This window comes from Amycolatopsis sp. NPDC045836, from assembly GCF_056431745.1.
This window is the reverse complement of the sequence record NZ_JBWKKF010000019.1, coordinates 54921-110174: the sequence shown is the minus strand read 5'-3', so window position 1 is coordinate 110174 and position 55254 is coordinate 54921. Positions and strand designations below refer to the sequence as shown.

Annotated in this window: 55 protein-coding genes and 4 tRNA genes (1 of these 59 cut by a window edge); 33 read left to right on the top strand and 26 right to left on the bottom strand. The window is 70.8% G+C overall.

Annotation, left to right across the window (positions count from 1 at the left end; translation table 11 throughout):
• From AC07EG_RS31230 to AC07EG_RS31200, 7 genes are all read left to right on the top strand, one after another.
• Window positions 1-598 carry the 3' portion of a WXG100 family type VII secretion target gene (locus tag AC07EG_RS31230; RefSeq protein ID WP_478256813.1) on the top strand. 461 nt of this gene lie to the left of the window's left edge, so 598 of the gene's 1059 nt are visible here — the last part of the coding sequence; its start codon lies off the left edge, out of view; the stop codon is at window positions 596-598.
• Window positions 570-1367, top strand: coding sequence for an ESX secretion-associated protein EspG (locus AC07EG_RS31225; protein ID WP_478256812.1), 798 nt, complete (start codon window positions 570-572; stop codon window positions 1365-1367). Before AC07EG_RS31230 ends, AC07EG_RS31225 begins: the two co-directional genes overlap by 29 nt.
• 10 nt (window positions 1368-1377) lie before the next feature.
• Window positions 1378-3339, top strand: coding sequence for an acetoacetate--CoA ligase (locus tag AC07EG_RS31220; protein ID WP_478256811.1), 1962 nt, complete (start codon window positions 1378-1380; stop codon window positions 3337-3339).
• Window positions 3340-3424: 85 nt separating this feature from the next.
• A tRNA-Ser gene (locus tag AC07EG_RS31215) sits at window positions 3425-3514 on the top strand.
• A gap of 59 nt (window positions 3515-3573) precedes the next feature.
• Window positions 3574-3646, top strand: a tRNA-Arg gene (locus AC07EG_RS31210).
• Window positions 3647-3791: 145 nt separating this feature from the next.
• The gene (locus AC07EG_RS31205) at window positions 3792-5072 is read left to right on the top strand and encodes a restriction endonuclease (protein ID WP_478256810.1); all 1281 of its coding nucleotides are present in this window, start codon (window positions 3792-3794) and stop codon (window positions 5070-5072) included.
• A 48-nt stretch (window positions 5073-5120) separates the two neighbouring features.
• Window positions 5121-6635 carry an SWIM zinc finger family protein gene (locus AC07EG_RS31200; protein ID WP_478256809.1) on the top strand — a complete coding sequence of 505 codons (1515 nt, stop codon included), beginning with the start codon at window positions 5121-5123 and terminating at the stop codon, window positions 6633-6635.
• On the opposite strand, the gene AC07EG_RS31195 is transcribed toward AC07EG_RS31200, so the two are convergent.
• The 6 genes from AC07EG_RS31195 to AC07EG_RS31170 form a co-directional block, all read right to left on the bottom strand.
• The gene (locus tag AC07EG_RS31195; RefSeq protein ID WP_478256808.1) at window positions 6630-7703 is read right to left on the bottom strand and encodes an aminotransferase class I/II-fold pyridoxal phosphate-dependent enzyme; all 1074 of its coding nucleotides are present in this window, start codon (window positions 7701-7703) and stop codon (window positions 6630-6632) included. The two genes, AC07EG_RS31200 and AC07EG_RS31195, sit on opposite strands and share 6 nt — an antisense overlap.
• Before the next feature lie 28 nt (window positions 7704-7731).
• Window positions 7732-8574 carry a hypothetical protein gene (locus AC07EG_RS31190; RefSeq protein WP_478256807.1) on the bottom strand — a complete coding sequence of 281 codons (843 nt, stop codon included), beginning with the start codon at window positions 8572-8574 and terminating at the stop codon, window positions 7732-7734.
• 88 nt (window positions 8575-8662) lie between these two features.
• Window positions 8663-9637: a M14 family zinc carboxypeptidase gene (locus AC07EG_RS31185; RefSeq protein ID WP_478256806.1), complete on the bottom strand. Its 975-nt coding sequence runs from the start codon at window positions 9635-9637 to the stop codon at window positions 8663-8665.
• Between the two features lie 118 nt (window positions 9638-9755).
• The gene (locus AC07EG_RS31180) at window positions 9756-10487 is read right to left on the bottom strand and encodes a GntR family transcriptional regulator (RefSeq protein WP_478256805.1); all 732 of its coding nucleotides are present in this window, start codon (window positions 10485-10487) and stop codon (window positions 9756-9758) included.
• A 249-nt stretch (window positions 10488-10736) separates the two neighbouring features.
• Window positions 10737-11447 carry a 2OG-Fe dioxygenase family protein gene (locus AC07EG_RS31175; RefSeq protein WP_478256804.1) on the bottom strand — a complete coding sequence of 237 codons (711 nt, stop codon included), beginning with the start codon at window positions 11445-11447 and terminating at the stop codon, window positions 10737-10739.
• Window positions 11448-11477: 30 nt separating this feature from the next.
• Complete coding sequence (locus AC07EG_RS31170) at window positions 11478-12350, bottom strand: helix-turn-helix domain-containing protein (protein ID WP_478256803.1); 873 nt, start codon at window positions 12348-12350, stop codon at window positions 11478-11480.
• Window positions 12351-12667: 317 nt separating this feature from the next.
• Between AC07EG_RS31170 and AC07EG_RS31165 the strand changes: the two genes are divergently transcribed.
• Window positions 12668-13132, top strand: coding sequence for a hypothetical protein (locus AC07EG_RS31165; RefSeq protein WP_478256802.1), 465 nt, complete (start codon window positions 12668-12670; stop codon window positions 13130-13132).
• 246 nt (window positions 13133-13378) lie between these two features.
• Entirely contained in the window at window positions 13379-13861 is a 483-nt protein-coding gene (locus tag AC07EG_RS31160; RefSeq protein WP_478256801.1) for a hypothetical protein, read from the top strand.
• A 9-nt stretch (window positions 13862-13870) separates the two neighbouring features.
• Here AC07EG_RS31160 and AC07EG_RS31155 read toward each other — a convergent pair whose 3' ends face one another.
• Window positions 13871-14302, bottom strand: coding sequence for a type II toxin-antitoxin system Rv0910 family toxin (locus tag AC07EG_RS31155; protein ID WP_478256800.1), 432 nt, complete (start codon window positions 14300-14302; stop codon window positions 13871-13873).
• A gap of 65 nt (window positions 14303-14367) precedes the next feature.
• Between AC07EG_RS31155 and AC07EG_RS31150 the strand changes: the two genes are divergently transcribed.
• Window positions 14368-15360, top strand: coding sequence for an aldo/keto reductase (locus AC07EG_RS31150; RefSeq protein WP_478256799.1), 993 nt, complete (start codon window positions 14368-14370; stop codon window positions 15358-15360).
• On the opposite strand, the gene AC07EG_RS31145 is transcribed toward AC07EG_RS31150, so the two are convergent.
• From AC07EG_RS31145 to AC07EG_RS31135, 3 genes are read right to left on the bottom strand one after another with little or no spacing between them, the layout of a single operon-like run.
• A complete protein-coding gene (locus AC07EG_RS31145; protein ID WP_478256798.1) occupies window positions 15332-15952 on the bottom strand; it encodes a DUF2238 domain-containing protein in 621 nt (206 codons plus the stop codon). The two genes, AC07EG_RS31150 and AC07EG_RS31145, sit on opposite strands and share 29 nt — an antisense overlap.
• The gene (locus AC07EG_RS31140) at window positions 15949-16248 is read right to left on the bottom strand and encodes a type II toxin-antitoxin system PemK/MazF family toxin (RefSeq protein WP_478256797.1); all 300 of its coding nucleotides are present in this window, start codon (window positions 16246-16248) and stop codon (window positions 15949-15951) included. The genes AC07EG_RS31145 and AC07EG_RS31140 overlap by 4 nt, the downstream gene beginning before the upstream one ends.
• Window positions 16229-16474, bottom strand: coding sequence for a ribbon-helix-helix protein, CopG family (locus tag AC07EG_RS31135; protein WP_478256796.1), 246 nt, complete (start codon window positions 16472-16474; stop codon window positions 16229-16231). The genes AC07EG_RS31140 and AC07EG_RS31135 overlap by 20 nt, the downstream gene beginning before the upstream one ends.
• Window positions 16475-16563: 89 nt before the next feature.
• Between AC07EG_RS31135 and AC07EG_RS31130 the strand changes: the two genes are divergently transcribed.
• The 12 genes from AC07EG_RS31130 (at window position 16564) to AC07EG_RS31075 (ending at window position 30198) form a co-directional block, all read left to right on the top strand.
• Window positions 16564-17049, top strand: a complete 486-nt coding sequence (locus AC07EG_RS31130) for a GNAT family N-acetyltransferase (protein WP_478256857.1) — start codon at window positions 16564-16566, stop codon at window positions 17047-17049.
• A gap of 66 nt (window positions 17050-17115) precedes the next feature.
• On the top strand, window positions 17116-17901 hold the full coding sequence (locus AC07EG_RS31125) for a metal-dependent hydrolase (protein ID WP_478256795.1): 786 nt from the start codon (window positions 17116-17118) through the stop codon (window positions 17899-17901).
• Window positions 17902-18200: 299 nt separating this feature from the next.
• Entirely contained in the window at window positions 18201-18968 is a 768-nt protein-coding gene (locus AC07EG_RS31120) for a hypothetical protein (RefSeq protein WP_478256794.1), read from the top strand.
• Window positions 18965-20101 carry a sensor histidine kinase gene (locus AC07EG_RS31115; protein ID WP_478256793.1) on the top strand — a complete coding sequence of 379 codons (1137 nt, stop codon included), beginning with the start codon at window positions 18965-18967 and terminating at the stop codon, window positions 20099-20101. The genes AC07EG_RS31120 and AC07EG_RS31115 overlap by 4 nt, the downstream gene beginning before the upstream one ends.
• Complete coding sequence (locus AC07EG_RS31110) at window positions 20098-20703, top strand: response regulator transcription factor (protein ID WP_478256792.1); 606 nt, start codon at window positions 20098-20100, stop codon at window positions 20701-20703. The genes AC07EG_RS31115 and AC07EG_RS31110 overlap by 4 nt, the downstream gene beginning before the upstream one ends.
• 171 nt (window positions 20704-20874) lie before the next feature.
• Window positions 20875-21297, top strand: a complete 423-nt coding sequence (locus AC07EG_RS31105) for a very short patch repair endonuclease (RefSeq protein WP_478256791.1) — start codon at window positions 20875-20877, stop codon at window positions 21295-21297.
• A gap of 152 nt (window positions 21298-21449) precedes the next feature.
• A complete protein-coding gene (locus AC07EG_RS31100; RefSeq protein WP_478256790.1) occupies window positions 21450-23546 on the top strand; it encodes a helix-turn-helix domain-containing protein in 2097 nt (698 codons plus the stop codon).
• Window positions 23543-24523 carry a hypothetical protein gene (locus AC07EG_RS31095; protein ID WP_478256789.1) on the top strand — a complete coding sequence of 327 codons (981 nt, stop codon included), beginning with the start codon at window positions 23543-23545 and terminating at the stop codon, window positions 24521-24523. Before AC07EG_RS31100 ends, AC07EG_RS31095 begins: the two co-directional genes overlap by 4 nt.
• A complete protein-coding gene (locus tag AC07EG_RS31090; RefSeq protein ID WP_478256788.1) occupies window positions 24520-25419 on the top strand; it encodes a DUF6339 family protein in 900 nt (299 codons plus the stop codon). The genes AC07EG_RS31095 and AC07EG_RS31090 overlap by 4 nt, the downstream gene beginning before the upstream one ends.
• Window positions 25420-25506: 87 nt before the next feature.
• Window positions 25507-26481 (top strand): DNA cytosine methyltransferase, encoded by a 975-nt coding sequence (locus AC07EG_RS31085; RefSeq protein ID WP_478256787.1) that lies wholly within the window; start codon window positions 25507-25509, stop codon window positions 26479-26481.
• 48 nt (window positions 26482-26529) lie between these two features.
• Complete coding sequence (locus tag AC07EG_RS31080; RefSeq protein ID WP_478256786.1) at window positions 26530-27636, top strand: DNA cytosine methyltransferase; 1107 nt, start codon at window positions 26530-26532, stop codon at window positions 27634-27636.
• Between the two features lie 183 nt (window positions 27637-27819).
• Window positions 27820-30198 carry a Tex family protein gene (locus tag AC07EG_RS31075; RefSeq protein WP_478256785.1) on the top strand — a complete coding sequence of 793 codons (2379 nt, stop codon included), beginning with the start codon at window positions 27820-27822 and terminating at the stop codon, window positions 30196-30198.
• Between the two features lie 42 nt (window positions 30199-30240).
• Here the strand turns inward: AC07EG_RS31075 and AC07EG_RS31070 are convergent, their stop codons facing one another.
• The 6 genes from AC07EG_RS31070 to AC07EG_RS31045 form a co-directional block, all read right to left on the bottom strand.
• Complete coding sequence (locus AC07EG_RS31070) at window positions 30241-30735, bottom strand: GreA/GreB family elongation factor (RefSeq protein ID WP_478256784.1); 495 nt, start codon at window positions 30733-30735, stop codon at window positions 30241-30243.
• A 78-nt stretch (window positions 30736-30813) separates the two neighbouring features.
• Window positions 30814-31476, bottom strand: coding sequence for a TetR/AcrR family transcriptional regulator (locus AC07EG_RS31065; protein ID WP_478256783.1), 663 nt, complete (start codon window positions 31474-31476; stop codon window positions 30814-30816).
• Between the two features lie 13 nt (window positions 31477-31489).
• The gene (locus AC07EG_RS31060; RefSeq protein WP_478256782.1) at window positions 31490-31942 is read right to left on the bottom strand and encodes a (2Fe-2S)-binding protein; all 453 of its coding nucleotides are present in this window, start codon (window positions 31940-31942) and stop codon (window positions 31490-31492) included.
• Window positions 31943-31953: 11 nt separating this feature from the next.
• Window positions 31954-34164 (bottom strand): xanthine dehydrogenase family protein molybdopterin-binding subunit, encoded by a 2211-nt coding sequence (locus AC07EG_RS31055; RefSeq protein ID WP_478256781.1) that lies wholly within the window; start codon window positions 34162-34164, stop codon window positions 31954-31956.
• A 49-nt stretch (window positions 34165-34213) separates the two neighbouring features.
• Window positions 34214-34603: a hypothetical protein gene (locus AC07EG_RS31050; protein WP_478256780.1), complete on the bottom strand. Its 390-nt coding sequence runs from the start codon at window positions 34601-34603 to the stop codon at window positions 34214-34216.
• Window positions 34570-35298, bottom strand: coding sequence for a hypothetical protein (locus AC07EG_RS31045; protein WP_478256779.1), 729 nt, complete (start codon window positions 35296-35298; stop codon window positions 34570-34572). Before AC07EG_RS31045 ends, AC07EG_RS31050 begins: the two co-directional genes overlap by 34 nt.
• A gap of 92 nt (window positions 35299-35390) precedes the next feature.
• Here AC07EG_RS31045 and AC07EG_RS31040 point away from each other — a divergent pair, with 92 nt between their 5' ends.
• Window positions 35391-35807, top strand: coding sequence for a hypothetical protein (locus tag AC07EG_RS31040; protein WP_478256778.1), 417 nt, complete (start codon window positions 35391-35393; stop codon window positions 35805-35807).
• A 3-nt stretch (window positions 35808-35810) separates the two neighbouring features.
• Here AC07EG_RS31040 and AC07EG_RS31035 read toward each other — a convergent pair whose 3' ends face one another.
• Both AC07EG_RS31035 and AC07EG_RS31030 read right to left on the bottom strand, forming a co-directional pair.
• Window positions 35811-37409, bottom strand: a complete 1599-nt coding sequence (locus AC07EG_RS31035) for an ABC transporter permease (protein WP_478256777.1) — start codon at window positions 37407-37409, stop codon at window positions 35811-35813.
• Window positions 37406-38302 carry an ABC transporter ATP-binding protein gene (locus tag AC07EG_RS31030; protein ID WP_478256776.1) on the bottom strand — a complete coding sequence of 299 codons (897 nt, stop codon included), beginning with the start codon at window positions 38300-38302 and terminating at the stop codon, window positions 37406-37408. Before AC07EG_RS31030 ends, AC07EG_RS31035 begins: the two co-directional genes overlap by 4 nt.
• A gap of 94 nt (window positions 38303-38396) precedes the next feature.
• Between AC07EG_RS31030 and AC07EG_RS31025 the strand changes: the two genes are divergently transcribed.
• The 4 genes from AC07EG_RS31025 to AC07EG_RS31010 are packed head-to-tail and all read left to right on the top strand — an operon-like array spanning window position 38397 to window position 41823.
• Window positions 38397-38891, top strand: coding sequence for a GbsR/MarR family transcriptional regulator (locus tag AC07EG_RS31025; RefSeq protein WP_478256775.1), 495 nt, complete (start codon window positions 38397-38399; stop codon window positions 38889-38891).
• On the top strand, window positions 38888-39589 hold the full coding sequence (locus AC07EG_RS31020) for an SGNH/GDSL hydrolase family protein (protein ID WP_478256774.1): 702 nt from the start codon (window positions 38888-38890) through the stop codon (window positions 39587-39589). Before AC07EG_RS31025 ends, AC07EG_RS31020 begins: the two co-directional genes overlap by 4 nt.
• 12 nt (window positions 39590-39601) lie before the next feature.
• Window positions 39602-41551, top strand: a complete 1950-nt coding sequence (locus AC07EG_RS31015) for an FUSC family protein (protein WP_478256773.1) — start codon at window positions 39602-39604, stop codon at window positions 41549-41551.
• Between the two features lie 44 nt (window positions 41552-41595).
• Window positions 41596-41823 carry an antitoxin gene (locus AC07EG_RS31010; RefSeq protein WP_478256772.1) on the top strand — a complete coding sequence of 76 codons (228 nt, stop codon included), beginning with the start codon at window positions 41596-41598 and terminating at the stop codon, window positions 41821-41823.
• Window positions 41824-41828: 5 nt separating this feature from the next.
• Here AC07EG_RS31010 and AC07EG_RS31005 read toward each other — a convergent pair whose 3' ends face one another.
• Together AC07EG_RS31005 and AC07EG_RS31000 are read right to left on the bottom strand one after the other, a co-directional pair.
• A complete protein-coding gene (locus AC07EG_RS31005; protein ID WP_478256771.1) occupies window positions 41829-42806 on the bottom strand; it encodes a prephenate dehydrogenase in 978 nt (325 codons plus the stop codon).
• 10 nt (window positions 42807-42816) lie between these two features.
• Window positions 42817-44055 carry a M20 metallopeptidase family protein gene (locus tag AC07EG_RS31000; protein WP_478256770.1) on the bottom strand — a complete coding sequence of 413 codons (1239 nt, stop codon included), beginning with the start codon at window positions 44053-44055 and terminating at the stop codon, window positions 42817-42819.
• A 79-nt stretch (window positions 44056-44134) separates the two neighbouring features.
• On the opposite strand from AC07EG_RS31000, the gene AC07EG_RS30995 reads away from it, so the two are divergent.
• The 4 genes from AC07EG_RS30995 to AC07EG_RS30980 all read left to right on the top strand — a co-directional run bounded on the left by AC07EG_RS30995 (window position 44135) and on the right by AC07EG_RS30980 (window position 45480).
• Window positions 44135-44617, top strand: coding sequence for a tRNA adenosine deaminase-associated protein (locus AC07EG_RS30995; RefSeq protein ID WP_478256769.1), 483 nt, complete (start codon window positions 44135-44137; stop codon window positions 44615-44617).
• Window positions 44617-45078 carry a nucleoside deaminase gene (locus tag AC07EG_RS30990; protein ID WP_478256768.1) on the top strand — a complete coding sequence of 154 codons (462 nt, stop codon included), beginning with the start codon at window positions 44617-44619 and terminating at the stop codon, window positions 45076-45078. Before AC07EG_RS30995 ends, AC07EG_RS30990 begins: the two co-directional genes overlap by 1 nt.
• Before the next feature lie 53 nt (window positions 45079-45131).
• Window positions 45132-45344 carry a CsbD family protein gene (locus AC07EG_RS30985; protein WP_478256767.1) on the top strand — a complete coding sequence of 71 codons (213 nt, stop codon included), beginning with the start codon at window positions 45132-45134 and terminating at the stop codon, window positions 45342-45344.
• Window positions 45345-45389: 45 nt separating this feature from the next.
• Window positions 45390-45480, top strand: a tRNA-Ser gene (locus AC07EG_RS30980).
• A gap of 213 nt (window positions 45481-45693) precedes the next feature.
• Here the strand turns inward: AC07EG_RS30980 and mptB are convergent.
• Window positions 45694-47094: a polyprenol phosphomannose-dependent alpha 1,6 mannosyltransferase MptB gene (gene mptB / locus AC07EG_RS30975; RefSeq protein ID WP_478256766.1), complete on the bottom strand. Its 1401-nt coding sequence runs from the start codon at window positions 47092-47094 to the stop codon at window positions 45694-45696.
• Between the two features lie 275 nt (window positions 47095-47369).
• Between mptB and AC07EG_RS30970 the strand changes: the two genes are divergently transcribed.
• Both AC07EG_RS30970 and AC07EG_RS30965 read left to right on the top strand, forming a co-directional pair.
• Window positions 47370-48458 (top strand): IniB N-terminal domain-containing protein, encoded by a 1089-nt coding sequence (locus AC07EG_RS30970; protein WP_478256765.1) that lies wholly within the window; start codon window positions 47370-47372, stop codon window positions 48456-48458.
• Between the two features lie 151 nt (window positions 48459-48609).
• Window positions 48610-51084 (top strand): endonuclease/exonuclease/phosphatase family protein, encoded by a 2475-nt coding sequence (locus AC07EG_RS30965; RefSeq protein WP_478256764.1) that lies wholly within the window; start codon window positions 48610-48612, stop codon window positions 51082-51084.
• Here AC07EG_RS30965 and AC07EG_RS30960 read toward each other — a convergent pair.
• The 5 genes from AC07EG_RS30960 to AC07EG_RS30940 form a co-directional block, all read right to left on the bottom strand.
• Window positions 51081-51437 carry a hypothetical protein gene (locus AC07EG_RS30960; protein WP_478256763.1) on the bottom strand — a complete coding sequence of 119 codons (357 nt, stop codon included), beginning with the start codon at window positions 51435-51437 and terminating at the stop codon, window positions 51081-51083. The genes AC07EG_RS30965 and AC07EG_RS30960 overlap by 4 nt on opposite strands.
• On the bottom strand, window positions 51434-54187 hold the full coding sequence (locus AC07EG_RS30955; protein WP_478256762.1) for an FtsK/SpoIIIE domain-containing protein: 2754 nt from the start codon (window positions 54185-54187) through the stop codon (window positions 51434-51436). The genes AC07EG_RS30960 and AC07EG_RS30955 overlap by 4 nt, the downstream gene beginning before the upstream one ends.
• Before the next feature lie 24 nt (window positions 54188-54211).
• The gene (locus AC07EG_RS30950) at window positions 54212-54457 is read right to left on the bottom strand and encodes a hypothetical protein (RefSeq protein ID WP_478256761.1); all 246 of its coding nucleotides are present in this window, start codon (window positions 54455-54457) and stop codon (window positions 54212-54214) included.
• Between the two features lie 8 nt (window positions 54458-54465).
• On the bottom strand, window positions 54466-54726 hold the full coding sequence (locus AC07EG_RS30945) for a hypothetical protein (RefSeq protein WP_478256760.1): 261 nt from the start codon (window positions 54724-54726) through the stop codon (window positions 54466-54468).
• Window positions 54727-55125: 399 nt separating this feature from the next.
• Window positions 55126-55215, bottom strand: a tRNA-Ser gene (locus AC07EG_RS30940).
• Window positions 55216-55254: the final 39 nt, after the last annotated feature.

The following is a 55254-nucleotide window of genomic DNA, read 5'->3' as shown; positions in this document are numbered from 1 at the left end:
GCTGGTGGCCGACGACGAAGTGGCCCGTCGCGGTGGTGACGAGCTGCACCAGCAGGCCGCCGACGTGATGAAGCGGCTGCAGGAGGACTCGTACGAGGTCTACGGCACCGTCCCGGAGTTCAGCACGCCGACCGGCGAGACCATCCCGTACCGCGAGCCGGAGGCCCCACCGGAGCGGGCACCCGACCCCCCGGACGATTCGACCGGGGCCAGCAGCGCGCCGGTGGACGGCGTCATCGGCGGCGGGTACACCCCTTTCCGCGAATCCTCGTCGTCCCCGGTGCCGGTGGCCGGTGGCGGCGGCGCCCAGGCCGGCGGGGCGATCCAGGACCCGATCGCCGGTGGTGGGCGCGCGGGCAGCCGCCCGGGTGCCCCCGGCCCCGGCGCCGTCCCCGCGGCCACACCGCGTGGCGGCGGTGGTGGTGCCACGGGCGGGATGCCGATGGGCGCGATGCCGATGGGGGCGGGCGGCCAGCGGCAGGAGGACCTCGAGCACAAGCTGCCGGGGTACCTCCAGGAGGAGGACAACATCTTCGCGAGCGACCTGAAGGTCGCGCCGCCGGTGCTCGGTGAAGACGGGCCGCGTCGCCGTGCGTGATCCGGAAAGCGGCTGGATCCGCTTGTACCCCGGCGAATTCTTCCTGCTGTGGACGCGGCTCGGGCTGGGTGAGCCGCCGTCCGTGCTCGGCGTCCGGCACGTCGGGCGGACCGCCGCCGCGCGCCGGTGGCACACCGAGGCGGCCGACGCGCAGCTGAGCGCCCGCGACCTCGGCACCCTGGACCACCCGGCCCGGGATCTGGTGCAGCTGCTGAAGATCCTCGGCGAGGGCGACCTGCGGCTGGACCTCGACCTGGCCGGTTCGACGGGCGAGGTCCGGTCGTTCTCGGCCGCCGGTCGTCTCGGCGCGGCGACGGCCGAGGTGGTCGGCCACGAGGTCCGCGTCGGCCCGGTGCGGGAGCCGATGCTGGTGGCGACCATGCTCGACGCGCTCGAGCCGTTGCCCGCGGCACCGGGCGGCCCGGCGAACGTGCGGGTGGAGGACTTCCACGACGCCTGCGCGGAAGGCGAACGCGACGGCCGGGCCGGTTTCCTCGGCAGGCTCGAGGACGGCGGCGTGCGTGGTGGTGAGGCGGGCGTCCTGCTGCGGTTGCTCACCCAGCGCACCGGCGGCGGGCAGTTCGGCGCGGACGTGCGCGGCCGGTCGGGACGCTGGTCGCGGGCGGGCAGCGTGGTCAACTGGGTGGACACCGACGAAGGCCGGTACGCGCTGCGCACCCGCGGCGGCTGGCTCACCGCGACGCCGGTGGACCCGCTCCGGCTGAGGGTGTGGGCTCAGGACATGGTCGGGGAGCTCGTCGGTCGCTAGGCTCCGCCGCATGACCAGCGACACCCCTGAAGTGCTGTGGCGGCCGGATGCGCACCGGGACACCAAGATCGAGGACTTCCGCAGGTGGCTGCGGGAAAACCGCGGTGTCGCGACGGACGACTACCACTCGCTCTGGGAGTTCTCCACCGACGACCCCGCCGCCTTCTGGTCGGCCGCGGCGGAGTACCTCGGGGTGGTGTGGCACGACCGGCCCGCCGAGGTGCTCTCCGGTGAGATGCCGTCCGCGCGCTGGTTCGACGGCGGCACGCTGAACTACGCCGAGCACGCGCTGAGCCCCGGGGTCGCGGGAGCGACCAAGGGCGACGACGAGCTGGCGCTGGTCTTCCACCGCGAGGACGGCCTGTCGGCGCAGCTCACCTACGGCGCGCTGCGGGCCCAGGTCGCCGCCGCCAGGGCGGCGTTGCGGGAGCTGGGCGTGACCAGGGGCGACCGGGTGGTCGCGCTGGCGCCGAACTGCCCGCAGACGCTGATCGCCTTCCTGGCCGCGGCCAGCCTCGGCGCGGTGTGGTCCTCGTGCTCGCCGGACTTCGGCGTGCGGGCGATCGTGGACCGGTTCGCGCAGATCGAGCCGGTGGTGCTGATCGCGGTGAACGGCTACGCCTACAACGGCCGGTGGTTCGACACCCGGCCCACGGTGACCGAGCTGCGCGACGGGATCCCGACGCTGAAGGCGACCGTGCTGGTCGACTACGCCGGCGGTCCGCTGGCGGGCACGCACGACTGGGACACCCTGCTGGAGCGGCACGAGGGCGCCGAACTGGCGTACGAGCCGGTGCCGTTCGCGCACCCGCTGTGGGTGCTGTACTCGTCGGGCACGACGGGGTTGCCGAAGGGCATCGTGCACGGGCACGGCGGCATCGTGGTGGAGCACCTGAAGGCGCTGGCGCTGCAGAGCGACCTGGGGCCGGGTGAGCGGTTCTTCTGGTTCACCACCACCGGCTGGATGATGTGGAACTTCCTGGTCTCGGGCCTGCTGGTCGGCTCGACGGTCGTGTTGTTCGACGGCAGTCCCGGCTACCCCGACCTGAACGCGTTGTGGCAGCTGGCCGAGCAGCACCGCGTGACGTACTTCGGCACGTCGGCGCCGTACATCCAGAGCTGCCTGAAGGCGCACGTGACCCCGTCGAAGGACTACGACCTGACGGCGTTGCGGGCGCTCGGCTCGACCGGCGCGCCGCTGAGCCAGGAGGGCTTCCGCTGGATCGCCGACGAGGTGGGCCGGAAGGTGCAGATCTGCTCGGTCTCGGGCGGCACGGACCTGTGCACGGCGTTCGTCGGGGCGTCACCGGACACCCCGGTGTGGCTGGGTGAGCTGTCGAACCGTTCGCTGGGGGCCGCCGTCCAGGCGTACGACGAGGCCGGCAACGCGGTGGTGGACGAGGTCGGCGAACTGGTGGTCACCAAGCCCATGCCGTCCATGCCGGTGTTCTTCTGGAACGACCCCGACGGCACCCGCCTGCGCGAGGCGTACTTCGACGTCTACCCGGGCGTCTGGCGCCACGGCGATTGGATCAAGATCACTTCCCGCGGCTCCGCCGTCATCTACGGCCGCAGCGACTCGACCCTCAACCGCGGCGGCGTCCGCATGGGCACGGCCGAGTTCTACCGCGTGGTGGAGAACCACGAGCAGGTCGCGGACTCCCTGGTGATCGACACCTCCGCGGCCGGCACCGAAGGCGAGCTGCTGTGCTTCCTGGTGCTGGCCGAGGGAACTTCGCTGGCCGACATCGAGCCGGCGCTGCGCAAGGAGCTGCGCAGCGCGCTGTCCCCGCGTCACGTGCCGGACCGCTTCGTCGTCGTCACGGAGGTCCCGCGCACCCTGAACGGCAAGAAGTGCGAGGTCCCGGTGAAGAAGATCCTGGCGGGCGTGGCCCCGGACCGAGCCGTCAGCCGGGACGCGTTGCTGAACCCGGACGCCCTGACCCCGTTCGTGTCCCTGGCGGCCCGCTGACCAGCGGTTTTGCTCCGTTCGGGGGGTGCCTTCACGCGGCCGGGGGGCGGTGTGTAATCTTTACGAGCAGTGGTCGTTCGACCTGGGAGGCTTCGCCTAGTCTGGTCTATGGCGCCGCACTGCTAATGCGGTTGGGGGTAACCCCCCCTCCCGGGTTCAAATCCCGGAGCCTCCGCTGGAGCTCGGCCCGCCGAGCCCCACACCCGGTCGTCCGACCGGCACAACTGAACACGAGCGCCCGTAGCTCAACGGATAGAGCATCTGACTACGGATCAGAAGGTTAGGGGTTCGAATCCCTTCGGGCGCGCGTCTGGTTGAGACAGCGAAGAGCCCCCTGGCAACAGGGGGCTCTTTTCTTTGTCTGCCTCGATGCCCGGCTCCACTCCGAGTGAGCTGCGGCTACTCTTTCGTGGGAGAGTCATCCCATGGGGTCACTCGTACGGGTCGGAGAGGTGCTCCGCTACAAAGCCGACAAGAATCCAGACCCGCGGTACATCGACGGATACCGCAACTTCTTCAACCTCACTCGGGCATCGGCGCCGGGAATGCCTCGGGTCCAGCTCGAACGCGGGATCGATGTACCCGCCGAGGTACGGGCAGTGGATGGCAACCGTCGCCCGGCGATCCTCATTCGCTCGAGCCCCTGGAAGGCGGGGTCGGAACAGACTCCATGGCACGACTTCTTCGACCTGAACGGTGGGCACGTCCGGTACTTCGGCGATCACAAGGTGAATACGCCGGAGAAGGTGGGTGAGACACTCGGCAACAAGGCGCTGCTGCAAGCGTTCTCGGCCCATCAGGCGCCGACACCGGAGTTGCGGATGCAGGCCGTGCCGCTGTTCGTTTTTCGCTCGGTCCGGCGGAACAAGCAGGTCAAGGGGTACGCCGAATTCTGCGGTTTCGGCATCGTCGAACGTGCCGAACGCGTCGTTCAATGGGCGCGGGCCGGGTCTTCCACTTTTGTCAACTACGTCTTCGACATCGCGTTGCTCGATCTCACGCCAGAGGACGATCGAGTCGACTGGGCGTGGGTGAACGATCGGCGGAATGAGACTCTCACCGTGGAGAAAACCCTGCTCCGAGCACCGGCGTCCTGGCGGAGGTGGATTGCCGAGGGAACGGCGGCATTGCCACGACTCCGTCGTCGGGTGGCGCGGGCTTCGCTGCAAAGCTCCGAAGAGCAACGGCCGCAGGTGGACTCTACGGAACAGAAGGACCTCGAACGCATCTATCGTCGATTCGACAAGAACAAGGTCGAATTCGAGAGCCTGGCTGCGGCGGTCGCAGCACGAGTCATCCGCAATAGCGGGGCGGATTACCACGAGGGCTGGCTCACTCGCCCCTCGCAGGACGGTGGCACCGACTTCGTCGGTCGGCTCGACGTCGGCACCGGGTCCGCGGTCACCAAGATCGTCGTGCTGGGACAGGCGAAGTGCGTGGCGCCCGGCACGAACATCAGTGCCGAGCAAGTGGCTCGTGTGGTGGCCAGGCTCCAGCGCGGTTGGATCGGGGTCTACGTGACCACCGGCGTCTTCAGCAAGGCCGCACAGCTGGAAATAGCGGAGGACCGGTATCCGATCATCCTCATCCACGGGCGCATGCTGGCCGAACAGATCCGACAGCTCAGCAACGAAAGTCACGCGGGTGACCTCGACGCGTGCGTGGAGAAGCTGATCGGGCAGTCGTCGGCCGAAGTGGTGCACCGTCGGCCGGAAGAAATACTGCTGAGTTGAACCGCAACTGACCTCACCGACGTCGACGGGCTTGGTTCAATGGTGGGCGTGACTTGGTTCAGTGAGGACGAGCTGCGCGCCATCGCCGGTAACGCGGTGTTCCAGCGGGGTCGCGGCATGGTGGGGAAGGTGGAGGACCTCGGCGGCCTGGTGGACGGGGTCACGGCGGTGGTCGTCGGGTCGGAGCCGTATCGGGTGGGGTTGAAGGATCGCGGTGGGGCGATCGAGGCTCGCTGCACGTGTCCGTTCGCGGCTGACGGGGCGGTCTGCAAGCACGCGGTGGCCGTCGGGCTCGCGTGGTTGCGGGGGGTCAAGCCGGTGGGTGACCAGAAGCTCGTGCGCAAGTACCTCGGTGAGCTCACCCACGACGAGCTGCGGGAACTCGTCCTCACCGAAGCGGCCCGCGACGCCTCCCTGCTGCGGCGGTTGTCCTTGCGGGCGACGGCCAAGCAGGCCGGGACGCTGGGCGGGCGGGTGGACGCCCTCGAGCAGGAGCAGGTGTTCCTCGAGGACGCCCGCGACCTGCTCGACCTGCTCGAAGAGGACCTCGCCGGCAACCGGGACCTGATCCGCCGGGCCGTCGAGCTCATGGCGGGCGTCGCGCCGGAGATCGATGATGACTCCGGGGCCGCGGCCGCGCACCTGCTCCGCGCCATCGCGTTGTACGCGCGTGCCTGTGCGGTGCACCGCCCCGAGCCCGGGGAGCTGGCCACCTGGATCGCCGAGTTCGAGAAGCGGCTGCCCGGCTGGCTGGAGGTGCGGCCGTTCGCCGAGGCGCTCCAGGAGGACGGTCTCCGGCACCTCGTGGACCTCGCCGGTGACGAGCGGAAGTTGCGCGAGCAGGCCGTCGAGGCGCTCGGGGACGTCGACGAGCTGGTGAGCTTGCTGGCCGAGGACCCCCGAGTGGACCACGTCCGGATCGCCAAGGCGCTCTACGACGCCGGTCGCGTCGACGAGGCGATCGAGCGCGCCGAGCAGAGCATGACCGAGCTGCCCGCCACCCGCTGCGGTGACCTGGCCGAGTTCCTGGTCTCCGTGCACCTCGAAGCCGATCGCCCCGAGCAGGCGTCGGCCGTGCTGGAGCGCCTGCTCTGGCGCTCGCCCACCAAGCACGCCTACGACCAGCTCAAACAGCTCTGCGAACGCCTCGGCACCTGGCCCGGACCCCGCAAGCGCGTGCTGCGCGTGCTCCGGGCGTCCGCGCGTGAGCGCCAGGCCGACGAACTGATCGACGTCCTCCTCTCCGAAGGTGAGGCGGCCCAGGCGTGGGACGCCGCCGCCGAATTCGGGTGTTCGCAGTCGGCGTGGTTGCGGGTGGCCGACCAGGTCGCCGAGTTCCGGCCCGCCGAGGTGGCCGGCGTGTACCGCCTGCTCGCCGGTGACTGCGTCAAGCAGGCCAGCCGCGACGGTTACCGCCAAGCCGTGGTGCTGCTGAAGAAGCTCCGCCGCGTGCACGAGATCCTGGAAAGCCACGAGGAATTCGAGGACTACGTCGACGAACTGCGCCGGGAGAACGAGCGCCGGCCCGCGTTCCTCGACGAACTGCGCAAAGCCGGGCTATGACTCGGCGTTCCAGGCGGCGCTCAGCGCGGCCGCCGCTCCGGCCACCTCGGTGACGGTGTGCGTCGCGGTCACCAGGAGCGTGACCGTGGTGTTCCCGTGGCAGTCCCGCCGCAGCAACGCGTCGACGCCGCCCGTGGTCAGCCGTTTGAGCACCCGCCTGCCGACCGCGACGGTGACCGGTGGGGTCGCCTGCGCCGGGAACAACCCGCCGGACAGCGGCAACCCCTGCGCACCGCAGGCGCGGCGCAGCTGGCGCACCCGCGACGCCAGCCGTTCCCTGGTGGCGTTACCCTCGGTGTGGTTGACCCGCAACGCGTGCGCCGCCGCCGCTATATCCACAGTGGACGGTGGACTGGCGTGCAGCGCGCTGCCGCCGTGCCTGCGGACCCGGTCCACCAGCACCTCCGGCCCGGCCACCGCGGCGATCGGTGCGCCGAAGGCGTTGGCCAGCGAGGAAACCAGCACCACCGGACCCCGGGTGCCTGCCAGCCGCAGCGAACCGCCACCGCCGTCGCCGAACGGGTGCCCGGGGCCGGGGCGGTCGCCGAACAAGCCGAGTGACTGGCTGTCGTCCAGCAGCAACAACCCGTTGCGGGCGGGCAGCCTGCTGACCGCGGCGGACAGCGGGAACGGCTTGCCGCAGCCACCGCACACCCCGTCGGCGACCACCAGCGGCCGCAAGCCCCTGGCCTGCAACCGGTCGAGCGCCCCGGCGAGCGAACCGAGGTCCTGGTGGGGGATCCGCAGCACCGGCCGTCCCGCACCGGCTGCCCGCCGGACCGCCCAGCGGGCGATGGGGTAGGTCGCCGCGTCCAGCACGACCCCGGTGTGCTCGTCGCCGAACACCTCCAGGCAGTCGGCGAACGCGTGCAGCGTGGACGGCGCGAGCAGCGCCCGTTCGGTGCCCTGCAGCTCCGCCAGCGCCTTCGCCACGCCCTCGGCGACCGGCGGCAGGCCCAGCGCGGCAGGCCGCCCGGTGGTCAGCGCCGACCAGCCGGGCAGCTCCGTGCTCGCGTGCCGCATGCCGAGGTAGAGCGAGGACGTGAAGTCGGCCCGCGGACGGCTCATACCGCACGATAACCCCGCCCCGGCCGGCTCAGGCGGCCGAAACGACCGTTCTGGTGAGTTCGGTGATCCGGTTGGCCGAGTCCCGGAACGGCGTACCGGCTGACTGGAGGGTCAACACCACGACGATCTTTTCGTCCGCACCGCCGACCGTGCCGCTGGTGTGCATCAGCGGGCTGGTCAGGTCGACGTCCGAAGTGGACGGTCCGGCTGGGACGGGCGCGCCGCGTGCGGCGCTGCACTCCTCACCGGGTGGTGGCGCGTCACCCCAGGCGGACCAGCCCTGCTTGACCGCCCAGGGCTCGGAGACCGCGCTGGGGATGCCCCACGACTGGTCCCAGGCGTCGGAACACTTGGTGGCGGCACGCAAGTTCCCCATGATGAACTCGCGGTGCCCGGCATCGGCACCGTCCAGAATGTACTGGTACACCTTGACCACGTCCGCCGCGCTGGTCGCGGTGAAGCCCCACATGCCGGGGTCGGCCGGGGGAGCGGTGTCGGTGAGCCCGAGCTTGGCGACCACGCGGTCGACGACCGCGCCGTTCCCGCCGCGCACCCACAGTTCGCTCGCCGGGTCGTTCGCGCTGCTGCGCAGCATGGGTTCCAGCAGTGCCGCGTCCGCGGGCGGGACCTCCTTGCCCGCACCGAGGGTTTCCAGGTAGTCCAGGGCGATCAGCAGCTTGACCACCGAAGCCGAGCGGAAGCCCGCGTGCTCGTCCTGCGCGACGGTGTGGCCGGAAGCCCGGTCGAGCACGAGGTAGCTCGCCGTCATGCCCGGCGGCAGGTCGACGGCCGCGGAGGCGGGCGGGGCGAAGAGAGCCGCGGCCACGGTGGCCCCGGCCAGCGCCGGAGCCAGTCTGCGAAAACTGATCACGATATGCACCCCAGTTCTGGTCAGTTGGTAACGCGGGACCGTACTCCGGGGTTTTCGCGGCTCGCAGCCCTCTTCAGCCCAGGCTGAATCAGCCGCCGATCGGGGCACCCCGCGGTGGGATCTGCTCGGCGGCCGCCGGATCGACGCCGGCCAGTGAACCGTCCGCGGCGCTCCTGGCGATCGCCAGCATGGCCGTCTGCGCCGAGCGGATCTGCGCCTGCTCGTGTTCGGGGCCCATCGCGCTCAGCTCGATCAGCACGCTGCCGGCGCCGAGCAGGCCGTAGCCGTTGCGCGCGATGCCCTGGTAGTCGCCGCCCGGGTACTGCGACACGTTGCCGCCGGCGGCGTCCATCGCGCGCTGCGCCACGACGGTGATCTGCTTGGCGAAGTCGACGTCGGCGGGCTTCACGTCCGGGTGGGTCGGCCACATCGCGGACGCGGTGATCTCGCGGCCGTCGTCACCGCGGTAGCGGCCCTGCATGTGGTAGTCGACCACGATCGACGGCCGGAAGGCCGCGAAGTGCCGCTGGACCAGGCCCGCCTCGGTGGCCGGGTTGTCCGCCGGGGCCACCGCGGGGTCGTGGTAGCGGTTGATGTCGTAGCCCTTGCCCTTTTCGCCGTACTCGGGATCGGCGCCGGGGTCGTAGTTGAAGCGCCAGTCGCGTTCGTGCCCGTCCGGGTTCGCGCGGACCACGACGTCCACGGTGACCCGGTCGCGCAGCCGGCGCTTCCAGCCTTCGCCGCCGGTGCCGACCTGCCGCAGGAACTCCAGCGCGGCCGGGGTGCCGAGCGGCTCGTCGCCGTGCTGCTGGGTGACGTAGAGGATGCGCAGCGGGCCGGTGCCGACCCTGGCGTGCCAGACCGGGCGGCCTTCGTTGGACTTCCCGATCTTGCCGACCCGCACCCGGCCGTGGCTCAGCCAGGGCAGTTTCTGCAGTTCCCAGGCGAGCTCCGCGGTGCTGGGCCGGGGATTCGGGGGCTTTTGCCCGGTGGCCTGCGCGGCCGGGGCGGCGAGCGTGGTGGTGAGCACGAGAGCGGCGAGAACGCCGATGATGCGCTTCATGGCGGTCGAGTCTGCCAGCGCGTGCGCCGGTGCGACAGGGCCGTGATCGCGATGCGTGCCGAATCGGCAACTGCCGGTTGTGGACTATGCCAGTCGTGGGGTAAGGTGGCCTAGTCCACTAATCAAGGGGGTAGGGGTAGAGCAGCTTCCACACTTCGGCGGGGAAGACGGACTCGTCGAAGCGGAGCGCGTGGCCTTCGGCGTCGAAGAGGATCAGGTGCTGTTCCAGCACGGCTGACGGGCTCGGCAGGTGCAGTCGTTTCCGTTCCCCGGCCGTGGCGAGCCGCGCGGACACCTGGTCGCGACCGTAGGAGGGTTTGCGCCCGGTCTGCGCCGTCACGTACTCGTCGATGGACGCCGGTGGCTTCGCCGGGTCGAGCAGTTGTGGTGCCCGCTGGGCCAGTTCCTTGGCGTACCACGAGGTGCGCAACTCCGACGGGGCGCCGTTCTCGTCGCTGACCAGCACCTGCCGCCGGACGGCGGGAATGTCGGCGTGCTGGCCGAACGCGTCCGCGACGTGCGATGGCACCGTGGTTTCCTCGGCGAGCAGCAGCTCGAGCGCGCCGCCGCCGCTGTTGTCGATCGTGCGCGCCTGGGCGAACCGCCTGCCGTGGCCGCCGGGCAGGTCGGCGCGGACGTAGGTGCCCGAGCCGTGCCGGCTTTCCACGTATCCCTGGTGCCGCAACAAGCGCAGCGCGTCCGCCGCCGTCGGCCTGGCCACGTTCCAGTCCTTTTCGAGCCGGCGCTCGGACGGCACGCTGTCCCCAGGTTTCAGCTCGCCGGTGATGATCTGCCGGCGAATGCTGTTGGCGATCTGGTGGTACTTCGGAGTTCCGTCGGTGTCCGGCATGCACGTCCCGGTTCAGCATGGTGCGGCGCGGCGGTCGCGCACACGTCAGTGGCACAGTCGACCGGACTTTAGCAGCGAATTCTCCACATGCGGTGCCTCCGCGCCGGGAGTTCACGCGTTTTCTGACGGTTGTACTACTCCTAATGGATGATGAACGGCGGAAACACTCGTACTGGGCGTGAGCTCGGTGAGCCGCGCAGCTCCCGCGGGCACGGCTTCTGCCGGGAGTCGAACGGCCGCGCCGCGGTGTTACGGCAGCGGGTAGGTGCCCGGGAAGTTGATCGTGCACACCAGGGCGTCGCGGCGGGGGGTGCCGCTGGCCGGGGGGATTATCGGGGTGGTGCCGTGGCGGAAGCGGCTGTCCTCGAACACGAGCAGGTCGCCGGGGTACAGCGTTTCCTGGTGCACCACGGCATCCGAACCGGCGTCGTACAGGATGGTTTCCGCGCCGCTGCCGCGTTTGTCCAGCACGTAGACGAAGATGAACTCCTCCTCGTCCTGGTGCGGCCGGGTCACCACGTTGGTGTGCGTGCGGAACAGGTTGACGCCGAACGTGCCGCGCGCCTGGCGCCGGTGCTTCGGCACCAGTGACACCGCGGTGTGGATCCAGCGGGTGAAGTCCGGGCTTTCCAGCAGCGGCACCTGTTCGAATTCGCGGCGCTGTGAACTCCAGTCACCGCGGCCGTCGATGGCCACGCAGTCGTGTTCGCGCAGTTCGAGCACATCGCCGTGCCAGTCGTACCGGACCACGTCGCGGGCCCGTTCCCGATCGGCCGGGATGTCACCGGGGTAGTTCCGCAGCACCCCTTCGTGGAAGTAGTCGCGGTGGATGTTCTCGCGAACGGAAGCGGGCAGGCCGAGGTCGTGGTCGTCGATGATCACGAAACCCTCGCTGCCGAGGGTTTTCCGGGCCAGCTCGTGGGATTCGCGGTCGAGCGCCGGTAGCGGTCCGAGCGTCATGAGGTTTCCAGTGAATGGTCGGGGTGGGTGCTAGGAAAACGATTCTTCCTGCACCGAACGGATCAGCGCGCGCGTTTCTTCGGGCGGCAGGGCGTGGTCGTAGAGGTTCTCGTAGTACCGGCGGTACTGGGCCACCCGGTCCGGGGTTTCGATGTAGCGGAAACCCGCGTGGGTTTCGACGTTGACCACGTCGCGGTCGAGTGCGTCGCTGTATTCGAAGTAGGCGTACATGCAGGTGCTGCTGAACAGCGGCGGGGCGGAGAACGGCAGGATCCGGAATTCGATGTTCGGCGCGGTGGAGCGTTCGACGAGGTGGTCGAGCTGCGCGTGCATGATCTCCTTGGACCCGACCAGCTGCCGGATGCTCGCCTCGTGCGTGATCGCGATCAGCTTCAGCGGCGGCAGGCCGTCGCGTTCGACCAGGGCGGCCTGCCGGAGCAGGCGCACCTTGAGCAGCTGCTCGACGTCGTGGTCGGACCACCACGGTTCCGCGCTGCGGTAGACGGCCCGGATGTACTCGGGCGTCTGCAGGAGCACCGGCAGCACGGGAATGGTGTAGACCCGGGCCACCGTGGCTTCGGTCTCGTAGGCGATGTGCGCGTCGAGACCGCTCGGCAGGGTTTGCGAGTAGTCGGCCCACCAGCCCTGCCGCCCGGCGTTGCGCGCCCAGCGCATCAGCTTGTCGGCCAGTTCGGTGCCCTCGATGCCGTAGAGCCGGATCAGGTCCCGCACGTCCCGCGACTGCGGACTGCCCTGGGCGTTCTCCAGCCGCGACAGCTTGGAGGTGGAGATCAGCAGCTCCGAGGCGACGTCCTCCAGCGTGCGCCCGGCTTCCTCGCGCAGCCGGCGCAGGTGCTCGGCGATGCGCCGCCGCGGGATGACCGGGCCTTGGATGGTTGCCATGGGACCTCGTCTGTGCCGGTGACCGTCTCGCAGAGGGATGTGCCTCGTGGGAATCCCACCGCGGGAGCGTACACCAAGGCGATCGGAGCCCGCTTAAGCAGCGCTAGGCCCTTCCGGTCCCTGAGATTGGGCTGTCCGAGTGAACAGGTGCCCGTGGGTTCCGTTCAGTGGGTATTTCGTTACGGGATAGACGTTTTGGGAATTGCACAGCGGGCGTGCAGTGCGGGATGCTTGAGTCCTCGATCCCACCACTCCGGCGCTTCCGCACCCGAACGCGGGGGCACCAACGAGCCCCATCGGGGCGGAGAGGACCGATCATGTTAGTCGCACTCCGATTGGGGTCCCTGGTTCGCGCCGCGGCGGTCGTCGCGCTGCTCGTCGGTTTCCTCGTGTTGTTGCTGGTCTGGCCGCGGGCCGCGGAACCGGCCGCCGGTGGCCCGGCGCCCGGCGAGCCGGTCGGCGAGCAGGCGCTCGGCGAACTGCCGAGCATCGACTTCTCCCTCAGCGGCACCGGTGCCACCGGGTTGAACGTGCGCGACTGCCCCGAGGCGGCCTGCGCGAAGGTCGGCCTGGTGCGCCCCGGCGGCCACTTCACCGCGCACTGCTGGCTCACCGGTTCCGCCGTCGACGGCGACGACCTCTGGTTGCGCGGGACCTTCGACGGCCGGACGGGTTTCGCCTCGGCGCGCTTCCTCGACGGTCCGGGATTCACCGCCACCACCGACCTGCTGCCGGGCTGCGTCACCGCGGTGGAGCTGTCGGGAACCCTGGCGGCGGGCTGAGACCGACGGGCTCGTGGCCGCTCGCGAGCCCGTCACCAGCGGTGATGTCACCGAGGGTCAGCAAACACGGAGGGTCAACCCGATAGGGTGGAGCTGTCTGGTTGATCATGCGTTGCAACTTCCGGCCTAGTATCTTGGGCCGACTTTGTGAGAAATGCCCCCACCAGACCCCGCTTTCCGGTAAAAAGACGTCCCGCGTGCGTCTTCTACGGTCGAAGGGTCCCCGCGTTGAAACACGAAGTAACAGTGGCTCAGCTGTTGGAGCGCGAGGGCTGGGACACCAGACGCCGGCCCAAATCGCGCTCGCGGCTGCAGTTGTTCTCCGTGATGGCCGCCGTGGTGATCGGCTGCGGCATCGCCGCGCTGCTGGTCCGCGTGGTCCACGCGCCCGCCCCGGAGCACCGCGCCGAGACCATCGTCGAGGACGTCGGCATCGTCCACCCGCCGGCGCGCACGCCGAGCGGGGTGGCCGGTCCGGAGGCCACGGTCGCCCCCGACGAGCCGAGGCTGGTACCGGGTGGTGGCGCCTGGTACGAGGAGGAAACCACCGCGGAGGACGAGCCGGAGACCACCGAGCCGACCACGACCACCAAGAAGAGCACCACCACGACCACCACGAACCGGCCCTCGGATCCCGGTGGCGACGCGGACCCGACGACCACCACCACCTCGAAGAAGCCGACGACCACCACCACCAGCCGGTGCGTGCTCTGGCCGCTGATCTGCTGAGCCCGCCGGTCAGCCGATCAGCGCGCTCAGGTTGCTGATCGAGCGGCGCAGTTCCCCGCGCACCGCCCGGCCGATGGCCAGGCCGACCGGGCCGAACACCGGTTTCCCGCGCACGTCCGCGTCGATGCTGACCTCCGAACCCGAGGTCACCGGCCGGATGCCGAGCGCCAGCGCGATGCGCACGCCGCCGACCCCGTCGCCGGAGATCGACATCGCGCTCGGTTCGTCGTAGCTGTCCACGCGCCAGGTGATCCGGTTGCGGAAGCCCTTCACCGACACCACCGAGGTGAACGTGGTGCCGCAGGTGATCTCCGGCGGGATCGGGCTGCGCCAGCCTTCGTGCAGCACCAGCCATTCGTCGAACCTGGTCAGGTCGGCCGCCACCGACCAGGTCTGTTCCGGCGTCGAAGCGATTCGAGCCGACACGCTCACCTTGGCCACCGGCGCAGGTTACCCGCCGGGACGAACTACTGTGTGCGCCTGTCGACCGATGGAGGACAGTTGTGATGCGAACCCGTTCACTCGGCACCACCGGCCCCGAGGTCCCCGTGCTCGGGCTGGGCTGCATGGGCATGTCGGACCTGTACGGCCCGGCCGTCGCCGACGACGGGATCGCCACCATCCACGCGGCGCTGGACGCGGGCCTCACACTGCTCGACACCGGCGACTTCTACGGCGCCGGCCACAACGAACTGCTCATCGAGCGGGCCCTGCGCGGACGCCGGGAGCAGGCCGTGATCAGCGTGAAGTTCGGTGCGCTGCGGGGTCCCTCCGGCGACTGGCTCGGCTTCGACGGCCGTCCGGAAGCGGTGAAGAACGCGCTCGCGTACTCGCTGGGCAGGCTCGGCGTCGACCACATCGACATCTACCGCCCGGCGCGGCTCGACCCGGCGGTGCCGATCGAGGAGACCGTCGGCGCGATCGCGGAGATGATCGAAGCCGGGTACGTCAAGCACATCGGCCTGTCCGAGGTGGGGGCCGAGACCATCCGGCGGGCCGCCGCCGTGCACCCGATCGCCGACCTGCAGATCGAGTACTCGCTGCTCTCCCGCGACATCGAACGCGAAATCCTGCCGGCCTGCGTGGAACTGGGCATCGGGCTCACCGCGTACGGCGTGCTGTCGCGCGGGCTGCTCTCCGGGCACTGGAAGCCGGAACGCGAACTCGCCGCCGACGACTTCCGCGCCATCAGCCCGCGTTTCCAGGGCGAGAACCTGCGGCGCAACCTCGAACTCGCCGACGCGCTGCGCCGGGTCGCCGAAGCCAAGGGCACCAATCCGGCCGCGGTGGCCATCGCCTGGGTGCTCACCCGCGGCGAGCACGTCGTGCCGCTGGTCGGTGCGCGCAAACCCGAGCGGCTGGCCGAAGCGCTGGCCGCGGTGGACCTCGAACTGTCCGAAGCGGACCTCACCGAGATCGAGGCCGCGGTGCCCGCCGGTGCCGCCGCCGGGCCGCGCTACCCGGAGCCGCTCATGGAGCACCTGGACTCAGAGCACTGAGCTGGCGGTCGTGCGGGCGCCGGAGCAGCAGCTGCGCCGCGACGGCCCCGCACAGGCAGAGGAACATGTCCCACTGGGTGTCCCAGACGTCGCCCTGGGTGGCGAGGAAGTCCTCGGCGCCGGCGCCGAGGACCACCGCCGAGCCCCATTCGACGAACTCGAAGCAGGCGGCGAAGGCGAGGCAAACGCTTGCGGTGAGCAGGAAGGTCCAGCCGCCGCGGCGCAACGGGGTCAGCCGCAGCAGCAGTTCGCGCACCAGGATCGCCGGGACGAAGCCCTGGACCACGTGCGCGAACCGGTCGTAGTGGTTGCGTGAAGTACCCCAGTTGTCCCGGACCCAGTTGCCGAGCGGGGTTTCGGCGTAGGTGTAGTGGCCGCCGTAGCAGAGCACCAGCGCGTGGAAGACCATCAGCCACAGCAGCAGGCGCGTGAGCGGGAAGCGCTTGCGGAAGACCAGCACCAGCGGCAGGCCGATGAGGATCCAGACCACCTCGAGCAGCCAGGTGAGCGCGCTCTTCGCGCCGATGCCCGACCAGACCAGCGCGGCCGCCAGCACGACCAGCAGGAAAACGCCCTCGCCACGCCTGGTCATTGGGTGGCCAGCACCATGAACAACCGGGTGTTGATCCGTTCCATCACCTCGTGCGGCACCGTGCCGAGGTGCTCGCCGAGCAGCGACTTCGGCAGGTGGTCGAGGCGGGTGTAGGCCACGCGCGAGCCGTCGGCCAGCGCGACGTCCATCGGTTCCGGCACGGCGGTGACCTCCATGGTGATCACGTACGGCACGTCCGGCAGGTCGTTGAACATGTTGCCCGAGTAGACCAGCACCCGGCGGCCCGAGTCACCGGCGACCCGGCGGATCTCGCCCCTACGCGGCGGAGGAGTCACGGCCGCCCTTCACCGCGTGCCGGTGGCGGTACTCGGCGGCCTGCCGCTCGGCGGCCTCCGGCCGGTTCGCCCACCACTCGTTGGTCTCCTGGCACAGTTGGCGGAAGTTCTCCCGCTCCAGCGCGGCGATGATCCACGAGTGCACCGAGACGCCCGCCGCGTCCGCCCGCGCCTTGATCTGCGCGTGCGTGTCGTCGGAGAGGTTGAGGCCGAGGCGCTTGGACATCGCGTCATGCTACGACGCCGCGCAACGGCGCCGGTGCAGGGTGCACCCGCCGGGCGTGGCGGGGAAAACCGGTGGACGGCCGGTCGATGATGGGTGCCGTGAGCTGGACCGTGGAACCCGTCAAGGCCATCGAGCCCGAAGCCGTGGAAGTGCTGTTCCGCTACTTCCACGAGCTGTCCACCCGGTACTTCGACCGGCCGGTGCCGCCGGAGGAGGTGGAGCGGTACATGCGGGAGGAGCCCAGCGACGACCTGGTCCCGCCGCACGGTGTGTTCCTGCTGGGACGGCTCGACGGGAAGCCGGCCGGGTGCGTCGGCGTCCGGCTGCTCTCGCCGGAGGTCGCCGAGTTGACGCGCATGTTCGTCGACCTCCCGGCCCGGGGTTCGGGTGGGGCTGGCCTGCTGCTGCGGGCCGCCGAGGAGGCCGCGCGGGGGTTCGGCGCGCGGTCGATGCGGTTGAACACCAGGGACGACCTGGTCGAAGCGCGGGCGTTCTACGCCAGGAACGGCTACCGCCCGATCCCGCCGTACGGCGACGACCCCTACGCGGAGCACTGGTTCGGCAAGGCGTTGTAGCCCTGGCGCGAGCGGTTCCGGTTGAATGGTGGGACTGCTGTTACCGCTGGGGGAGATGTTGCGACGATGATGGGGCGGACCCACGCGCTGACCGGCTGGTGCGCGGGGCTCGCGCTGGCGCCGGTGGTCGGGGCCGGCACGGTGCACCAGGCGGTGGCGTTCGCCGCCACCACGGCCGGGTTCGCGCTGCTGCCGGACCTCGACCACCCCGGCGCCCGTGCGTCGAAGCTGCTCGGGCCGATCACCGGGGTGCTGTCGTGGTTGCTGCGCAAGGCGTCGGCCGGGTTGTACCAGGTGACCAAGGGCCCGAAGGACGAGCGGCGCACCGGCACGCACCGGCACCTGTCGCACACCGTGTTGTTCGCCGCCGCGCTCGGCCTGCTCACCGCGTGGGGCACCGAAGCGGGCGGGCACTGGGCGGTGGCCGGTGTGGTCGTCTTCGGCTTGCTGCTGGCCGAGGACGCGCTGGGCGACTGGGTGCTGCCGGTGGCCGGGGTGGCCATCGTCTGGTGGATCTTCAGCGCGGGCCCGGCCGCGTTCGGCGAGCTGAACCAGATCGCCGGCCAGCTGGGCATCGCCGTCGCGGCGGGCTGCTTCACCCACTGCCTCGGCGATTCACTGACCGAATCCGGCTGCCCCTTCCTGTTCCCCCTGCTGATCAAGGGCGAGACCTGGTACGAGATCCGGCCGCCGCGCAAGCTGCGGTTCCGCACCGGGAAGACGGTGGAGAACCGGCTGGTGTTCCCGGTGTTCCTGGTGCTGGCCGTGGTGCTGGTGCCGGGCGTCTGGGACTTCCTGGCCGAGAACTTCACCCGCCTGACCGGCCCGGCGGAGGCGCGAGCGGGGAACTGAGCGGGTCCGACTCCCGTCCACTGTGGAACACAACGTTCGCGCAGGCGGCGCTGCCGTTCCCGGTCGATGGCGGTGACGGCTTCGAGGCGGGCCACGCAGGTGCCGGGTCGAAGGTGGCCACCAGCACCGCGACCTCACGACCGGCGAGGGGCGTCCATGACGAACATCATCGGCCGCCGTGGACATCGGTATCTGCCTGCGTCCGGGTGGGAACTGGAAAGCTGGCCGGAGTGACCCTCGCCATGGCCCCGGTGGAGTTGGGCGCCCTATATTGGCGGCCAGTCGGGGGATCACGGGTGATGGAGCTGAACGACCAGCAGCGATCGAGCCGGCTGATCCGGCTGGCGACGGTGGGCGTCGTGCTCTTCGGCGGGGTGGCCCCGGTGCTGACCATCTACCGCGTCGCCACCGTGCCGATCGACACCGTGCGCGTGCTGCCCGCGCTCATCTTCACCATCTGCTACCTGCCGCCGCACATCCGCAACGTGCTCTACGCCGCCCGCGGGGAGCGGCCGCCGCGGTCGCTGTGGGCGCTCGGCGTGATGGCGGCGCTGATCCTGAGCGCGGTCCCGGTGGCCGGCATCGACTGGCTCGGTGCGCTGTGGGCGCTGGCCGCCTCGGTCCTGCTGGTCATCCCGCCGCCGTGGTCCTTCTTCACCTTCGCCGGGGTGGCCGCCGCGCTGGTCCCGTTCGCGTCGGTGTCCGGGCACCTGGAGTGGGCGGTCTCGCTGGTGCTCGACGCCTTGTTCTTCGCCCTGTCGCTGGCCCTGCTGACCTGGGTGGTGGCCATCGCGCGGCAGTTGCACGAGGCCCGGCTCGACCTGGCGGGCCAGGCGGCGGTGCGGGAGCGGATCCGGATCGACCGGGACGTCCGCCGCACGGTCGGCGTCGAACTGGAGGGCATCATCGCACAGGGCGAGCGGGCCGCCGCACTGGCCGATGACCCCGATGACCCCGAGGCCGCCGACGCCGAGCTGCGCGCGCTGACCCTGCGGTCGCGGGCCACGCTCACCGCGGTCCGCAGCCGGATCGCCCGCGGCCTGACCGCCGGGGACGGCGATCGGTGAACCCGTTCTGGACCGCCCGGCGCACCCGGTTGTTCCTGGTCGTGGTGAACCTGCCGATCGCCGTGGCCCCACCGGTGTTCACCATCGTCGGCACCCCGCACACGCCGCCGACGCCGTACCCGGTGGTGGTCCCGATCGCGCTGGGGCTGCTGCTCGCCGCGTTGCAGCTGCGCCACAGCACGGCCGCGGCCCGCGGGGAACGCCCGGCGGGCTGGCCGTGGACGCTGGGGGCGATGGCCGTGCTGGCGTACCCGCCGCTGCTCTGGTTCGGCCGTCCGTGGCTGGACGCGCAGGTGCTGCTCGCCGCGTCGGCGCTGATGGTGGTGCCGCGGCGGTGCGCGCTGCCGGTGGCCGCGGTGCCGCTGGTGGTCACCGCCACCTCGTCGGCCCTGCAGGCGGGACCGGAGGACAACGTGTTCCAGGTGGCCTACGCGGCGCTGTCCGGGGTGCTGCTGTCGATCATCGCGGTGGCGCTGTACGGGGCCGCGCGGCTGGTGCGCCTGCTCGACGAACTGCAGGTGGCGCGCATGGAACTGGGTGAGCTGGCGGCTGAGCGGGAGCGCCTGCGGCTCTCGCGCGACCTGCACGACCTGCTGGGGCAGAGCCTGTTCGCGGTGTCGCTCAAGGGGGATCTGGCGATCCGGCTGCTGCGGCAGGAGCCGGGCAAGGCGAAGGCGGAGATCGAGAGCCTGGTGGGGGTTGCCAGGGAGGCGCTGCGCGGGGTGCGCGCGGTGACGCGGGACGAGCACGTCGCGTCGCTGCCGAAGGAGACCGAGGGTGCGGCGGCGTTGCTGGAGGCGGCGGGCATCGGCGCGCGGATAGACCTGGACCTGCCCCCGCCGCACGAACTGCCCGACCGGGTGCACGCCACGCTGGCGTGGGCGCTGCGCGAGGGGGTCACGAACGTCCTGCGGCACAGCCGGGCCCGCGACTGCGAGATCATCGGGTGGGTGCGGGACGGCCGGTGCGTGCTGGAGATCGTCAACGACGGGGCGGGCGGGCAGATCGGGGAGGGCAGCGGGCTGGCCGGGTTGTCCGACCGGGTGCGGGCGCTGTCCGGCACGGCGGTGGCCGAGCACACCGGCGACGGCCGGTTCCGGTTGTTGGTGGAGATTCCGCAGGAGGCATCGTGATCCGGGTCCTGATCGCCGAGGACATGCACATGATCCGCGGCGCGCTGACCGCGCTGCTGGCCATGGAGGACGGCGTGGAGGTGGTGGCCGAGCTGGACCGCGGGGACGAGATCGTGCCCGCCGCGCTGCGCACCCGCCCGGACGTGGCGGTGCTGGACATCGGCCTGCCCGGCCTCGACGGGCTCAGCGCCGCGGAGGCGCTGCACGAGCAGCTGCCGGACTGCCGGACGCTGGTGCTGACCGGGATGAACCAGCCGGGCCACCTGCTGCGGGCGCTTTCCGCGCACGTGCGGGGTTTCATCGTGAAGAACGCCCCCGCCGAAACCCTCGCCGACGGCGTCCGGCGGGTGGCGGCCGGTGAGCGGGTGATCGACCCGGAGCTGCTGGCGATGGCGCTGGAAACCGGCGCGAGCCCGCTCACCCCGCGGGAGACCGACGTGCTGCGGGCCGCGGACAGCGGGATCGCCACCAGCGAAATAGCCCGGCGGCTGGCGCTCTCGCCGGCGACCGTGCGGAACTACCTGTCCAACGCCATCGGGAAGGTCGGCGCGCGCAACCGGATCGACGCCATCCGCATCGCCAGGGACGCCGGCTGGCTCTGAGGAATCCGGAGTTCCTCGACAACTGAACCAGTAGCAGCGACGACGGCCTGCCGCGGCTTGACGGGTGCTGGAACGACGTTTCGCCCTGCCGACAGCGGCTGTCGTTCCTGCGACCGTGGGAACGCTCGGGTTCGAGCCGCTCCGGGATGGCGGTCACGGAAGAATGTGGCCGTGGACCCGCTGGAGACGACACCGCAGACACGAAGGCGGATGAGCCGCCAGAAGTCGCGGAACACGCAGGTGGAGTTGGCCCTCCGGAAGGCGCTGCACGCCCACGGTCTGCGATACCGAGTGCACCGCCGCCCGGTGAAGGGCGTGCGCCGGGAGGCGGACATCGTCTTCGTCGGGGCAAAGGTCGCCGTATTCGTCGATGGCTGCTTCTGGCACGGCTGCCCCGAGCACGCCACATGGCCCAAGAACAACGCGGAGTTCTGGCGCACGAAGATCGAAACCAACCGCCGCCGCGACGCCGACACGGACGCCCGACTGGCCGATGTCGGCTGGCTTGCGGTACGCGTCTGGGAACACGAGGACGTCGAGGTCGCTGCCACGCGCGTGCGGGAGGCAGTGAGGAGTAGACGCGCAGTGAAGTAACACTACCTAACGTCACCACGATACGGTCATTAGTCCATTCGGGCATGGCAACCGAAATTTGATTCAATTGCGCCAGTCAAATCTCAACTGATAGTGTGACCTGGCCTACTCGATGGACGCGAGAACACTGGGGCGTGGAAGGTGGTGGCGGGATGACCTCGCAGCAGGGTCAGGACTTCGGGCCGTGGCTGGCGCGCCAACTTCGGCAGTCGGGCATGACCCAGGCCGAACTCGCCGATCGGATCAAGATCACTCGAGCCGCGGTGTCCGCCTGGGTCAACGGTCGTGCCGAGCCGCGGCCGGAAACCCTGCGCAAGATCGCCGCGGTCCTCGGCATCGACTCGGCTTCGGTGTACAACCGCAAGGACGTGGCACCGGAAAAGCCGCTCTTGTGGCACCACCGCCCCGCCCACACCGACGGAGGACGTGAATACGGGAACGCCGCGGCCTTCGCGTTCGACGCGGACCTCGGAGCGCTCGTGCGGGAGGCCACGCAGAACTCGCTCGACGAGCAGTACGACCGCAACAAGCCGGTCCGGGTCCGCTACACCCTGCACGAACTGAGTGGGGAACACCTCGACGCGTTCCTCAAAGCAGCTCACTGGGATGAACTCCGTGAGCACTACGAGGAGGCGGCGTCCACCGGGCAGAAGGTGGCCCGGAGCTTGCGGGCGGCCCTCGACGACCTCGACGAGAACAGGTCGCTGATCCTGCTCAAGGTCGACGACTACAACGCTGCCGGCCTCACCGGCGACGAGTACGGCGATGGCCGGTTCGCCGCAGTGGCCCGCAGGCAACTCGACAGCCACAAGGAGTCCGGCAAGCGGGCGGGTGGATCCTACGGGATCGGCAAGGTCGTGCTGTGGGCGACGAGCCGGTTCAGCCTCGTCCTGATGAACTCGACGCTCTCCGAGCCGCACGAGGGTCGCACCGAGCGACGTGTCCTCGGTCGACTCGATCTGCCGTGGCGCAAGCTCGGCGAGCGGGCCTACGCCGGTCCCGCCTGGTTCGGGCAGGCCGAGACGGAGCCCGATCGCAAGGGTGTCGCCCGCTCTTGGTGGGCGGACGAGCGGACTGTTCGCGATCTTCACCTGGAACGGCTCACCGACGAGCCCGGTACCTCGTTCCTCATCGTCGGGGCCCACGACGCTTCGGGGGACGCCGCTTCTCTCCAGGCCATGCAGGACAAGCTGGTGACGGCGTTGGCCGACGGGTTCTGGGCGGCCATGATCGGCGGCCGAGACGGCGGCCCACTGCTGGAAGCCAGCGTCGCCACAATGCGGAACGGACGTGAATTCATCAAAGAAGTTCGGGTGAACCCGCATCTCACCCATGCTGCGTTGAGTCGCGCGTTCCAGGCCTACCTGGACGGGGAGACGGTGGACGAACTGACCGCGGACACCCAGGTGGCGCGCGCCGACGTACGGCTCGTCGTCCCGCCGCGACGGGATGCGACGGGTGCGCAGAAAAAGCCGTGCGAACACAACGCGGTCCTGTTGGTCACACCCGCCGAAGAGGACGGTGAGAAACCCAACGAGGTGGTGTACATGAGGGGCACCAGGATGTCCGTCATGAAGCGCCGCCCACGGGAACTCCCACTGGGGGCGACCCCGTTCCGAGCAGTGTTGCTCGCCGGTTACGCGACGGGGGGCAAGGGCGAAGACGTCGAGCTTGCCGAGCAGTTCCTTCGCGCCTCGGAACCACCAGAACACAATGACTGGAAACACACGGAGGAATTGACTTCCGTCTATGCGCGCGGTGCGCGCACTCGCCTTGCGGAGTTCCGCGGGGAGATCGAGAAGGCTGTGCGCCTGCTCGTCGGCCGTCGTGCCCCGCGCAGTGGCGGTGGGCCTGCCGTGTTGCGCGAACTGCTGAGGCTCGACGGGGTGGGAGCCGGGGGACCGCGCAGGCAACAGGGAGTTCCTACGGTGCGCAACATCAGCGGTCACGTGGACGACACGGGAGCCTGGAACGTCCGCGTCGACCTGAAGCTCCCGGACGCCGAGGACCCCTGGCTCCTCAGGCCGGTGGCGAAGTTCGACGTGCGTTCCGGTGGTCGTCCCGTGGTCGAATGGAAGGAACTGCTCGCCGCCGAGAACTGCCGCATCGAAGGGCGCCACCTGGTCATCGATCCAGGCGTGCGTTCGGCAGGCTTCTCCGGGATCACCGACGCGTCGACCCATCCGGTGCAGGGCAGCTTCTCCCGGTTGGTGGTCGACGTGCAGAAGGCACGTGGGGGTGCGGAATGAAGTCGGCGTTTCCCTATCGAACGCTTTTCGACCCCGTCGTCCTGGAGGTCGTCTCCGTGTCGGTGGATGGCAAGGATCTCCCCTACACGCAGATCTCCAAGGCCGACAGCGCGGTCGCCCTGCACCGGGACGGACGCGCCGAATGGGACCTGGCCAACCTGCGGCTCAAGGCCGTGCTCCCCGAGCACGAGATCGTCGAGGGACCCTGGTCCGACGTCGTCTGCCTGGCGGTTCTGACCGAGGGAGCGACCAACGCACGAAGCACCGCGCGGCTCACTCGAGGCAGCGACGGAGCTTGGCACGGATCGATCGATCTGGTGCGTGGGCGCCACTTCAGTCGAGCCTCCCTGTCAGCAGTCGTGGTCGGGGAAATCGGTGGTGTTCAAGGTCGCTTGATCGGCACCAGCGAGAAGCCCTGGTACGTCGATCTGAAGGAGGTGACGCCACGACGTCAGCGTGAGATCAAGATCGTGCAGGTCGACTTCCGCGACGGTCCCGACGAGTGGTTGCGTCCCTTCAAGGACTCGTTGTGGATCGTCGAGATGGTCGGTGACGTTCCGACCGTGTATCTGAACACCACGGCGGTGGAAGGCCTGATCGAAATCATCAACGACACCGGTGGTTCCCAGACGGAGAAGCTCCTGCGTGAAATGACGGCGAGTCAGATCGCGCAGGACACCTGGACGGCCATGTTCCACGCGGCGATCAGTGAACTCGAGGTCGAGGACGATGGCACACCGATCATGCCGACCGGTTGGCGCGAGCCCGTCCTTCGGATGATGATGCCCGACGTGTTGCCCGGCAGACAACTGACTGACGCGTTGTTCGAGGTCAACGATCGTCGGTCCAGCGGCTCGGGTTGGCCGGAACTGCAGACCAACATCCAGTACGCGGCAGGCAAGCGCAGCCAGATCACCAAGAAGCTGACCAACGCTGTGCGCTCGGCTCAGCGCGTGGAAGAGGGCGGTACGCGATGAGCCCCGTGTCCACTTCGGATTTCCCGACGGTGCTCGGTCACCTGTCCAACGCCGCTGTGACCAAGTACCTCAGCCTCGGTGTGCAGTCGGGTCAGGAAAGCGCGCCGCGAACAGCGCTCCGAAAGGCCGCCGTACCCCTGTCCGAGGAAGACCCCCGGTGGCGTGTCGAACCGGTGCGCGGACTGGTGGTCGAGGCGATGCGCCGCTTCGAGCATCGGCGTGAGTCCGCCGATGCCTGGCTTGCGCCTCGTCTGCACGCGACGCTGCGCATGACGCGCGCCGAGGCGGCGGACGGACGTTTCTGGAACTACCTTGCAATGCTGGTCGCACCGGACTACGTGTTGTGGCGGCACAAGGGCAAGGAAAAGGCAGAGGCGAACAAATTCAGTGGTCGTGCGGATCTGCAGGCGTTCTCCCGACTGTGGTGGGCGGCCGAGCTGTTCCGCGATGGTCCTGACTATCGGCCGGTGGAGATCGCTTTCGCATATCAGGACATCGCGAACAGCGTTGTGCGCTCGAGTCTCATCGGCCACCGTTCGACGGCTGCGGCGATCATCCGCATCGTCGAGCGAATGATCGATGAAGGTGTGCCCAACATCTCGGACCGCGTCAACGCACTGTACAGCGCGATCAACGCGGCGGGGAGCACGTTGATCTTCGACGTTCTGGCGCCGGAAGCCACACCGGACGATGACGCGCTTCGCGACTGGATCGCCGACTCGGCGCACGCGCCCGAGGTGCCGTGGGAGCGTTTGCCGGACGGCCCGGACGACGGGGCGGTGGATGAGAACGCCGTGGCGACGTTGGTACCCCTGTTCGAGAAGTTCCTCGCCGAGGCTCCGCTTCGGAAGCGTCCGAAGAAGCAGAAACACGAAGAGGAACGACAGCCGTCCTGACCGCAGATGTAGATGTGCTGCAGAAGTGAGGGGAAACAAGAAAATATGACAGCAATGGCGGAGGATCGTTCGGGGGGAGCGGTACCGGTGGGCAAGCGATTCAGCTCGATCGACATCTGTTCCGGCGGGGGTGGCCTGGCGCTGGGGTTGGAACAGGCGGGCTTCGACCCGGTCCTCGTCCTCGACGAACTCCCCGAGGCCTGCGAGACCCTGCGTACCAACCGACCGGGGTGGGATGTCCGGCAGATGGACCTCCATGACTTCGATCCGGCGAACGACCAGCACGTGTACGACGTGGACCTGTTGTCTGCGGGCCTCCCGCGGGTGAAAGCGACCGCAGCGGGCAATCGAGGCCGCGGTGACGCCGAAGAGTTGGATCTCCTCACTGTCACGAGCCTGCTTGCGCACGGGGTGCGCCCCCGAGCGGTGCTGGTCGAGAACCTGCCGGATCTGGTGACCAATGAACGCTATGGCCCGGCTCGGAAGGAGTTCGAAGCCGAACTCCGGCATCTCGGGTACGAGACCCGATGGTTCGTGGTCAACGCGGCCGGCTACGGAGTGCCACAGGATCGAAAGCAAGGCGTCATGATCGCGTTCCACGAGGGTGCGGACGCGTTCGAAGTACCGCCGATGCAGCCGCCTGCGCAGACGGTGGGTGCCGTGCTGCTGGAAACCATGGCCTCACGGGGCTGGCCCCAGGCCGCCGAATGGGCTGCCCAGGCCGATCGGATCGCCCCGACCATCGTGGGGGGCTCCGCGGATCACGGAGGTCCCGACCTCGGCCCCACCGGATCGAAGAGGGCCTGGGCTGCGATGGGGGTGAACGGTGTGTCCCTGGCGAACGAGCTGCCGCCTGCCGACTTCCGCTGGAACCCCGGTCTCGGGCCTGCGGGCATGGTCCGGCTCACCGTGGAGCAGGTTGCCCTCCTCCAGGGCTTCCCGAAGGACTGGCGGTTCGCGGGGCGCAAGACGAAGCGGTACCGCCAGGTGGGGAACGCGACGCCGCCGCCGGTGGCGCGAGCGTTGGGCCTCGCGATACGTCAGGCGCTGGAGAAACACTGACGCCGCCTGCGCCAAGCGCAGGGGTATCAGCGGTTAGACTCCGGCTTCATGATTCCCGACCAGCCTCCCGTACCCCAGCCCGGGCAGATCCACATGGTGGATCTCTTTGCCGGGCCGGGGGGCTTGGACGTGGCTGCGCACTGGCTGGGCCTGACCGTGGACGGGATCGAGTGGGACGGCAACGCCTGCGTCACGCGTGCCGCGGCGGGTCTTCGTACTCGGCAGGCCGATGTGCGCGAGCACAAGCCGTCGGACTTCCCCACGGCGACGGTTCTGGCCGGTGGTCCCCCGTGTCAGACGTACACGGTCGCCGGCCACGGCGCCGGACGTCGGGCGCTCGAGGACGTGCTGAAGTACGTCAAGCGAATGGCGGCAGGCGAGGACGTCAAGGAGAGCTTGGCCGAACTGGATGACGAGCGCACCGGGTTGGTCCTGGAGCCGTTGCGGTGGGCGCTCGAGGCGTACCACGGCGGACGTCCCTATGACGCCATCGTGCTCGAGCAGGTGCCTGCGGTGTTGCCGGTGTGGCTCGCGGTGAGAGAGGCGCTCGGCGGTATCGGCTACCAGGCCTCCTGCGGCATCCTCCACACGGAGATGTTCGGGGTGCCCCAGACGCGTCGTCGGGCGATCCTCATCGCCCGACGCGATCGTCAGCCGAGTCTTCCGGCGCCGACCCACCGCCGTTACCGCAAGGGCGAGCCTGCCACCGAGGGCGACCCGACCTTGCTGCCCTGGGAGTCCATGGGGAAGGCCGTGCGGCGGGACTCGCCGTATGTGGTGATCTCCAACTACGGCACCGGTGGTGACCCGAAAGCTCGAGGTAGGCGCACTTCCGACGAGCCCGCGGCCACCATCACCGGCAAGGTGTCGCGCAATCGGCTGGTGGCGCAGGACGAAACCGAACTCCCGCGGTTCAGCCTGGCCGAAGCCGGGCGTCTGCAGACCTTCCCGATCGACTACCCGTGGGCGGGCAAGGACGTCTCCCAGCAGATCGGCAACGCCATTCCGCCCAGGCTCGCGGCGCACGTTCTCGCGGCTGCACTGGGGATGAAGCTCGACGAGAAGGCACTGGACGCGGCTGTCGACGGCGAGTGGCGGATCACCAAGGACAGCAAGCCTCTCCTCGTGGCGGCACCGGGCACCGAGCCCGCTTGACCGGCGTGCTCCGACGAGGCGCCGGTTGTCCCCAGTGGTTGTCCACAGGGGGTGCTGGCTGTGGATAACTTCGGTGGAAAACCCAGGGGGGCCGGACCGGCGGGATAGGGTGGCCGGGCAGTGCGGGGGATGGGGAGAATGCTTCCGCGCGCAATCGGCACTAGGTAGAGGCGGTACAGGGTTTTGGCTACTTCCCGTGGCACGGTCAGCATCGAGGGCAAGATCGCCGAGGAGCTCGGCGTGGCGGAGCGGCAGGTCTCCGCCGCGGTGGGGCTGCTCGACGGGGGTGCCACCGTGCCGTTCATCGCGCGGTACCGCAAAGAGGCCACCGGCATGCTGGACGACACCCAGCTCCGCACCCTCGAGGACCGCCTCCGCTACCTGCGGGAACTCGAGGACCGCCGCACCGCGGTGCTCGATTCGATCCGGTCGAAGGGCAAGCTCGACGAGGCGCTCGAGGCGCAGATCCTCGCCGCCGACTCGAAGGCCCGGCTCGAGGACATCTACCTGCCGTACAAGCCCAAGCGCCGCACCAAGGCGCAGATCGCCCGCGAGGCCGGGCTCGAGCCGCTGGCCGACGGGCTGCTGGGCGACCCGAGCACCGATCCGCAGGCCGCGGCCGCGGCGTTCGTCGACGCGGACAAGGGCGTGGCCGACGCCCAGGCCGCGCTGGACGGGGCCCGCGCCATCCTGGTCGAGCGGTTCGCCGAGGACGCCGACCTGATCGGCGAGCTGCGCGAGAAGATGTGGACCGGTGGCCGCCTGAGCTCGAAGGTGCGGGCGGGCAAGGAGGAGGAAGGCGCCAAGTTCGCCGACTACTTCGACTTCTCCGAGCCGTACACCAAGCTCCCATCGCACCGGATCCTGGCCATGTTCCGCGGGGAGAAGGAAGAGGTCCTCGACCTCACCATGGAGCCGGACGACACCCCCGAGGGGGAGGTCATCACCGGGCCCGGTGAGTTCGAGAACCGGATCGCGCGGCACTTCGGCATCGCCGACCGGGGCCGCCCCGCCGACAGCTGGCTGCTGAACTGCGTGCGCTGGGCCTGGCGCACCAAGATCCTGCTGCACCTCGGCATCGACCTGCGGATGCGGTTGCGCCAGTCGGCCGAGGACGACGCCGTCGCCGTGTTCGCCGCCAACCTCCGCGACCTGCTGCTCGCCGCTCCGGCGGGCAGCCGCGCCACGATGGGACTGGACCCCGGCTTCCGCACCGGGGTGAAGGTGGCCGTGGTCGACGCGACCGGCAAGGTCGTCGCGTACGACACCATCTACCCGCACCAGCCGGCCAACCGGTGGGACGAGGCGCTGGCCAAGCTCGCGAAGCTGGCGCACGAGCACAAGGTGGAGCTGATCGCCATCGGCAACGGCACCGCCTCCCGCGAGACCGACAAGCTCGCCGACGACCTGATCAAGAAGTTCGCCGACCTCAAGCTGACCAAGGTGATGGTCTCCGAGGCGGGTGCGTCGGTGTACTCCGCGTCGGCCTTCGCCGCGCAGGAGCTGCCCTCGCTGGACGTGTCCATCCGCGGTGCGGTCTCCATCGCCCGCCGCCTGCAGGACCCGCTGGCCGAGCTGGTCAAGATCGACCCGAAGTCCATCGGGGTCGGCCAGTACCAGCACGACCTGTCCGAGGTCTCGCTGTCCCGGTCGCTGGACGCGGTGGTCGAGGACTGCGTGAACGGCGTCGGCGTGGACGTCAACACCGCCTCCGCGCCGCTGCTCACCCGGGTTTCCGGCATCGGCTCCAGTCTGGCGGAGAGCATCGTCGCGCACCGCGACCAGAACGGGCCGTTCCGCAGCCGCACCGCGTTGAAGGAGGTGCCGCGCCTCGGGCCGAAGGCGTTCGAGCAGTGCGCCGGCTTCCTCCGGATCCCCGGCGGGGACGACCCGCTCGACAGCTCCGCGGTGCACCCCGAGGCCTATCCGGTGGTCCGCCGCATCCTCTCGGCCACCGGCAAGGAGCTGCCCGCGCTGATCGGCAACTCTCCGGTGCTCAAGCAGCTCAACCCGCGTGAGTTCGTCGACGACACCTTCGGCCTGCCGACCGTCACCGACATCCTGACCGAGCTGGACAAGCCCGGCCGCGACCCGCGCCCGGCGTTCAAGACGGCCACCTTCGCCGAAGGGGTGGACAAGCTGTCCGACCTCAAGCCCGGCATGACGCTGGAGGGCGTGGTCACCAACGTGGCCGCGTTCGGTGCGTTCGTCGACGTCGGGGTGCACCAGGACGGGCTCGTGCACGTGTCGGCGATGTCGAAGAACTTCGTCAAGGACCCGCGCGAGGTGGCCAAGCCGGGTGACATCGTGCGGGTGAAGGTGCTCGACGTGGACGTGCCGCGCAAGCGCATCTCGCTCACCCTGCGCCTGGACGACGAGGTCACCCCGGGTGGCCGTGCCGAGCGCGGTTCGAACGAGCGCCGCCAGCAGCAGCCGCGTCGCCAGCAGGGCGGCGGGCAGCGGCAGGGCGGCGGGCAGCGACGCGGCAACGGCGGTGGCAGCGGCAACAGCGGTGGGGGTGGTGCGCTGGCTGACGCCCTCAAGCGCGCCGGCTACCGGTGACCGGTGGTGAGTGCGCAGGGCGGACCTGCGCACTCACCGGTGTCACGCGGGCAGCTTGAGCGAGACGATCTCGGCGCTCAGGTCGCCGCCGGGGGTCCGGTAGGTGATGGTGTCGCCGGACTTGTGCCCGACCAGCGCCCGGCCCAGCGGGCTGTCGCTGGTCAGCGCGGACACGTCCGGTGCGGTCGCCTCGTCGGCGAACTCGACCACCCGCATGGTCTCCTCGTCGCCGTCGGAGAAGCGCAGGGTGACCTCGGTGCCGCCGGGCAGCAGCGCCTCCTTGCCCGGTGACGCCTGGCTCTTGCCGTGCGTGAGCAGGTCGGTCACCTCGCGGATGCGGCGGTCGATCCACGCCGTGGTCTCCGCGCGCTCGATCACGTCCGCCTGGTCGGCGCTGTCCCCGATCGGGTCCTCGTCCCGGAAGTTGGGCGCGTTCACCGCACGCTGCTCACGCAACCGCGCGAGTTCCGCCTCCAGCCGCTCCCTGGCGGCGGGGCTCAGTTGTGTACCGCCCTGTTCGCTTCCGGTACTGGGCATGCGGGCCTCCGTCACTCACTGGTCTTCTTCGTCGACCAGTCTCCCTGCCCGGCGCTCCGCTCACCACCGTAAAACGGGTCACCCCAGACACTCGCGCACCGTGGTGAGCACGCGTCCGTCCAAAGAGGTCAGTTCGGCCAGGCCGTCGGCGCGGGTGAGCAAACCGCCCAGGACCAGGTCCGCGAAGCAGGCACCGACCTGTTCGGCGCTGTCCGGACCGGCCGGGTCGAACCAGGTCCACGCCCAGTGGGCGGAGCCGAACATCAGCAGGCTCCGGAGACGGAAATCACCCTCGCGGAACTCACCGGACGCCTGGCCGGCGGTCAACACCGACCGCACCAGCGCCAGGTACTCGGCTCGCAACCGCACGCCCTCGGCCATCGACTCGTGCTCGGCCAGCCGGGCGATCTCACGCTGGAAGGCGACCGTGGCGGCGCGGTCGTGCACCTGGTAGAGCATGAACGCGAACAGCAGCCCGGCCAGCTGCTCGGCCGGGGTCCGCAGCCGCTCGACGATCAGCCGCGCCTCGGCCAGCCGCTGCTGCATGTACGACTCGTGCAGCGCGGCCAGCAGCCGGTCCTTCGTGCCGAAGTGGTGCACGATGGTGCCCTTGGAGATGCCCAGCTCACCGGCGATGTCGCCGAAGTTCGTACCGTCGTACCCGCGCTCGGCGACGCTGCGGGTGAACGCGGCCAGGATGGCCGGTGACTTGCCCGCGACCGGCCATCCCGAGGTGCTCATCCCCCCATTGTGCTCACTTCGCCGCCACCCGTTTGATGGCCTCCCTGATCCGGGAGTAGGTGCCGCAGCGGCAGACGTTCTCGATCGCGTCGATCTCGTCGTCGGTCGGGTCGGGGTTCTTCCGCAGCAGGGCCACGGTGGCCATGATCTGGCCCGGCTGGCAGTAACCGCACTGGGCCACGTCCAGCTCCAGCCAGGCTTCCTGCACCGGGTGCAGCTCGTCGCCGTCGGCCAGTCCCTCGATGGTGGTCACCTCACGGCCTTCGACCTCGGCGAGCGGGACGACGCACGGGTTGATCGCCTCCCCGTCGAGGTGGCTGGTGCACGCCTTGCAGACGTCGATGCCGCAGCCGTACTTCGGCCCCTTGACGCCGAGCTTGTCCCGCAGCGCCCAGAGCAGCGGCAGGTCGGCGGGGGCGTCGACGGTGACGGTCTTCCCGTTCACGGAGAAGGTGTAGTTGGGCACGGGTGCACTCCTCAGCGGGGGAACGGGTCGAAGTCGACGTCGAAGTTGATCGGGAAGCTGCGCGGCCGGGTGCCGGTCGCCCTGGCGTAGGCGTTGGCCACCGCGCCGACCGCCGCGGGCACCCCGAGTTCCCCGGCCCCGCCCGGCTCCCCGTTCGCCGGCATCACGAAGACCCGCACGTCCTTCGGCGTGTCCTTCTGCCGCGCGTAGTGGAACTGGGAGTAGCTGCCCTCCAGCGGCAGGCCCCTGTCCAGGTGCAGGCCGGCGCTGAGCACGGTGGCGATGGCGTCGGTCAGCCCGCCGAGCATCTGCGCCTCCAGCCCGCGCGGGTTGATCGGCCTGCCCACGTCGACGGCGATGGTGGCCTTGGTGACCCGCGGTTTCTTCGGGTCCCGCGCGTCGATCTCGACCAGGCAAGCCGTGCGCGACTTGTACTCCTCGTGGAAGCCGATGCCCTGCGCGAACCCGGCGGGCAGCTCACGGCCCCACTGCCCGGCTTCGGCGACCTTGTCCAGCACCGCGCGCTGCTTGTCGTTCTTCAGCGACGCCCGCCGGAACTGGTACGGGTCCTTGCCCAGCTTCTTGGCGATCTCGTCGACGACGATCTCCTCGGCACCGCGGGTGGTGGCCGAGTACACCGAACGCCAGCTGCCCGTGTTCATCGCCAGCGGCACCTCGTTGAGCAGTTCGGTCACCACGCCGAAGTGGTAGGGCACCTTGACCGTGGTCAGGAACACCGTCTGCGCGAAGCTGAGGTTCCCGGCGACCGGCAGGCTGGCCGCGGTGGCGGTGAGGATTTCGCCGAGCCCGTGCCGGAAGTCGGTCTCGACGCTGGCCACCCGGTGCTCGTAGGTGAGCACGCCGCCCAGCGCGAAGGTGGCGCGCACCTTGTGGTGGGTGGCGGCGCGGGCGCGGCCGTGCCGCATGTCGTCGATCCGGGTCCACATCAGCTTGACCGGGCGGCCCGCCTTCTTCGACACCTTCGCCGCTTCCAGCGCGCCGTCGAAGAACAGCCGCCTGCCGAACGAGCCACCACCCGGCGTGACGTGCACGGTGACCCGGTTCTCCGGCAGCCCGAGCACGGCCGCGATGGTCTGCTTGGCCACGATCGGCGACTTCAGCGACGACCAGATCTCGGCGCGGTCGGCCCGGACGTCGGCGATCGCGGAGTTCGTCTCCAGCGGTGCGTGGCTGACGAAGGCGAAGTCGAACTCGGCGTCCACGTGCTGGGTGAGCAGCGGTGGCACGGCGAACGGCAACGCGGCGGCCCGCAGCTTCTTCCGGATGTCGGCGTCGGAGAGGTCGTCGACGGTGCCCGGGTTCCAGGTGACTTCCAGCCGGTCCTTGGCGGCGATCGCCTGCCCGAAGGTCTCCGCGATGACCGCGACCCCGCTGTCGATGGCGACGACGTCCACCACCCCCGGCATGGTGCGGGCCACCGAGTCGTCGAAGGAGCGGACCGTGCCGCGGATCGTCGGCGGCCGGTTGAGCACGGTCGGCAGCGCCCCCGGCACGTCGAGGTCCAGCGTGTACTGCTTCCGGCCGGTGACCATGGCGAGCGCGTCGATGCGGCCGGCCGGGGTGCCGACCAGCCGGTGTTCCGCCTCGGCCTTCGGTTCGGTGGCCACGGCGGACCGCTGGACCTTCGCCGCGGCCGTGGTGAGCGAGCCGAAGGTGGCCGACCGGCCGTCCGGCGCGACCACCGAGCCGTCGTGCACCCGGTACTTCGCCGCGTCACCGCCGAACTGCGCGGCGGCCGCGGTGACCAGCCGGGCCCTGGCGGCCGCGGCGGCGGTGCGCACCGGGCCGTAGATCGAGCGGATGGTGTTCGAACCACCGGTCAACTGGTTGAACAGCAGTTCCGAGCGCGCCTCCGACAGCGGAACGTCCACTTGGGACAGCGGGACGCCGAGTTCCTCGGCGACCAGCATCGCGGCCGCGGTGGTGATGCCCTGGCCGACCTCCGCCCGCGGCAACCGCAGCCGGATCCGGCCGTCCTCGCCGACCTCCAGCACCAGCATGTGCGCGGTGGGCGCGCCGGCCAGGATCAGCACGTCACCGAGGTCGACGAGGTCGGCCGGTCCGGGCAGGCTGGGCAGCTGCGCCTCGGCGGGCCGGTCGGCGGCCAGTTCGGCGGCGATGGTCAGGGTGGGGGCGGCGACCAGGAACGCCAGGAAACCGCGCCGGCCGAAGCCCGTTCCGTTCGTGGTGGGGACAGCCATCAGGACTCCTCCTGCGGGGCGACAGCACGTCTTCGTGCTGTTACCGCGATCACGGTAGCGGCCGACCGTCCGTACGGTCTCTACCCCGTTCGGGTGTTCCCCGGCGGCCGATCGCCGGAGCGCAGCGGCGAGAAAACCAGCCAGCCCGCCGAAGCCAGCATGCCCAGCGCAGCCGTCCACAGGTGGCGCGCAACCCGATCGCCGGGGCGAGCGCGGCGGCGGCCACGCTGCCGACCGGCACCACGCCGAGCGCGAGGAAGCGCACGGTGGCACTGACCCGCCCCAGCAGTTCCTCCGGGCAGTTCAGCTGCTGGTAGGTCAATTGCAGGACGTTGACCACGATGACGCCGAACGCGGTGCCGAACCCGGCGAGGCACCAGAAGGCCAGGCCCCAGCCGCGGCCGGTCAGCGGGTAGAGCAGGTAGGCGAGGCCGAGCACCCGGGGGACAGGCCGAGCTCGCGAACCAGGAACACCACCGAACTCGCGATGTGGATCGACTGGAAGAGGCTGGTCGAAGCGCCGCTCAACGCCGGCGCCCGCAACACGGGGTGCCGGAACACCAGCCGAAGTCCCTCGCCGATTTCCGTGTGCAGCCGGCGTTTCGATACCACCGGACGGGTTTCGCGGGTGCGGATGCGAGCCAGCCACCCAGCCGACGACTGGCGGTGGGTGCGGCGACCGCCGCCATCGACGTGTTCGTCTGGAGTTCGGCGTTGCCTTCGGGCAACGCCGACCGGTCGCCCAGGCGCGGGGGGTAGGTCTGGTGGGCGACGTCGAAGACGGTGAGCAGCCCGGTCAGCGCCACGACCGCGAACAGCTGCCAGAGCGTGAGCACGCCGAGCACCGCGCACACCGGCACCGACGCGATCAGCAGCGCGGCCGAGATCGGCGGCCAGCAGCACCGGCCGGACGCGGAGCCGGTCGCCCCACGCGCCCGCCTGCGGGCCGAGCACCGGGTACGCACTGGTTTCCAGGGCCCGCAACAGCGCCACCTGCGTGGCGGAGGCGTTCAGCGTGGTGGTGGCGAGCAGCGGCACCCCGAGGAAGGCGACGCGGGTGCCGAACTGGCTGAGCAGGTCGGCGGTCCAGAACCGGCGCAAGTCGGCTTTTCGGAGCAGTCCCCAGGTCGGCACGTCCTCCAGCTGCCGGCGGGGGCGGCGGGGATCCCGGCTTCAGCTACCGGCGAAGGAGCAACCGCACCCGGCCCGGCTCGCGTCTTGGCGGTATGCGCGCCTTCGCCCCGCTGGTGTTCCTGCTCGCCGCCCTGACCGCGTGTTCCGGCGGGGGGCACGCCTGCACGACGATCGGTACGCCGATCGGGGTGGGCGTCGACGTCGATCCGGCGCTGGCGGCCGAGGTCGACGCCGGCACCCTGGAACTCTGCTGGGATTTCCGCTGCCGGACCGGCACCATCGACTTCTACCCGCCCGGCGGCGGGCACGGCTTCGCCACCTTCGACGACCTGCCGCTGGTCGAGATGCAGGTGACCGTCCGGCTCACCGGCACGAGCGGTGCGGTGGTGGTCCACCAGACCCTGCCGGTGACCGCGGAGCAGACCTATCCGAACGGACCCCACTGCGGCGCGGGCGGCCCGCAGCAGCAACTCCTGGTTGATGCGAGCGGGACCGTCCGCGTCCGCTGATCCTCAGCCGATGTCGCGGCGGCGGAAACCGTGGAGACCCGCGCCGAACGCGACCACGGCGATGCCCGCCAGCCACACCAGCGGCGTCGCGGTGAACTCCGCGCCCGGCAGCTTCGGGATGTGCGTGTACGGCGACAGGTTCAGCACCGCCTGGCTCAGCTGCAGCACCGGTCCGAACAGGCTCAGCGCGACGAACACGCCCGCCACCGCCCAGGCCGCCGTGGCGTACTTCGGCAGCAGCCCGAACAGCAGCACGGTCAGCCCGAGCACCACCCACACCGCGGGCAGCTGCGCCATCGTCGCCCCGAGCACCGACGGCACCTGGTGCGCCACATCGCTGACGCGCAACCCGTGCAGCAGTCCGGCCAGCGCCCCGGCGACGGCCATCAGCACCGCGGACCCGAGCAGGGCGAACAGCAGGTGCCCGCCGGTCCAGCGGAGCCTGCCGACGCGGGTGGCCAGCAGCGGCTCCACCCGGACCGCGACCTCCTCCGCCCGCATCCGCAGCGCCGCCTGCACCCCGTACATCGACGCGATGAGGGCGAAGATCTGGCCGAGCGTGCCGAGGAAGGCGTCCACGATCCGATCGGCACCGCCCATCCGCTCGAAGAGCTCCGCGGTGGCCTGGCTTTCGCCGACCACGTCGCCGATACCCGCGGCGAGCGAGCCGAACAACGCGCCCATCACCGCGAACGCGATCGTCCAGCCGAGGAACGAGCCCCGGTGCAGCCGCCACGCCAGGGCGAGCGGGCTGCGCAGGCCGGGGGCGGCGGTGGCGGGGCCGGGCCGCGCGGGGAGCAGGCCGAGGCCCACGTCCCGGCGCGTGCTCAGGGCGTAGGCGAGCGCCCCCAGCGCGATCGCCGTGCCGAGCAGCAGCCCGAGCACCCACCACCGTTCCCCCGCGAACGGCCGGACCTGGGTGGACCAGCCGATCGGTGACAACCACGACAGCCAGCCGACGTCCTTCGCCGCGTCCCCGACGGCGCGGAGGAGGAAGGCGGCACCCAGCACGGCCATGGCCAGCCCGTTGGCGGTGCGGGCGTATTCGGCGAGCTGCGCGGTGATCGCGGCGACCGCGGTGAAGACCAGGCCGACCAGCGTGATCGCCGCGGCGAAGGCTGCCGAGCCGGTGACCGGCACCCCGGCGCCGGTCAGCGCGACCACGGTGAGCAGGCCGGTGCCCGCCGCGGTCAGCGCACCGGTGGTGACCGCCGCGGTCAGCGCGGCGTACCGGCCGAGCACCCCCGAGGACAGCAGCTCCTGGCGGCCGGTGTCCTCCTCCTGCCTGGTGTGCCGGGTCACGGTGAACACGCAGGCCATGGCCAGGGCGAACGGGATGATCGTGCCGTAGCGCCAGACGGTGAACCCGCCGGCGTCGGACAGGTCGAACGGCGGGCCGTAGATCAGGTTCAGCGACGGGTTCGCCGCCATCCCGGTGGTCAGCGACCGCCGTTCGGCTTCGGTCCGGTACAGCTCGGCGTAGGAACCGGCGACCGCCGCCGGGGTCAGCCCGAGCAGCAGGACCCACACCGGCAGGGTGATCCGGTCGCGGCGCAGCGCCAGGCGCACCAGGTGGCGCGTGCCGAGCAACGGCCGGTTCACCGCACACCCGCTTCGGTGGTGTAGTGGCGGAGGAACAGTTCCTCCAGCGTCGGCGGCTGGCTGACCAGGCTGCGCACGCCGACCCCGGCCAGCTGGCGCAGCACCTCGTCCAGCGAGTGCGTCTCCACGTCGAACCGCACGCGGTTGCCCTCGACGTGCAGGTCGTGCACGTTCGGCAGGTCCGACAGGCCGTTCGGGTGCCCGGCCAGTTCCGCGGTGATCGAGGTGCGGGTCAGGTGCCGCAGTTCGGCCAGCGTGCCGGTTTCCACGTTCTGCCCGTTGCGGATGATGCTCACCCGGTCGCACAGCGCCTCGACCTCGGCGAGGATGTGGCTGGACAGCAGCACGGTGCGGCCCTGCTCGCGTTCCTCCTGGATGGCGTACTGGAAGGTGGCCTCCATCAGCGGGTCGAGCCCGGAGGTCGGCTCGTCCAGGATCAGCAGGTCCACCCGGGACGACAGGGCGGCGACGATGGCCACCTTCTGCCGGTTGCCCTTGGAGTAGGTGCGGCCCTTCTTCTTCGGGTCGAGGTCGAACCGCTCGACCAGCTCGGCGCGGCGGCGCTGGTCGAGCCCGCCGCGCAGGCGCCCCAGCAGGTCGATCACCTCACCGCCGGAGAGGTTGGGCCAGAGGTTGACATCGCCGGGCACGTAGGCCAGCCGCCGGTGCAGGGTGGCCGCGTCGCGCCAGGGATCGCCGCCGAGCAGGCGGACGGTCCCGGCGTCGGCCCGCAGCAGGCCGAGCAGCACGCGGACGGTGGTCGACTTCCCGGCGCCGTTCGGGCCGAGGAATCCGTGCACCTCCCCCGAGGCGACGGACAGGTCGAGGCCGTTGAGGGCCTTCGTCCGGCCGAAGGTCTTGACCAGGCCGGAGATGGAGATGGCGTTGTCCATGGCGTCGAAGCTACACTTTTTTCACAAAGTTGTGAAGTTAAGAAAACGTATGGACCAAGTGAGGGCTGTTCACCAGGTCGGGGAGGATGGAGGCATGTCGAGCACCCCAGAAGACCACGGGCCGCCGGGCGACGCGGCGACCCGGCAGTTCATCGAGGACTTCGCGCTGATGATGACCGACGCCGGCCTGCAGCGCATGGCGTCGCGGGTGTTCACCGCGTTGCTGGCCACCCAGAAGGGCAGCCTCACCGCGGGTGAGCTGGCTGAGGTGTTGCAGATCAGCCCCGCCGCCGTGTCCGGCGCGGTGCGCTACCTGACGCACGTCGGCCTGGTCACCCGCGCGCGCGAGCCGGGGGAGCGGCGCGACCACTACCTGATCAGCGACGACCAGTGGTACGAGGGCTTCGGCCGCAAGGACGCCATCTACCACCAGCTGTCCGAAGTGCTGAGCCGCGGGATGGACGCGGTCGGCCCGGACACCCCGGCGGGCAGGCGGATCGCCGAGACCAAGGGTTTCTTCGAGTTCATCGGCAAGGAGATCCCGGTGCTGATCGACCGCTGGCGCAACGAGAAGGAGAAGAACCGGTGAGGCTGCGCGCCGATCTGGCCACGGTGCTGCTGGCGCCGGTGCTGGTGCGCCAGGGCCTGCGCGTCCGCCGGGACACCCCGCGGCTGCCGGGGGCCGCCGGACCGCTGCGCGGGCTGGTGCCCGGCCCCGATCCGCTGCGCCTGCTCGTGCTCGGGGAGTCCACTGTGGATGGCGTGGGCGCGCGGACGCACGACGAGGCGCTCACCGGGCGGCTGGCGGTCGCCATGGCCGCCCGCACCGGTCGCGGGGTGGCGTGGCGGGTGGCCGGGCGCACCGGGGCGAACGCCCGCGTGGTGCACGACGAACTGCTGCCCGGCGCGGTCGCCGAACCCGCCGATCTGGTGGTGATCGCGCTCGGCGTGAACGACACGATCGAGTTGCACTCGCCGTCCCGCTACCGCCGCGACCTGCTGCGCCTGGTCTGCGCGGTGCGGCGGGCGCTCGGCCCGGTGCCGGTGGTGCTCACCGGTGTGCCGCACCTCGGCCGGTTCCCGGCGCTGCCCCGGCCGCTGCGCGACGTGCTGGGCCTGCGTTCGCTGGCGCTGGACCGGGCCGCCGCCTCGCTGGCCGCGCTGCCCGGCGTGCGGCACGTGGTGATGCCGGTGGACCGGATGACCGCGGGCGCGTTCGCCGCCGACGGCTTCCACCCCGGCCCCGACGGCTACCGGATCTGGGCTGATCACCTCGTGTCGGGATGAGACAGTGGGCGCGTGAGCTCGCGCGATCTGTCCGCCCCGAACTGGCTGGTGCACCTGCTGCGCAGCAAGCCGGACCCGACGCCGTGGACCCGCGCGGTCCGCGCGCCGATCGCGCTGGCCGTCCCGCTGGCGGCCGGCTTCGCCCTCGGTGACATCGCGCTCGGCGCGGTGGTCTCCACCGGGGCGCTGCCGACCGTGCTCTCCGAGGCCGCCGGGCCGTACCGCTACCGCGCGCGGCGGATCGCCGGTGCCGCGTTCGCCGCCTTCCTCGGTTACCTGGCCGGGCTGCTCAGCGGGGGTGATCCGGCGGCGTCGATCCCGGTGGTGATCGTGGTTTCGGCGTTGTCGGCGTTGCTCAGCGCGGCCGGGAGCAACGCTTCGGTGGCGGCGCTGCAGATGTTCGTCTTCTGCGTGCTCGGTACCGGTCAGCACCTGCTCGGCGTGCAGCTGGAGGTTTCGCTGCTGTGCTTCGTGGTGGGTGCGGTGTGGGGCCTGGGTGTCGCGTTGTTCGGCTGGACGGTCCGCGCCACCACCCCCGAGCGCACCGCGGTCACGCAGGTGTTCATCGAGCTGGCGGCCATGCTGACGGCCGAGGACGAGGACACCCAGCGCGCCGCCCGCCACCAGCTGACCGCCGCGCTCAACACCGCCTACGACCGGCTGCTCACCGCGCGGTCGTGGCTGTCCGGGCGCGACGAGACCTACCGCAGGCTGCTCACCGTGCTCTCGGCGAGCACCCCGGCCGTCGAGGCGGCGGTGGCCATGGTCAACGCCGGGGAGCGGCCGCCGCGGGAACTGGTCGACCACCTGGTCCGGCTGGCCACCGCGGTCCGGATGGACGCCGAACTGCCGCCGGTGCCGGAAATCGACAGCGACGAGCCGATGGCGCTGGCCCTGCGGGCCGGTCTGGTGAAGATCGGCAAGGGCAAGGAACGCAGGCGCCGGGAACCGGTCCCGCTGCGCAAGCGCTTGCGCGACTACTTCAGCTCGCTCGCCGGGCCGGTGACCTGGACCGCGGCGCTGCGGTTGACCTTGTGCGTGGCGATCGCCGAGGTGGTCAGCCTGCTGGTGCCGTTCGAGCGGTCGTACTGGATCACGCTGACCGTCGGCATCGTGCTCAAACCGGACTTCGGCTCGGTGTTCGGCCGGGCCGTGCTGCGCGGGCTCGGCACGGTGGCCGGGGTGAGCATCGGCGCCGCGGTGCTCGGGCTGGGCGCGCAGGGCTGGTGGCTGGTGGTGTTCAGCGCGGTGTTCGCCGCCGGGGTGGCCATCGGCAAGGTGCGCAACTACGGCCTGCTGGCCACCTTCGTCACCCCGCTGATCATCCTGCAGATGGACCTGTCCAGCCACGGCGACTGGTCGGTGGTGCTGGCGCGGCTGGTGGACACCGTGCTCGGCTGCGCGATCGTGCTGCTCTTCGGCTACCTGCTCTGGCCGGGCAGCACGCGCCCGCGGGTCGGCGGGCAGCTGGCCGACGCGCTGGACTCGGTGACCACCTACGCCGCCCGCGCGCTGCGGCCGGTCGATTCCCCGGACGACCGGGCGGAACGCTCCCGCGGCCGCCGCCGGGCGTACCGGGCGCTGGCCGACCTGCGCACCACCTTCCAGCAGGTCATCGTGGAACCGTCGGCGGCGGGGCGGCAGGCGGTGGCGTGGTGGCCGGTGATCGTCGAACTGGAACGGCTCGCCGACGCGATCACCGAGGTGGTGGTCACCGTCGAGCACGGCGCGCCGCCACCCCGGCCGGAGGAGGTCGAGCAGGTCACGGCGGCGCTGGCGGAACTGGCGGGGGCGGTGCGCGAGCAGCGGGACCCGGCGAGCCTGGCGATGCCGCGGAGCGAGCAGCTGTCCGGCGTGGTCGACGGCCTGACCGCGGTGTTCGACGCGGTGCGCGGCCCGGACCTCACCGAACGCTCGCCGATGCGGTTCGTCCGCCGGTTCCTCCTCGATCGCTGGACCTGATTACCCCGGCTTGCGGTCTCGCCGATCTGCGGTTCCATGGAGGCATGGGCATCAACTTCGACGAGTTGAAGAACAAGGCGAAGAGCGCGCTGGACAAGAACAGCGACAAGATCGAGCAGGGCCTCGACAAGGCCAGCGGGGTGGCGAAGGCCAAGTTCGGCAAGCACTCGGACAAGATCGACAACGCCACCGGGAAGGCCAAGGGCTTCCTGCACAAGAACCAGGGGGGCGGCGACCAGACCCCGCCGCCGTCACCCCCGCCCGCGCGGTGAACCGCTCAGCTTGATTCGGCGGTGGCCTGGTCGCCGGTGATCCCGGTGATCCGGCCGCCACGCTCGCCGAGCGCGCGCAACGCCTCCCTGGCGTCTGGCGCCGAAAGGCTCAGCTGGAGGCCGGCGCGGTCCTGCGCGCGGTGCTCCGCGAACGCCTGCGCGCCCTGGTGACCGGCCTGGATGGTCTTGGCCAGCCCGCCGGTCGACGCCAGCGAGCCGCGGGCGGCCCCGAGCCTGCCCAGTGCGTCGTCGACCACCGGGAGCAACGCCTCCCGGTTGCCCTCCGTCATCGCCCGGACCAGCTCCGGGCGGCTGCCCGCCACCCGCGTGCCGTCCCGGAACGAGCCCGCCGCCAGCGCCATCGCCGCCGGACCGCCCTCCGCGCCGACCGCGGCCAGGATCGCGGCGAGCAGGTGCGGCAGGTGGGAGATCCGGGCGACGGCCTCGTCGTGGGCCGCCGCCGAGAGCGGCACCACGTGCGCGCCCAGCGAAATGGCGAACTCGGCCACCTCCGCCCACCGGGTCAGGTCGGTGTCGTCCTCGACCTCCACCACCCAGGCCGCGTCCCGGAACAACTCCGCGTCACCGGCGTCCCAACCGGACCGCGAGTCGCCCGCCATCGGGTGCCCGCCGACGTACCCGGCGGCGGGCACCCAGCGGCGGACCGCCCGCCGCACCGGGGTCTTCACGCTGGTCACGTCGGTGAGCAGCGCGTTCGGCGCGTGCTCGGCCACCAGGTGCAGGGTCTCGTCGAGCACGGTCAGCGGCACGGCCAGCACCACCATCGCGTCGGCCCCGGCGGCCCGGCGCAACGCGGCGGCCACGTCGGTTCCCGCGTCGTAGCCCTGGTTCCTCGCCGCCGCGGCGTCCGATTCGGACGCGGTGGCACCCCACACCGTCCTCTTCGCCGCGGCGGCGGCACGCAGCACCGAACCGCCGATCAACCCGAGCCCGATCACGCAGACGTCTCGCACGGGGCTCATCTTGCCAGGTTCAGTGCGCCAGGTGAGCGAGCGCGAACGCCGCGTACAGGGCTACTCCGTTCGCCATCGCGTCCTCGTCGTACCGCACGCGGTTCGAGTGGTTCGGCGCGACGTCGTCCAAAGAGGTCTCCGGCGGGCAGGCGCCGAGGAACGCGAACGCCCCCGGAATCCGTTGCAGCACATAGGAGAAGTCCTCGGCACCCATGATCGGCTCCGGCATCGGCTGCACGTGCTGCACGCCGAGCACCTGCTCCGCCAGCGAGTTCACCAGGTCCGCCTCGGCCGGATCGTTGGCGGTCACCGGATACCCCGGTTCGATGTCGACCGACACGCGGCACCCGTGTGCGGCGCCGATGCTCTCGCACACCTTCGGCAGTTCCGCCCGCACGAACGCGCGGGTCCGCTCGGATAGCGTCCGGATGGTGCCTTCGAGCTCGGCGGTCTCCGGAATGATGTTGGTGGTGGTCCCGGCCGAGATGCGGGTCACCGAGAGCACGGCGGGGTCGAACACGCTGACCCGCCGGGTGATCATCGTCTGCAGCGCGCCGACCATCGCGGCGGCCGCCGGCACCGGGTCGAGCGCCTGGTGCGGGGCCGAGCCGTGCCCGCCCCGGCCGGTCACGCGCACGTGGAAGCTGTCCGCCGAGGCGAGGACCGGGCCGTGCCGGGTGAGGACGCGGCCGGACTGCGCGTTGGCGTAGGTGTGCAGCGCGAAAGCGGCGCTGACCTGCTCCCCGGCGGCCTCGAGCACGCCTTCGTGGATCATGTGGCGGGCACCGTGGTAGCCCTCTTCGCCGGGCTGGAACATGAACACCACCGACCCGGCCAGGTCGTCCCTGCGCTCGGCGAGCAGGTGCGCGGCCGAGGCCAGCATCGCGACGTGCGTGTCGTGGCCGCAGGCGTGCATGGTGCCCTCGACCTCGGAGGCGTATTCCAGTCCGGTGTCCTCGGTGAGCGGAAGGGCGTCCATGTCACCGCGCAGCAGCACCGACGGGCCCGGACGGGCGCCGCGCAGCACCGCGGTCAGCGAGGTGGTCGACTTGCCGCGGGTGAGCTCCAGCGGCAGCCCGTCCAGCGCGCGCTCGATCGCCGCCTGCGTTTTCGGCAGGTGCAGGCCCTGTTCGGGGTGGCGGTGGAGTTCGCGGCGGAGGTCGACGGTTTTCGGTTGCAACGCCTTCGCCGCGGTGAGCAACCCGGCGAAACGGGCGTTCGGCAGCGGCGGCAGCTCGGTGGGACCGGAAGGGCTCATGTCCCGATAGTGGCACCAGTGGGCCAACGGGTGTGTTTCGCGGGCGCAGCGCGGTCGGCCCGCGGTATACGGTGAGCGCATGGCGGGGCAGGAGGCGATCACCGGGTTCGCGGTGGCCGTGGTGCGCGAGGACGGCCGTTGGCGTTGCTCGCAGCTGGACACCGGGGCACTGGCGGAACTGGACGCCGCGATCACCGAGCTGGCGAAACTGCGGTCCACCGGGGCGGTGTTCGGCCTGCTGGCGGTGGACGACGAGTTCTTCGTGATCGTGCGGCCGAGCCCGCGGGGCGCGTCGCTGCTGCTGTCCGACGCCGCCGCGGCGCTGGACTACGACATCGCCGCGGACGTGCTCGACCTGCTGCGCGTGGACCCGCCGGAGGAGGACGACGAGTCCATCTGGCCCGAGGGCGACCTGGACATCCTCGCCGACTTCGGCCTGCCGGGCCCCGAGCTGCAGGTCATCGTGGGTGAGGTGGACCGCTACCCGGACGAGCAGCTGCTGATGGTCGCGCAGCGCTGCGGCTTCGGCGACGAGTTCGCGAAGCTGCTCGACCAGGTGTGATGTCCTTCGAAGGCGGGGTGCGAGCCGCCATCGAGGTGGCCAGGGGCGCGCTCGCGGTCGGTGACGTGCCGATCGGTGCCGTGGTCTACGCCCCCGACGGTTCGGTGCTGGCCAGCGCCCGCAACGCCCGCGAGGAACTCGGCGACCCGACCGCCCACGCCGAGGTGCTCGCCCTGCGCGCCGCGGCCCGCGCCTTCGGCGACGGCTGGCGCCTGGACGGCTGCACCCTGGTCGTCACGGTCGAGCCCTGCACCATGTGCGCCGGCGCCCTGGTCCTCGCCCGCGTGGCACGCCTGGTGTTCGGCGCCTGGGAACCCCGCACCGGCGCGGTCGGCTCGCTGTGGGACGTGGTGCGGGATCCGCGGCTGAACCATCGCCCGGAGGTTTACGGCGGGGTCATGGAGGCGGAGTGCGCCGCCCTGATGGCTGAGTTCTTCGCCACACGGCGCCGGGGGGAATGAGCGGTGGTTCCGTGGGTACCCGATGGGCACCCCAACGAAGGAGGAACACTCTCATGAGCCTCGTGGACAAGGCCAAGGACAAGGCCCAGCAGGCGATGGGCACCGCGAAGGAGAAGCTGGGGCACGCCACCGACAACGAAGACCTGCGCGACTCGGGCAAGGCCGACCAGACCAAGGGTGAGGTCAAGGAAGCCGGCCACGACCTCCGGGACAAGGCAGCGGGCGCCGTGCAGAACCTGAAGGGCCCGCGCCCCGAGGACCGCTGAACCCCGGTTGCCCGGGCGGGAAGGTCATGCAGTAACCTAGTCGGCGGTAGCGTGTCCGAGCGGCCGAAGGAGCACGCCTCGAAAGCGTGTGACGGGTAACCCCCGTCCGTGGGTTCAAATCCCACCGCTACCGCCAGCCGAAGAGCCCCGTCCGGATCAACCGGGCGGGGTTCTTCGCGTGTGTGGCCTCGGTTCAGCTGCTTCGGCAGAGCTCGGAGCAAGCGCCGCTGCGCGGGGTGAAACCGACGATCAGGCCGATGCGACCGTGAGGCCGTTCGCTGTGGCGGGCAATCCGGCCACATCCGGAACGGCACTGGTCTCCTGCGCTTCGGTGATCGGTCCAAAGTGGTCAGTTCGGGGCGTTGACCGCCGCGGGTTCGGGGCGGCGGGCGAGGCGTTCCAGCAGCAGGTAGCTCACCGCCACCAGGACGATGCTGCCCAGGTACCCCGTGACCAGCACCCCCGCCTTCCCCGATTCGGGTGGGAGCAGCACCGCGAACAAAGCCAGCCCACCGGTCAGCGCAGCGCGCCGGCGGCCGGGAGGCAGGCAGGCGGCCAGCGGGATCGCCGCCCACAGCAGGTACCAGGGTTGCACCACCGGGCCGAAGGCGACCACGAGCAGCAGCACCAAACCCAGCGAGCGCACCTCGGTCAACCGGCCCGTCAGCTGCCGGTGCAGCACCCGGAGGACACCACCCGCGATCAGCACGTACCCGATGAGCTTCCCGACGCCGATCATGGTTTGCGTGATGTGCGCCCCGAACAGGGAAGCGATGCCGCCGGTCAGGAAGCCGAACCAGTTCGTGGGGGCCATCCAGCTGTTCACGGTGCCCGAAGTGCCCAGTGTCCGGAGCCAGCCGAAGCCGAAGCCGGTGCCCAGGGAGACCGCGGCCGAGAACACCGCCAGGCCGGCGACCGTCGCGGCGCCGACCAGCAGCAGGCGGCCCCAGGTGGCGCCGTGCCGCCGGGCGATCGCGGTGCCCAGTACGGCCAAGGCGACGACGGCGGGCAGCTTCACCAGCGTGCCGGCGCCGATGAGCAGCAGGCCGATCGACATCCGCGACCAGTCGAGCCGCGCCGGCTCCAGTGCCGACAGGCCGAACGCCGTGCCAGCCAGCATCAGGCCCAGCATCAGCGAGTCGTTGTGCACCCCGGCGATGAAGTGCCACAGCACCAGCGGGTTCAGCACGCCGAGCCACAGCGCCGTGCGCTCGGGCACGCCGGCCGCCTCGGCCAGTCGCGGCACCGCCCAGACGATCAGCACCAGCCCGACGACCTCCACCAGCCGGTGCGCCAACACGCCGACGGCCGGGTTCTCCCCGACCACCCCGGCGATCCAGCGCTGGAGCAGGCTGAACAGCGGCCCGTACGGCGACGGCGTGTCCCGCCAGTAACCGCTCACGCGCTGGGTCATCGCGGACTCCGCACCCAGCCCCTCCGCCGGGCCGATGACGTACGGGTCCAGCTCGTGCGCGGCGATCTCCCCCTGCGCCAGGTAGCTGTGCACGTCCCCGCTGAACAGCGGCGGCGCGGCCAGCAGCGGCGCGCCCCACAGCACCAGCGTCCACCGCAGCCACCGCGCCCCCGGCAGTTCGGGCAGCCTGCCGAGCAGGGTCCACGCCAGCACCACCAGGCCCATCCCGGCGATCGCCACCGCCAGCACCGGGGCGCCACCCCGGACCAGGGTGGTCCCCACGAGCAGCAGCACACCGGCGAAACCGGTCCAGCGGAGTTGATCAGCCCGGAGCATCGCGCCATGCTGTCACGGGCCATCGACCCGTTCGGGGGGAATGCCGGGTTCACCCCGGTGAGCTGTGGCGAAACTCCTAGTTTGATGCGTACCCCCAGTTGGTGATCCCCTAACCCCCTAATGGGTGAGTGGGTCTCCCCTCGTTCGGATGAGGGGGATCGCCGCGTGTGATCCCCGATGTCCGCCGGGTCTCGAGTCCATAACGTCTATCCCGGCACGCGGGCCGGTATTCGCCACCGTGCCTGGACGCTTTCCCGCCAATGAGGAGTTCCACCTTGTCTCTCCAGGACGTGACCCTGCACGACTTCGTGCTCAACCTGCTGACCGACGACGCTGCCCGGTCCGCCTTCATCGCCGACCCCACCGCCGTGCTGAGCGAAGCCGGGCTGGGTGACGTCACCGCGCAGGACGTGCAGGAAGTGCTGCCGCTGGTGGCCGACCAGGCCGGTCTGCCGGTCACCGACCTGCTCGGCGCGCTGCCGACCGACGGTGCCGAGGACGTCGTGCAGACCCTCGAGTTCTTCACCCACCAGGTGACCGGCCAGGTCGCCCCGCTGCTGGGTGACTTCACTTCGGCCACGCAGTTCGAGGACGGTGCCTTCGCGAACAGCTTCGGCTTCGCCAACGAACTGCTCACCGGCGGCAGCGCCATCGCCGCCGACGGCACCGAGTTCGCCGCCAGCCAGGGTGTGGGCACCGCGCTCGGCGACCTCGGCCTGGCCACCGCTGGCGGCACCGGAGGCGTGGCAGGCAGCCTCGGCTTCGGCAACGACCACCTCGCCGCCCAGGGTGCGACCGCGGTGGGCTTGGACGGTCTTGCCGCCAGCGGTGGTGTGGGCACCGACGCCGCGGGCGTCGGCCTGGCGGCGGCGGGTGGCCTGGACGGCCTCGCCGGCAGCACCGAGGTGGACACCTTCCTCGGTGACGGCGAAGGCGCGCTGGCCGTGAGCACCGAGGGTGCCGCGGTCGGCGGCGGCCTGGAGACCCCGGTCGGCGACCTCGGCCTGCAGGTCGGTGCGGACCTGACCGGCGACCCGGTCGACGCGCTGAGCGTTTCGGTGGACTCCCCGCTGGGCTCGTTCGGCCTCGACGGCCTGGACGACCTCACCTCGGCCCTGCCGGTGGACCTGCCCACCGAGCTGCCGTCGCTGCCGGAGCTGCCCTCCGAGCTGCCCGTCGACCTGCCGGTGGCCAACGAGCTGCCCGGCTTGGACCAGGTCACCGGCGTGGTCGGCGACGTCACCGGCGTGGTGCAGAACAGCCCGGTCGGTGACATCGTGGACAGCACCCCGGTCGGCGACCTCGCCCCGCAGGTCGGCGACCTGCCGGTGGTGGGCGACCTCACCGACGGCCTGGGCCTGTAAGGCACCCCGCCTCGACGCCGAAGCGGGCACCGGGATCACCCGGTGCCCGCTTTTGTCAGTCCTCCCGGTCACCGCGGGAGCACCTCCCCCTCGTCGGTAACCGTTGTGCACACGTCTTCCGTCGTTCACCCGTCTGGGTAAGGATGCCCGGGTGACCTCGCCCCGACGCAGACGAACCGTGCCGGCCACCATCGCCGGTGCGGTGACCGTCTCCCTCACCACCGCATTCGCCCCCGCCGCGTTGGCCCTCCCCAGCCCGGACGCGGTGATTTCCGAAGTCTACGGGGGTGGCGGCAACTCCGGCGCCTCGTGGACCACGGATTTCATCGAACTGGCCTCCGCGAGCACCGCGGTTCCGCTGACCGGGTGGAGCGTGCAGTACCTGCCCGCGTCGGCGAACCCGGCCAGCCAGTGGCAGGTGACCCCGCTCGGCGGAACCCTCGCCGCGGGCGGCCGGTACCTGGTCGCCGAGGCGAGCGGAGCGGGCGGCACCACCCCGCTGCCGACGGCCGACGCCACCGGCACCATCGCGATGGCCGCCACCGCGGGCACCGTGGCACTGGTGACCAGCACCGAACGGCTGACCTGCCGCACGGTGGCCGACTGCGCGGCCGACCCCCGCATCCGCGACCTGGTCGGCTACGGCTCGGCCGTGGTCCGCGAAGGCACCGCCGCCCCGGCGACGGCGAACGCGACCTCCGCCGCCCGCGCCACGCTCACCGACACCGACGACAACGCCGCCGACTTCGCCACCGGCGAGCCCACCCCGGTCAACAGCAAGGGCGAAACCCCCGGTGGCAACGAACCCGGGGTGCCCGCGCGCATCCACGACATCCAGGGCACCACGCGGCTCTCCCCGTTGGACGGCAAGCGGGTCACCGGCGTCACCGGGGTGGTCACCGCCCTGCGCACCTTCGGCAGCGCCCGCGGTTTCTGGCTGACCGACCCGAACCCGGACGGCGACCCGCGCACCAGCGAGGGCCTGTTCGTGTTCACCGGCAGCACCACACCCGCGGTCGGGGTCGGCGACGCGGTCACCGCGAGCGGCACGGTCAAGGAGTTCTACCCGGACACCCCGGCCAACTCGAACCACCAGTCCCTGACCGAGCTGACCAGTGCACAGTGGACGGTCACCGGCACCGGCAACGCGCTGCCCGCACCGGTGGTCGCCGGGCCCGGCACCGTGCCGGACGCCCTGGTCGCCCAGCCGGGCGGCAACATCGAGGGCCTCGAACTGGAACCGGCCAAGTACTCGCTGGACTTCTGGGAGGCCCACGAGAGCGAGGTCGTGCAGATCTCGGACACGCGGATCGTCGGGCGCAGCACCGAGTACAACGAGCTGTACGTGACCACCAAGCCCGACGAGCACACGACCGCCCGCGGTGGCAGCGCGTACCTCGGTTACGACCGGCCGAACACCGGCCTGCTCAAGATCGAGTCGCTGATCCCGTTCGCCCAGCGGCCCTTCCCGCGGGCCAACACCGGTGACGTGCTGACCGGCGTGACCTCCGGCCCGGTGGAGTACGACAGCTTCGGCGGTTACACGCTGTTCGCCAGCGTGCTCGGTGAGATCAAGGACAACGGCCTGGTCCGCGAGACCACGCGCAAGCAGCGCACCGGCGAGCTGGCCGTGGCCACCTACAACGTGGAGAACCTGTCCGCGGCCGACGAGCAGGCGAAGTTCGACGCGCTGGCCGACGGGGTCGTGGAGCACCTGGCGTCGCCGGACATCGTGACGCTGGAGGAGATCCAGGACAACAACGGTGCCGCGGCCGAGGGTGACGGGGTGGTCGCCGCCGACCAGACGCTCAAGCGGTTCACCGACGCGATCGTGGCGAAGGGCGGTCCGCGCTACGAATGGCGCCAGATCGACCCGCAGGACCTGCGCGACGGTGGTGAGCCGGGCGGCAACATCCGCGTCGGCTTCCTGTTCAACCCCGCTCGGGTGTCCTTTGTGGACCGGCCGGGTGGGGACGCGACCACCCCGGTCGGGGTGGAGAAGGAGCGCGGCAAGGCGAAGCTGACCTTCTCACCGGGCCGCGTCGACCCGGCCGACGCCGCCTGGGCCAACAGCCGCAAGCCGCTCGCCGGTGAGTTCTCCTTCCAGGGCCGCAAGGTTTTCGTGGTGGCCAACCACTTCGCCTCCAAGGGCGGTGACCAGCCGACGCACGGCCGGTTCCAGCCGCCCGCGCGGACCTCGGAGGTCCAGCGGCTGCGGCAGGCCGAGGTGCTGCGCGGCTTCGTCGACCAGTTGCTGGCCGCCGACCGCAACGCGAACGTGGTGGTGGCCGGTGACCTGAACGACTTCCCGTTCTCGCCGACCGTGCAGGCGCTGACCTCGGGTGGTGCGCTCAAGGCGCTGATCGACACGCTGCCGGAACCCGAGCGGTACAGCTACGTGTTCGAGGGCAACTCGCAGGCGCTGGACCACATCCTGGCCTCGCGGGCGCCGCGCGGCGTGGACTACGACGTGGTGCACATCAACGCCGAGTTCGCCGAGCAGGCCAGCGACCACGACCCGCAGGTGGTCCGGTTCCGGCCGGGCACCGGGAACGCCGTGCAGGACGCGGTGTTCGACCTGCTGGACTGCCTGGAGCAGCTGCTGGCCAAGCGGCCCGGCGCCTAGCGGGCGCGCCAGCCCAGCTTCAGGATCGCCTGCACCAGGTCCTGGTACGCGGCGCGGACCTCCTCGAGGTAGCGGTCGAGGTACGCGCCGCGTGCCGACGGGTTCGGCTCCGGCCCGGCCCCGGTCTCCAGCCAGGACAGCCGGGCGACGTTGTCCTCGGCCATGCGCCACCAGCGGTTGACGCGTTCGACGGTCTGCGCCTCGCGCTCCTTCGCCGCGGCGACGGCCTCGTGCGCGGTGGCCAGCACGTGCTCCAGCTCGTCGGCCCTGGCCAGCTCCCAGGTGCGGAGGTCCTCCTCCGCGCCCCTGGCCAGGCCGATGATCTCCTTGTACCGCATGGCGGCGGTGCTCATCGGCGCTCCTGCTCGGGATCGGGGTGGTAGAAGGGGATCAGCACCTCGGGACTGGCGTGCGTGGTGCGGTCGAAGAACAACGCGCGGCCGGGTCGCGGGGACCAGTGCACCACCTGACCGGCGCAGAACGGGCTCAGCTCGCTGCCCTGCACGTCCAGCGCCGCCCAGGCGCCGATGTCGTCGGTGCCGGTGAAGCCGAGCGTGTCCTTCAGCCGGGCGATCGCCCGCCACCAGCCGATGGTGTGGAAACCCGCGCCGGGGCCCTGCTTCAGCAGCACCCGGAAGTGGTCCAGCCCGCTCTTGAGCACCCCCGGTGCCTTGGCCTCCAGCGCGGGCAACGCGGCTTCGGCGCCGTACAGCAGCAGGACGCGCTGCTTGTCCACAGAGGACAGCTCATCGGCCAGTCCGGCCAGTTCGGCCGGCAGCTCGGCCGGGGCGATCGTGGTGACCTCGTGGTCCGCAGCCAGCTTCTTGGTCAGCTCATCGACCGCGGGCTGGCCGCGGTCGACCAGGCAGCACACCAGGAACTCGACCTGTCCCGGGGCGTACTGCTGGGCCAGCGACCGGGCACAGGAGTCCATGATGGACAGCGCCTCGCGGATCGCCGTGCCGAGCACCGCGAAGTTCCGGCCGGGGGTGGGGGAGAGCTCGACGCCGTGTGCTTCGTTGCGCACGTCGATGGTCTGGCCGACCAGCGTGCGCGGCCGCGTGCCGACGCCCAGCTGCTTGAAGTCCTCGTTCTCCTCCAGCCGCGGGGAGATCGCCCCGTCGAACAGCCGCGGCTCGGCCGTGCCGCTGGCGTAGCGCTCCCACAGCTGCCGCTGCAGCGCCGGGAAGACGTCCTTGGTGGAGGCGTCCGGCACGTGCACCAGCCGGTTCCCGTGCGACACCCCGGAATCGTGGTTGACCACGGCGTGCCAGCGCGGTGCCGAGACGGCTGCCTCGTTGGTCTCGGCCAGCACCCGGCGGGCCTTCGGCATGGCGATGCGCAGCGTGCACTGCTCGAAGATGGCGGGTTTGCCCCAGAACGCCTCGATGCCGGCGACGTCCTGGCTGGCCAGCACCAGGTGGATGCCCTGCGACCGGCCGCGCCGGGCGATGTCCTCCAGCAGCGAGGTGGCCTGCGCGGTCACCGTGTCCCGGCCGGCGAACAGGTACTGGAACTCGTCGATCACCGCGACGATCCGCGGCCAGTGCCCGTGCGGATCCTGTTCCCGCAGGTCGGCGAGGTTGGTCACCTCGTGGTCCTTGGCCGCGGCCGAGCGCCGCCGCAGCTCGTCGGCGAGGAAGCGCAGCAGCGCCAGGCCGAACTCGCGGTCGGTGTTGACGTTCACCCCGACCAGCCGCGCGTGCGGCAGCCAGCTGGCGTCCTTGCGCCCCGGCGCCAGCCCGGCGAACGACACGCCCTCCTTGAAGTCGAGCAGGTACAGCGCCAGCTCGTCGGGGGAGTACCGCGCGGCGAGGCTGCCGAGCAGCGCGTACAGGAAGTTGGTCTTGCCGGACCCGCTCGGGCCGCCGATCAGCGCGTGCGGGCTGGCGTCCCCGATCACCACCTCGACCGGGTCGCCCTCGTAGTAGCCGACCGGGGCGCGCAGTTCGTGCGCCGAGTACTCCTGGCCGAATTCACCCGGCAGCAGGTCGGCGAACGAGCGCGGCCCGCCCTGCTTCTCGATCAGCGCCTCGGCGAGCCGGGTCGCGGCCGTGCTCACCTGACCGGAGGGCAGCGGCGGATCGAGGGTGACCACCAGGTCGTTGCCGGTCATGCTGCACACCGCCCGGCGTTCGTCCTTCAGGCTGATGTTCTCCACCGAGCCGCCGAGCGTGGTCGGCACGTCCACCAGGATCAGCGAGATCCCGGCCGACAGCGCCCCGCTGGCCACCCGGCGCAGGTCGCGCAGCCGTTCGGACTGCAGTTCCTCGCCGTTGCCGAACAGCACCGCGATCCGCCACGGTTCCGGGCGCTTCCCGGTGGCCAGGCGCATCGCGCGCAGCGAGGTGTGCCCGCCCTGCATGGTGTGCGCGTGGATGCGGCGGATGTGCCCGGCGAGTTCGTCGAGCAGGTCCTGCAGGCGGGTCGGGTCGCAGATGTTGAGCGCACCGGTGCGGCTGAGCGGGTAGAGGTTCGGCAGCACCGCGGTGAGCTGGCCGACGTCCCACAGGTGCACCCGCACCGCACCGGGTTCGAAGCTGGAGAGCACGCGCATCAGCAGGTTTTCCACCAGCGCGTCCACCGTCGGGCGGGTGCCCGGTTTCGAGTAGATCGCCAGGTGGGATTCGTCGAGCAGCGGCACGGCCACGTCGAAGGTCTGCGCCACGCCGGTGGTTTTGCTGTCCACTGTGGACGTGCCGATCCGCCAGAGCTCCGGCACCGAGGTCCCCGGATCGGCGCTGACCCGGCCGAGCCAGTGGCTCGGCGGTGCCCCGGCCGGGCCGGGCGCGGCCTTGGCGACCAGCTCGCGCAGCGTGTTCGGCCCCTCGGCCCAGTCGCGGTAGAACTGCCCGCGCACGGTGTGCAGCCAGTTCACCACCTCGGCCATGCCCGGCTGCCTGGCGCGGTCGGCGATCGCCTCGTCGGCCCCGGCGCGCTCGATGCCGGCGCGGACGATCATCCGCTCCAGCTCGAGCTTGGCCAGGTCGGTTTCGGCCTGCTGCCGGGCCCCGGCCGCGGCGCCGAGCGCCAGGCCGAGGTGACGGCGGAGCTGGTCGAGTGCCGCCGTCACGCGTCCGCGTTGCTCGCTGCGCTTGCTCATCTCCGCCTCACCACGACTCCGCGTTCACAGCATGGCCAGATACGCGCCCAGCGCCTCGTCCGCCCCGGCTATCCGGGCCTTGTGCGTGTCGAGCTGTTCGACCGCCTGCGTCAGCTGCGGTGGGATCCACGGATCCGCCTGTGCCTGCGGGTCGACGATCGCGCGGCGCGCCTCGGCGAGCAACTCGCCCGCCCGATCGAGGTGCGCCACCGCGGTCGCCGCGGCGGCCCGCACCGCCATCAGCCGTTCGTGCAGTTCGGAGACCGACATCGGCGGGCTCAGAGCCGGGCCGAGTAGGAGTCCGCGGCGGAGATGGCGGCCTGGATGGTGCTCTGGGTACCGGTGATGCCCTGCAGTGCTTCGGCGAACATGCCGTGGGCCTGGCCCACCTCCGGCTGGGTGCTGCCCGAGGTCGCCTGCGCCAGTGACAGCTGGGCTTCCTCGAGCGACTGGGCGGCCTGTTGGAGCGCGGCGACGCTGGCGTTCGCCTTCTCCTTGGAAAGCGCGATTCCCGCGCGGATCTCATCCACTCCGGGCATGGGGTTGCGAACTCCTCGAACGGTCGGCGGTGCGTGGTTGCGTCCGGTCTTCGGCGGGGGTGCCCGGCCGCGGCCCGGAACGGGGCGGGCCCCGGACGTGGTGCGGTGCGGGGCCGGTGAACGGCCGAAACACTAGTGGCCGGACGCCGGGAACCCGGACCGCGCCCCGGGCAAGATCCACCTGCTGAGAGTATTAGCGTCGGCGCCTTTCGCGCCCGCGGTCGGCGTGCGGCCGCGCGAGATCGTGGCCTCATCAGCACTCCGCAATTATCCGCCGGGCACAGCACTAGTTTCATTGCAGTATGCGTGTCACCGGGTGGCCCCGAGAATCCAGCGAACGGGTAGGCCGTGCTCACACGCAGCGAGGCCCCCGGTGGTGAAACCGGGGACCTCGCTGACTGGCGGAGGATACGGGATTCGAACCCGTGAGGGCTTTTACACCCAACACGATTTCCAATCGTGCGCCTTAGGCCGCTCGGCCAATCCTCCGCCGAGAAGGCTACAGGACCCCCGCCCAGCACCCGGTTG

What these genes read in the sequence shown, in the direction of transcription:
- AC07EG_RS31055 (WP_478256781.1), bottom strand. Translation starts at nt 34,164, where the DNA reads ATGGCTGTCCCCACCACGAACGGAACGGGCTTCGGCCGGCGCGGTTTC.
- AC07EG_RS31195 (WP_478256808.1), bottom strand. Translation starts at nt 7,703, where the DNA reads ATGAGCCGTCCGCGGGCCGACTTCACGTCCTCGCTCTACCTCGGCATG.
- AC07EG_RS31165 (WP_478256802.1), top strand. Translation starts at nt 12,668, where the DNA reads ATGTTAGTCGCACTCCGATTGGGGTCCCTGGTTCGCGCCGCGGCGGTC.
- AC07EG_RS30955 (WP_478256762.1), bottom strand. Translation starts at nt 54,187, where the DNA reads ATGAGCAAGCGCAGCGAGCAACGCGGACGCGTGACGGCGGCACTCGAC.
- AC07EG_RS31175 (WP_478256804.1), bottom strand. Translation starts at nt 11,447, where the DNA reads ATGACGCTCGGACCGCTACCGGCGCTCGACCGCGAATCCCACGAGCTG.
- AC07EG_RS31120 (WP_478256794.1), top strand. Translation starts at nt 18,201, where the DNA reads ATGGAGCTGAACGACCAGCAGCGATCGAGCCGGCTGATCCGGCTGGCG.
- AC07EG_RS30990 (WP_478256768.1), top strand. Translation starts at nt 44,617, where the DNA reads ATGTCCTTCGAAGGCGGGGTGCGAGCCGCCATCGAGGTGGCCAGGGGC.
- AC07EG_RS31185 (WP_478256806.1), bottom strand. Translation starts at nt 9,637, where the DNA reads ATGAAGCGCATCATCGGCGTTCTCGCCGCTCTCGTGCTCACCACCACG.
- AC07EG_RS30950 (WP_478256761.1), bottom strand. Translation starts at nt 54,457, where the DNA reads ATGTCGGTCTCCGAACTGCACGAACGGCTGATGGCGGTGCGGGCCGCC.
- AC07EG_RS31040 (WP_478256778.1), top strand. Translation starts at nt 35,391, where the DNA reads ATGCGCGCCTTCGCCCCGCTGGTGTTCCTGCTCGCCGCCCTGACCGCG.
- AC07EG_RS30985 (WP_478256767.1), top strand. Translation starts at nt 45,132, where the DNA reads ATGAGCCTCGTGGACAAGGCCAAGGACAAGGCCCAGCAGGCGATGGGC.
- AC07EG_RS31090 (WP_478256788.1), top strand. Translation starts at nt 24,520, where the DNA reads ATGAGCCCCGTGTCCACTTCGGATTTCCCGACGGTGCTCGGTCACCTG.
- AC07EG_RS31170 (WP_478256803.1), bottom strand. Translation starts at nt 12,350, where the DNA reads ATGGCAACCATCCAAGGCCCGGTCATCCCGCGGCGGCGCATCGCCGAG.
- AC07EG_RS31095 (WP_478256789.1), top strand. Translation starts at nt 23,543, where the DNA reads ATGAAGTCGGCGTTTCCCTATCGAACGCTTTTCGACCCCGTCGTCCTG.
- AC07EG_RS31135 (WP_478256796.1), bottom strand. Translation starts at nt 16,474, where the DNA reads ATGTCCAAGCGCCTCGGCCTCAACCTCTCCGACGACACGCACGCGCAG.
- AC07EG_RS31070 (WP_478256784.1), bottom strand. Translation starts at nt 30,735, where the DNA reads ATGCCCAGTACCGGAAGCGAACAGGGCGGTACACAACTGAGCCCCGCC.
- mptB (WP_478256766.1), bottom strand. Translation starts at nt 47,094, where the DNA reads ATGCTCCGGGCTGATCAACTCCGCTGGACCGGTTTCGCCGGTGTGCTG.
- AC07EG_RS31100 (WP_478256790.1), top strand. Translation starts at nt 21,450, where the DNA reads ATGACCTCGCAGCAGGGTCAGGACTTCGGGCCGTGGCTGGCGCGCCAA.
- AC07EG_RS31080 (WP_478256786.1), top strand. Translation starts at nt 26,530, where the DNA reads ATGATTCCCGACCAGCCTCCCGTACCCCAGCCCGGGCAGATCCACATG.
- AC07EG_RS31130 (WP_478256857.1), top strand. Translation starts at nt 16,564, where the DNA reads ATGGGTGCCGTGAGCTGGACCGTGGAACCCGTCAAGGCCATCGAGCCC.
- AC07EG_RS30995 (WP_478256769.1), top strand. Translation starts at nt 44,135, where the DNA reads ATGGCGGGGCAGGAGGCGATCACCGGGTTCGCGGTGGCCGTGGTGCGC.
- AC07EG_RS30945 (WP_478256760.1), bottom strand. Translation starts at nt 54,726, where the DNA reads ATGCCCGGAGTGGATGAGATCCGCGCGGGAATCGCGCTTTCCAAGGAG.
- AC07EG_RS31025 (WP_478256775.1), top strand. Translation starts at nt 38,397, where the DNA reads ATGTCGAGCACCCCAGAAGACCACGGGCCGCCGGGCGACGCGGCGACC.
- AC07EG_RS31065 (WP_478256783.1), bottom strand. Translation starts at nt 31,476, where the DNA reads ATGAGCACCTCGGGATGGCCGGTCGCGGGCAAGTCACCGGCCATCCTG.
- AC07EG_RS31005 (WP_478256771.1), bottom strand. Translation starts at nt 42,806, where the DNA reads ATGAGCCCCGTGCGAGACGTCTGCGTGATCGGGCTCGGGTTGATCGGC.
- AC07EG_RS31030 (WP_478256776.1), bottom strand. Translation starts at nt 38,302, where the DNA reads ATGGACAACGCCATCTCCATCTCCGGCCTGGTCAAGACCTTCGGCCGG.
- AC07EG_RS31010 (WP_478256772.1), top strand. Translation starts at nt 41,596, where the DNA reads ATGGGCATCAACTTCGACGAGTTGAAGAACAAGGCGAAGAGCGCGCTG.
- AC07EG_RS31220 (WP_478256811.1), top strand. Translation starts at nt 1,378, where the DNA reads ATGACCAGCGACACCCCTGAAGTGCTGTGGCGGCCGGATGCGCACCGG.
- AC07EG_RS31180 (WP_478256805.1), bottom strand. Translation starts at nt 10,487, where the DNA reads ATGCCGGACACCGACGGAACTCCGAAGTACCACCAGATCGCCAACAGC.
- AC07EG_RS30960 (WP_478256763.1), bottom strand. Translation starts at nt 51,437, where the DNA reads ATGAGCACCGCCGCCATGCGGTACAAGGAGATCATCGGCCTGGCCAGG.
- AC07EG_RS31000 (WP_478256770.1), bottom strand. Translation starts at nt 44,055, where the DNA reads ATGAGCCCTTCCGGTCCCACCGAGCTGCCGCCGCTGCCGAACGCCCGT.
- AC07EG_RS31145 (WP_478256798.1), bottom strand. Translation starts at nt 15,952, where the DNA reads ATGACCAGGCGTGGCGAGGGCGTTTTCCTGCTGGTCGTGCTGGCGGCC.
- AC07EG_RS31150 (WP_478256799.1), top strand. Translation starts at nt 14,368, where the DNA reads ATGCGAACCCGTTCACTCGGCACCACCGGCCCCGAGGTCCCCGTGCTC.
- AC07EG_RS31125 (WP_478256795.1), top strand. Translation starts at nt 17,116, where the DNA reads ATGATGGGGCGGACCCACGCGCTGACCGGCTGGTGCGCGGGGCTCGCG.